This is a genomic window from Mycobacterium colombiense, assembly GCF_001665835.1.
Taxonomy (GTDB): domain Bacteria; phylum Actinomycetota; class Actinomycetes; order Mycobacteriales; family Mycobacteriaceae; genus Mycobacterium; species Mycobacterium colombiense_A.
The window spans coordinates 1-57,671 of sequence record NZ_LZSX01000100.1 but is presented as its reverse complement, the minus strand read 5'-3'; the positions used below and the strand labels follow the sequence as shown (position 1 = coordinate 57,671).

The window sequence follows — 57,671 nt, the reverse complement described above, 5'->3', positions numbered from 1 at the left end:
GCGTTACTTCACGCCCGCACCCGGCGACGGTCGCACGATCGCCGCCGATCTCGAAATAGCGGGCACGCGGTTCAAGGAGGGCGATCGCCTGTGGCTGTCCTGGGCGATGGCCAACCGCGACCCCTCAGTGTTTCCCGAGCCGAACCGACTAGATCTGAGCCGAAAGAACAACCGGCACTTCAGCTTCGGGCTCGGCGTTCACCGCTGCATCGGCTCCAACGTCGCGCGGGTCGTGTTCAAGTCGATGCTCACGGCGGTGCTCGACCGGATGCCCGACTACCGCTGCGACCCCGAGGGCACCGTGCACTATCCGACGATCGGCGTGATCCAGGGCATGCAGCACCTGCCGGCCACCTTCACGCCCGGCGGCCGGCTTGGACCGGGGATCGACGAGACGCTGGAGAAGCTGCAACGGGTCTGCGACGAGCAGGGGGTCGCGCGGCCCATCACCGAGTACAACCAGCCAGCCGTCATCGGCGACTGACTAGACGTCCAAGTCGCGGCGGAGCTTGGCGACGTGGCCGGTCGCCTTCACGTTGTACTGCGCGACGGCGATCTTGCCCTTCTCGTCGACCACGAACGTCGAGCGGATGACGCCGGTGACCGTCTTGCCGTACATCTGCTTTTCGCCGTAGGCGCCATAGGCGCTCAGGACCTTGCGCTCGGGGTCGGACAGCAGCGGGAACGTCAGCTTCTCGGCGTCGCGGAACTTGGCGAGCTTCTCCGGCTTGTCGGGGGAGATCCCGATGACGTCCAGGCCGGCGCCATTGAGCTCGGCCAGGCTGTCCCGAAAGTCGCACGCCTGCTTGGTGCAGCCCGGCGTCGACGCGGCCGGGTAGAAGTACACGACGACGCGACGTCCCTTGTAGTCGGCCAGGGATACCAAGTTGGCGTCGGCGTCGGGCAGGCTGAAGGAGGGCGCTTTGTCGCCCGGTGCAAGCCGCGTGGTCTCGGTCAAGGTGGGTCCCTTTCTGTTCACCGGAGCGTCGGGGTTACCGCCAGCTGATCTAGGGTAGTTCGGGCAGGTGCATGAGCCGGATAGTGGGCGACTTGGAGGACACAGTGGCGGACCGGGACCCCGAAGCCATCAAGCAGGACATCGACGTCGCCCGTGACCAGCTGGCGGCCACCGTCGACTCGCTTGCCGAGCGGGCCAACCCCCGGCGCCTCGCCGACGACATCAAGATCCGGGTGATTCGATTCGTGCGCAAGCCCGTGGTGCTCGCGTCGCTGGCCGGCGTCGGGGCGCTCGTCGTGGTGGTGACGGTGCGCCGCGTCAGGAATCGGTGACGCGGCCGGCCTGGACGTACACCGGAATGTCGTCGGCCCAGGGCTGGTTGGTGGCGATGTCGTCGACGTCGCAGTAGCAGCGTTCGAATTCGCCCGTCGCCGCGTCGACCAGCCGGTATTCCTGCAATCCGTTCGGCGCGGGAGCCCACGGCGCCGCGCGTATCGGTATTTCGGCTACTCCCAGCAGGGCGGGTCGTTCTCGGCCATATAGGCCTCCCATGCGGCGCGCCGCATGGTCCGGGTGTGCAGGTCCTGGCAGATCGCTTGCGCCTCGGCGGCGGTGGTTGCCCGGCCCAGGTCGTGGTGCACAAAGCCGTCATCTACGCGCTCGGCGCGGAAGCCGCCCGTCGAGACCGCGTGGACTCGATACTCGCTGCGGTCGTCGATGTTGGCATGGAAGTGGCCCTCGTAGGGGTCGACCCACTTCAGCTCAGTTTTCACAAGTCCCCTTTGAAAAACCCCGTCGCACAGATGGTAGGGCTGGCGGGGTTACTGGGGAAAGGATTTCTCGGAGATTGTTACCCAACGGGCGAACCCCCATCGAGGCGGAGAAGCCCCCAAATAAATATTTGGTGGGCTGGTGCGCCGTCAGGGTTTCGAACCCCGGACCCGCTGATTAAGAGTCAGCTGCTCTACCAACTGAGCTAACGGCGCTTGTGGTCGGCCGAGACCGCGTAGGCGACAATAACAGGCGTTGCGCCACGGAGTGAAATCCCGACCTCGTTCCAGGATAGCGGCCCCGGGAGTGGGCACACCGTTAAACGTCCGAGTTCGCCCTGGCCGGCCATCGCCTGGCCGTTGTCGACTTTTCGCCGCGAAATCCCGTGTACTGGTGAAAGACGCTGTCGCGTAACGAATTCCGTTTACAACACCGTGCCGCAGAAGGGTGTCCGGTCGGTGCTGAAGGCCGCGTCCAGCGCGCCCAGCGCTCCCTGGCGCACTTCGGTGATGCGGTTGGCGCGGGCCAGCTGGGAAGCCCGATGCGCCCCCATGTAAATGGTGGCCAAGTCGGCCAGCCCGATCTCGATGTCGGGGGACCCGTCGTGGGGCGTGCACTTCCCGGCGCCGCCGCGGATCTGCAACTGGAAGCGCCCTCCCGCGAGCTCGAGCGGGTCTGTGACGTCCAGCACGATGTCGGCATCGGCGCCGTAGGTGCGGGCGCCAAGTGCTTCGGGGACGTCGTTGATGCGCACCCACAGGAAGTCGCTCACGCCCTTGGTTTCAGCCGCGCGCTGGTCGACGAGTTTGAGCGGCAGCGGATCGTCGGGCGGCACATCGATCTCGATGCGATAGAACATCTCCAAGACCAGAAGCGTCTGCAGCAGCTCGGTGTGTGCTTCATCGGTGATGGGGCAGAAGTCTTCGACGACTACGGTGCCCAGCGGCGGGCGGAACGCGTGCTGGTGCGAGCCGACCACCCGGTAGGTCAGGAAGCCGTCAGGGTGAATGGTGTAATGCAGCGCAGATCCGTTGCCGCGCTGGGTCGGTCGGTCGTCCAGAGAGTCGGCCCACCACGCTTCGTCCCGGGATATCGCGCCATTGGTTGCGGCACACCATCTTTCATAGAGCTCGGGCAGGTGCCGTCGCGCCTCGGCGGCGTTGACCTCGCGCGCCCGAATCCGGCGGGGCTTGTCGCGCAACTTCGCGAAACGGCGGTCGATGGCATAGGTGTGGCTGTAACTCGACACGCCGGCGCCGAAACCGTCGTACATCGCGGTCTGCGTCGGGACGCCACACACGATCGGATAGCCGCGGTCCAGCAGTATTCCAAGTCCCTTGGCGCTGAGCTGCGCCCAGAGCCCCTCGCCCTGATGCGTTGACGCAACGGCGATCATCGTCAGCCACGCGACCCGCAGATTGGCACCACCCGGCACGGTGAGCCGCGAGCGGTAGATGATGGACGTTCCCACCAGATTTGGATGCTCCGGATCGGAGACGTCCTCGGCAATGAGAATGTCCTCGAGGCTGACTCGGCGTTTCCACGCCTCGAGGTCTTCGGGACCCACCGGGTCGCCGAATGTCCGGGCCTGATTCTCAAAGACCGCCTGCCAGTCGTCTTCGGTGGGATGCCGGATATTCGTGCCGTCGTCCGTGTCGTCCATTGCACATCCAATCTGGTTGTAGCCCAGGCAAACCGGCACTGCGCACGCCGAATACAAGTACGGTGTGCACTTTTAGATTCGATACCCGAGTGCTCGAGCGTCAAACCTCGATCCGAATATCGGGACGACGTGCCACGAATACGCGCCGATGTGAGCAATTCAACAGCGGGCGGGTCAAATGGCGCGGTTTCGGGTAGGCGATACGCCATGCTGCAAGTAATCACCCGGCTTGCCATCGCCGCGCCGCGCCGCATCATCGCGATCGCGGTGCTGGTGTTTTTGGGCGCCGCGATCTTCGGGCTTCCGGTGGTCAACGGCGTATCCGGCGGGGGTTTTCAGGACCCCACCTCGGAGTCATCGCGGGCGACCGACACCCTGCGGGACAAGTTCAACCAGACCGATCAGCAGATGCTGATCGTGGTGACCGCACCCACCGGCGCCCGGGGTAACCAGGCGCGCCTGGTCGGCACCGAGATCGCCGACCAGCTGAAACGTTCGCCGTGGGTGCTGAACGTCTCGTCGCCGTGGACGTCGCCGCCGGCGGCCGCGGCCCAGCTGATCAGCAAGGACGACAAGTCCGGAATGATCGTGGCCGGCCTCAAGGGCGGGGAGAACGACGCGCAGCGATACGCCAGCGCGCTGACCAAGGACCTGGTGCATGACCGCGACGGCGTCACCGTGCGCGCCGGCGGCATGGCCGTGGCGTATGCGCAGATCAACGACCAGAACCAGCGCGACCTGCTGCTGATGGAGTCCATCGCGATTCCGCTGAGCTTCGCCGTGCTGGTCTGGGTGCTCGGCGGGGTGGTGGCCGCGGCAATGCCGATCGTCTTGGGCACCTTGGCCATCGTGTGCACCATGTCGGTGTTGCGGCTGATCAGCTTCGCCACCGACGTGTCGACGTACGCACTAGACCTCAGCATCGCGATGGGCCTCGCCCTGGCGATCGACTACAACCTGCTGATCATCACCCGCTACCGCGAGGAACTGGCCCGCACCGAGGACCGGAACCGTAACCAGCAGCTGCTGCGGACGATGGCGCGGCATGACGCGCTGTTGCGGACCATGGCCACCGCGGGCAGGACGGTGTTGTTCTCCGCCACCACGGTCGGGTTGTCAATGGCGGTGATGGCGCTGTTCCCGATGTACTTCCTGAAATCTTCCGCCTACACCATCGTGGCCACCGCGGCCATTGTCGCGGTCGCGACCGTGGTCGTCACCCCGGCCGCCATCGTGCTGCTGGGGCCCCGACTGGACACGATGAACGCCCGCCGAGTGCTGCACCGCATCCTGCACGGGCAGCGGCCATTCCGCGATCACGCGCACCAGCCGCTGGTGGCGCAGTTCTGGTACCGCTCGACCAAGTTCGTCCTGCGCCGCGCCATGCCGGCCGGCTTGAGCGTCGTCGCGCTGCTGCTGTTGCTGGGGGTCCCGTTTCTGGGCGTGAAGTGGGGCTTTCCCGACGAGCGCGTGCTTCCTCGATCGGCGTCGGCGCGCCAGGTGGCCGACATGCTGGACCACGATTTCGCCAACGGGCTGGGAACCTCGGTGTCCGTCGTCGTCCCCGACGCCCACGGCGTGACCCCCGGCGACCTGCAGCGCTACGCCGCCGAGCTGTCCCGGGTGTCCGGCGTCTCCGCGGTCACCGCGCCGACCGGGACGTTCGTGGCCGGAAACCGGGCGGGGCCGCCCGCCGCGGCCACCGGCATGGCCAACGGCAGCGCATTCCTCACCGTGGACAGCAGGGCGCCGCTGTATTCGCAGGCCTCCAACACCCAGCTCGACCGACTGCATCAGGTCGGCGGGCCGGCCGGACGGTCGGTGCAGATGACCGGCCTGGCCCAGATCAACCGCGACAGCGTCGATGCGATCACCCAGCGACTGCCGCTCGTGTTCGGGCTGATCGCGCTGATCACCTTCATGCTGCTGTTCTTGCTCACCGGCAGCGCGGTGCTGCCGCTGCAGGCGCTGGTGTGCAACGTGCTGTCACTGACGGCGGCATTCGGGGCGATGGTGTGGATCTTCCAGGACGGCCACCTGGGCGCGCTGGGTACCACGCCCAACGGAACATTGAACGCCAACATCCCAGTGCTGTTGTTCTGCATCGCTTTTGGGCTGGCCATGGATTACGAGGTGTTCCTGGTCTCGCGCATCCACGAGTACTGGCTGGCCTCGCAAGCCGGCCGGGAGACGCCACCGACCGTGGCCGAGGCGCGCGCCGCCACCGACGAGAGCACCGCGCTGGGCATCGCCGGCATCGGCCGGGTGGTCACCACCGCCGCGGTGGTGATGTCGATTTCCTTCGCCGCATTGATCCCCGCGCACGTGTCATTCATGCGAATGCTGGGTCTGGGCCTCACACTCGGTGTGCTCGTCGACGCCACGTTGGTGCGGATGGTCTTGGTGCCGGCCTTCATTCACCTGCTTGGTCGCTGGACGTGGTGGGCGCCGCGGTGGTCGGCGTTGTTGCGGGACCGGTCCGCGACGGGGGAGGGCGAGGCCGTCGCGGTGGGCCGGCGCCGCTGGGCCGCGGACGCGCCCGGGGCGCGCATGGCCAGAAGGTGGTACACCAGAGCCGCGCCCGGCAGAAGTTGATACGGAAACCCTTATGGCTCATGCGAATATCGCCGCACTGCTGGCAGTGAGCTCCGCGCTGTGCGTGGCGAGCGGTGACGTGCTGCAGCAGCGCGCGACGCACTGCATCGCCGACCGCTCGGTAGGCACCGTCGAATTGTTCGCCGGCCTGCTGCGCAATCAGCGGTGGTGGTGGGGCGCACTACTTTTGGTGGCGAGCATCGCGTTGCAGGCCGCGGCGCTGGGCGAGGGCTCGGTGCTGATGGTGCAGGCGCTGTTGACGTCCTCGGTGCTGTTCGCGCTGCCCATCGACGCCTGGTTTTCGCACCGCACCGTGACGGGCGGCGAATGGGTGTGGGCCGCTTTGCTGACGGCCGCGGTGATCGTGGTCGTGGTCGTGGGCAACCCGGAGGCCGGTCATGCGGGCGCCTCGCTGCGAACCTGGGCCGCCGTGGCCGTCGTCCTGGGGCCGCTGCTGGTCGGATGCGCGGTGGCCGGCCGGATCTGGGGTGGTGCGGCGGCCGCGGCGCTGTTCGCCTTCGTGTCGGGGTCGCTGTGGGGCGTCTTCGCGGTGCTCGCCAAGGAGGTCGTCGCCCGGCTGGGCGACGGCGCGGGCGCGGTGATTCGGACCCCGGAGTTGTACGCGTGCATTCTGGTCGCGGTGGGGGGTGTCGCGTGGAGCCAGTCGGCGTTTCGGGCGGGTCCGCTGACCGCGTCGATGCCGACCCTGCAGATGTCGCAGCCCGTGGTGGCGGCGGTGCTCGGCGTCGTCGTGCTCGGCGAGACGCTGAACACGGGTCGTGCCGGGATGATCGCCCTGGTGGCGGCCGCGCTGGCGATGACGGCGGCCATCGTCAAACTCGCGCGCGTCGAGGCCGTCAGCACCCGCGACAGCGTCGAGGCGCAGCTGCGCGATGAGGTCCGCTCGCCGGCCTGATCGGCCCGCGGCGGGGCCGGACCCGGCCCGAATGACGAATTCATTGCGGTGGTGACACCGATCGGCAGCCCCGCCTCGCATACGTCTGGGAGCGTCGGCCAAAGCCATTAGAATGCCTGCAGCTACCTCGCTGGTCAGCGGTGACCAACTGGAGATTCATACGGAAGGTCACTGGATGAAGCATTTGCGGAGACGACGATCGTGGCTGGTAGCCGCGATGGTTCCGATTGCTGTCTTCGCCGCCGCGTGTAATGGCAACCATGCGGCGGCACCGGTGAAAGTCATCTTCGACAAGGGCACCCCGCTGGCCGACCTGCTGGTCCCCAAGCTCACCGCCTCGGTGACCGACGGCGCCGTCGGCGTGACCGTGGATGCGCCCGTCACGGTGATCGTCGCCGACGGCGTGCTCGCGTCGGTCACCATGGTCAACGAGAACGGTAAGTCGATCAGTGGGCAGCTCAGTCCCGACGGGCTGCGCTGGTCGACCACCGAACAACTCGGCTACAACAGGCGCTACACACTGAACGCGAAGGCGACCGGCCTGGGCGGCGCGACCAGCAAGCAGATGACCTTCGAGACCAGTTCACCGGCGCACCTGACCATGCCCTACATCAGCCCGGCCGACGGCGACGTGGTGGGCGTCGGTGAGCCGGTGGCGATCCGCTTCGACGAGAACATCGCGAACCGCGCGGCCGCCCAGAAGGCCATCAACATCACCACCAACCCTCCGGTCGAGGGTGCGTTCTATTGGCTCAACAACCGCGAAGTGCGTTGGCGCCCAGAGCGTTTCTGGAAGTCCGGAACAGCCATCGACGTGGCGGTCAACACCTACGGGGTGGACCTGGGCGACGGGATGTTCGGCGAGGACAACGTCAAGACGCACTTCACCATCGGTGACGAGGTGATCTCGACGGCCGACGACACCACGAAGACGGTGACAGTGCGGGTCAACGGTGATGTCGTCAAGACCATGCCGACGTCGATGGGCAAGGACAGCGCCCCAACGGCCAACGGCGTCTACATCATTGGTGCGCGGTTCAAGCACATCATCATGGATTCCTCGACCTACGGCGTTCCGGTCAACTCGCCCAACGGATATCGCACCGAAGTCGACTGGGCCACCCAGATGTCCTACAGCGGCGTCTTTGTGCACTCCGCGCCGTGGTCGGTGGGCGCCCAGGGCCACACCAATACCAGCCACGGGTGCCTGAACGTGAGTCCGAGCAACGCCGAGTGGTTCTACGACCACAGCAAGAGCGGCGACCTCGTCGAGGTGGTGCACACGGTCGGGCCGACGCTGCCGGGCATCGAGGGGCTGGGCGACTGGAACATCCCCTGGCCGCAGTGGAAAGCGGGCAACGCCAACACCTGACGGCGGTCAGTCGATCTTTTGCCACGTCCCGCAACTGCGCGTCATGAACGCGGCGTCGGTCGGCAAGATCCGGACCACCTGCTGGCCGTCGCCCACGTTGTTGTCGATGACGTCGTTGGTGTTGAAGCTGCGCAGCCTCGCCCAATAGCACCCGGATTTGCCGCCATCGGTGCGATAGGTGCCCGCCGCGATGTCCTTGTTGACGATGTAGGTGCCGTTGTTCTCGATGGATGTCTTCGGCCCCGGCGGGGGTGGCGGGGCGACGGTCTTCGTCACCGTTTTGGTCTCGGCGGGCAGCGTCGACGTGACGGTCGTCGCGGTGTGACTCGACCCGCCGCAGCCCGCGAGGAACAGCGCGACCCCCGCGACAGCCGTTGCCCCCGGGCGCATGCGCCGGGGTCGGGGCGGGGCGGGACGTTGGCTGTTCACTACTTTCCAGTTACGGGTGCGTGCGTTTGCGCGGAGACGGTAGCACCATAAAAGGTCAGGGAGCGGTGATGCTCCCTGACCTGTGGGGTGAGTGACGGGACTCGAACCCGCGACATTCAGGATCACAACCTGACGCTCTACCAACTGAACTACACCCACCACGGCCGCAAGCCGACCCTCGCACGATGACGGTCAACGAGCGGCGACGTCGATACTAGCCGGTTGGCGGCGCGCTGGCCGAATCGTTTGGTCCCGGTGCGTCTTTTCCGCCGTCAAGGGCGGTGGCAACCGCCTCGATTTCGCTGGTAGAGGGCCCCGGCGGCGCGACGAACGCGGTTCGCCGGTAAAACTGCAGCTCGCGGATGGATTCGTGGATATCGGCCAGGGCCCGGTGGGCCAGCCCCTTGACGGGCTGACCGAAGTAAATCCGCGGGTACCAGCGCCGGCACAGCTCTTTGATCGAGCTCACATCGATCATGCGGTAGTGCAGGAACGAGTCCAGGGCGGGCATGTCGCGCACGAGGAAGGCGCGGTCGGTGGCGATGGAGTTGCCGGCCAGCGGCGCCGTCTTGGGCTGCTTGACGTGTTCGCCGATGTAGTCCAGCACCATCGCCTCGGCGGTCGCCAGGTCGACGGTGGATGTCCGCACCTCGTCGGTCAGCCCGGAGCGCGAGTGCATTTCGGTGACCACTTCGCCCATCGCCGCGAGCGCGGCATCGTCGGCATGGATCACCACGTCGACTCCCTCGCCGAGAATGTTCAAATCGGCGTCGGTCACCAGCGCTGCGATCTCAATCAGCTTGTCCGAGCCCAGATCAAGCCCGGTCATCTCACAGTCGATCCACACCAATTCGTCTCGCACAGCGCTCAGACTAGGCCCAACTGACGCCTGCGCCGGACCTCGCCCCCGGATGAGCTGGAGAAGTAGGGTGAGCGTTGTCGAACTGCATGCCGAATCATCGGGGAAGAGGGGCGCAGCACGATGAGCACTGATTCAACGGCCACGGCCGCGACGCGGATCGCCGACGGCTATGCCGTCGACGGTCAGGCACTGGAACTGGGCACGGTCGTCATCGACGGCGCGGCCGATCCGACGGCGCAGATCCGTATCCCGTTGGCCACCATCAACAGGCACGGCCTGGTGGCCGGGGCCACCGGAACGGGCAAAACCAAGACGCTGCAACTGATCGCCGAGCAACTCAGCGCCGCGGGCGTCCCCGTGCTGATGGCCGACGTGAAGGGCGACCTGTCCGGGCTGTCCAGGCCCGGCGAGGGCAACGACAAGACCGCCGCGCGGGCCAAGGACACCGGCGACAACTGGACGCCGACCGGGTTTCCGGCCGAATTCTTGTCGTTGGGCACCAAGGGGATCGGCGTGCCGATACGCGCGACCGTCGACAGCTTCGGCCCCGTTCTGCTGTCAAAAGTGCTGGGGCTCAACGCTACTCAAGAGTCAACGCTGGGGCTGATCTTCCATTGGGCCAAGGATCAGAACCGTCGGCTGGTCACCACCGACGATCTGCGCAGTGCCATCGGCTACCTCACCAGCGACGCGGGCAAGGAAGACCTGAAATCCCTGGGCGGCGTGTCGGCGACGACGGCGGGCGTCATCCTGCGGGCGCTGGTGAACCTCGATGCCGAGGGCGGCGACACCTTCTTCGGCGAACCCAAGCTCGATCCGAACGATCTGCTGCGCGCCAACGACCAAGGCCAGGGCATCATCTCGCTGCTGGAGTTCACCGGTCAGTCCGTGCGTCCCGTCATCTTCTCCACCTTCCTGATGTGGCTGCTCGCCGACCTGTACACCCAGCTGCCCGAGGTCGGCGACATCGACAAACCCAAGCTGGTGTTCTTCTTCGACGAAGCGCACTTGTTGTTCGCCGACGCGTCCAAGGCCTTCCTCGAGCAGGTCGAACAGACCGTCAAGCTGATCCGGTCGAAGGGTGTCGGGGTGTTCTTCTGCACCCAGCTGCCCACGGACATTCCCAATGACATCCTCTCGCAGTTGGGCGCCCGAATTCAGCACGCGCTGCGGGCGTTCACGCCCGACGACCAGAAGGCGCTCAGCAAGACCGTCCGCACCTATCCGAAAACCGATGTGTACGACCTGGAGTCGGCGTTGACGTCGTTGGGAATCGGCGAGGCGGTGGTCACCGTGCTGTCCGAGAGGGGCGCACCGACACCGGTCGCGTGGACCCGAATGCGGGTGCCGCGCTCGCTGATGGCGTCGATCGGCAACGGGGACATCGAGGCCGCGGCGAAAAACAGTCCGCTGCAGGCGAAGTACGGCCAGACGGCTGCCCAGCCCGCGCAGCCCCAGGCCGCCCCGCAGGCACCGCAGGCTCAAACCGCGCCCCAGCCGCCGCAGGCCCAGTCCGGCTACCCGCCCGTCCCGCCGAACGAGCCGGTACCGCCGATGCCGGAGCCTGCGGAGCCGAAGGGCCCGAAGGGGCCCTCCATGTGGGAGGAAGTGCTGCAGAACCCGACGGTGAAAAGCGGGATCAACACCGCGATACGCGAAGCGGTCAAAAGCATCTTCGGCACCGGCCGCGGCAGGCGGAAGTAGCGACTACCCCCCGCCCAGCTTCTTGTAGAACGCGCCGACGATGGGCGCCACGATGGCGCGCGGGCCGTACCCACTGGCCACCGACATGGCCTTCGACGTCAGGCCCGGAACGACGCGCATCTTGTTGCGCGCCAACGCATCCAGCGACACCCGCGCGGTGTGTTCGGTCGAGATCCACAGGAACTCCGGCACCAGCCGCTCGACGATCGAGGCCTCGGTTTCGTCGGGCAGGTCGGTCCGCACCGGGCCGGGCGCCAGCAGCGTCACGTTGACACCGGACCCGCGCAGCTCGCCCCGCAGCGATTCGCTGAAAGTGTTCGCGAACGCCTTGGTGGCCGCGTAGGTGGCGTTGTAGGGGATCGGCGAATTGCCCGCCGCCGAACCGGAAATCAGGATCCCACCGGATCTACGCTCGACCATTCCCGGCAGCACCGCCAACGTAAGGTCATGCACCCCAAGGACATTCAGCTGCAGCTGGGCTTTTTCGCCGGCCGGATCGAGCGTGGCGACCGGGCCGAACGTCGCGGTGCCCGCGTTGGCGCACAGGATCGAGATCGGGCGGGCGGCCAGCTCGTCGCACAGCTTCGCGCGTTCGCCCGGATCGGCCAGATCGGCTGGGCGCACGTCGACGATGACGCCGTACTTGTCGGTCAGCCGGGCGGCCAGACCCTTGAGCAGGTCCTCGCGGCGCGCGGTGACGATCAGGTGGTGTCCGCGTGCGGCGAGTTCGGTGGCCAGCGCTTCACCGATGTTCTGCGAAGCTCCGGTCACAACGGCGCGCGCCTCGGGGCTTGGAGCGGGTAGCGGCATGCGCCAATCGTAGACAGCGGCCGAAATGGCGCCCGCAGCCGATCGCGAGCGCCTATAGAGTGCCGGGAATGAGCCAGCCGGAGTTGCGTCCCGCCAGCCCCGCGCGATCGCGGGTGGTGGCGTGGGCGCTCTGGGACTGCGGCTCGACCGGTCTGAACGCGATCGTGGCGACCTTCGTCTTCGCCGTCTACCTGACCAGCAGCGTCGGGGTGGGGATATCCGGCGCCACCACGCCGGCGAGCTGGTTGGGCCGCGCGGCGGCCGTCGCCGGGCTGACCGTCGCCGTGCTCGCGCCCGCCGTCGGCGTGTGGGTGGAGTCCCCGCAACGCAGGCGGGTGGCGCTGAGTGTGCTGACCGCCACAGCGGTGACGCTGACCTGCCTGATGTTCTTCATCCACGACCGCCCCGGCTACCTCTGGGCCGGCCTGGTGCTGCTCGGGGCGACGGCGGCCTGCGGCGACCTGGCCAGCGTCCCGTACAACGCCATGCTGCGTCAGCTCTCGACGCCGCAGACCGCCGGGCGGATATCCGGATTCGGCTGGGCAGCGGGTTATGCCGGAAGCGTTCTGCTCCTGCTGGTGATCTACACCGGCTTCATCTCCGGATCCGGCAAGGGGCTCGACGCGACACGTGGCCTGTTGCGAGTTCCGTTTCGGGACGGGCTTTATGTCCGCGAGGCGATGTTGGTGGCCGCGATCTGGTTCGCGGTGCTGGCGCTTCCCCTGCTGTTCGTCGCGCACCGGCTGACGGAGTCGTCGGAGGGGTACCAGCCGACGAGCATGCTGGGTGGGTATCGCAAGCTGTGGACCGAGGTCGCCGCGGAATGGCGGCGCGACCGCAACCTGGTGTACTTCCTGTTCGCCAGCGCGCTCTTCCGGGACGGGCTGGCCGCGATCTTCGCGTTCGGCGCGGTGCTCGGCGTCAACGTGTACGGCATCTCACAGGCCGACGTGCTGATCTTCGGGGTGGCGGCCAGCGTGGTCGCCGCGGTGGGCGCGGTGCTGGGTGGGTTCGTCGACCACCGCGTCGGATCGAAGCCCGTCATCGTGGCGTCACTGTTCGCGATCATCGTCCTCGGGCTGACCCTGATGGCGCTGTCCGGGCCGGTGGCCTTCTGGGTGTGCGGACTGCTGTTGTGCATGTTCATCGGGCCGTCGCAGTCGTCGTCGCGCGCCCTGCTGCTGCAGATGGCCAAGCACGGCCGGGAAGGCGTCGCGTTCGGCCTCTACACCATGACCGGGCGGGCGGTGGCGTTCGTGGCGCCGTGGCTGTTCTCGGTGTTCGTCGACGTCTTCGGCGCTGTGCGGGCCGGCCTGGGCGGAATTTCGCTGGTGCTGATCGCCGGACTTCTGGCGATGCTGGCGGTCCGGGTTCCGCTGCGCGCCGCCGCGGTGGCCGAACCCGCGGCCGAGCCGTCCCAGCCGGCTGGAGGTAGCACCTAGCCGCGAGCGTCGCAGATCGTCAGGCCGCCGCCGACGCGCTTGCTGAGCTGAACCCCGTCGACGGTGAGCGTGCAGGTGACGCTGTGGCCGATGTTGACGATCGTGACGTTGGGCGAGTGGTTAGCCGACTTCGACAGACTGACCTCCTTGCTCCACGGCAGCGCGACGTTGAATTCGGTCTGGATGAGGCCCCCGGTATCGATGTACATGATGCTGATCGCGCGGCCCTCACCCGAGACGGTGTAGACGACATCTTGCATCGCGGCCGGCCCGGTCGTCTCGGGCGGCAGCTCGGGGCCGCTGGTCGGCGGTATCGGGGCCGGGATGAGCGACGGCGACCGGTGGGGAGATGTCGTCGTCGTCGTTTCCGGGGTCGTCTCCGGCATCGCCGGCAACGGCGGAACGGCGGTCTGGGTCTTGATCGCGTCGTTCGCCAGCACCAGGGCAATCACCAATGCGACGACCAGCAGGACCGCCGCGCCGGCGCCGAGCCACAACCATCGCGACGACTTCGGGCCGCCGGGCGGCGGGGGAGCCATGCCGGTCGGTAGGTCGCCCGACGGGGGCAGATCCTGCTGCCAGTACGCCGGCAGCCGCTTGGTGGTGTTCGTCTCGTTCGGGGTGGGTCCCCAGGGCGGCGTCGACCCGCCATAGCTTTGCGCGTAGGGCATCTGATCTGCGTACGCGGGATCGGCGGGCGGCGCATACCCCGGTTGCTGTGGCCCCGGCTGCGATGTAGGAAACCGCTCGGTGGGACGTGAATCGTTCATGTCCACCTCATGGCTTGCAGGGTACCTGGGCTCGGTGTTAAAACCCTGAGTCACTTTACGACGGACTGCTCAGGGGCACTGAATTTCCGGCCGCGAGCGCGGCCACCGTCATTGCCCGCATGACGGCGCGCGACCTCGCCGTGCGGACGGTCTTGCTGCGCGAAGTATCGGGGGACTTCATGCTGTGCGGTGTCGAATTCAGCAGACCGAACACGGCGTGTGCGGCCAGCCGGGCATCGGCCTCGGCCAGCTCGGGGTTCAGCTCCCGCAGCACCCCCACCCAGACCTCGACGTATTGGCGCTGGGATTTGCGCACCTGCCTTTCGGCGGCCGCGGGCAGGTACGCGAGGTCGCGATCCTGGATGCGAATCAGGTCGGGCTCGTTGAACACGAAGTCAAGATGGAAGTCGATCAGCCCGTCCAGGGCTGCGGCCGCGTCGGTGCCGTCGGTCTGCACCTGCCGCGCGCCGGCGAGCAGCCGCGTGCTGATGCCCACCAGCAACTCGACCAGCAGCGACTCCTTGTTCGGAAAATGCCGGTAGATGGCTGGACCGCTGACCCCGGCGGCCGCACCGATGTCCTCCAGCCGCACCGCGAGGAACCCGCGCTCGGCGAACAACCGCTCGGCGGCGGACAGCAGTTGTAGCCGGCGGTCGGACTTCAACTGGCTCCGGCGATTTGGGACGTCAGCGGGACCGGCCTGGCCCTCGGAGGCGGACGCTGTCATGACGGACCTCCGTCTGGTCAACTGGCCCTAACGTAGCACGGGTTATTCGCGATTAACTCGCACTTTGCGCCGACTGCGGTCCTCCCTGGACCGGCAACGACGGCAATGGTATTCTCGGCCCTTGAGTTAATGGGCATTAACTCAAAAAGCCCGACCGCACGACGGCAAGGAGGCTGCTGCGGCGATGGACAACGTGGTGACCTCACCCGCCAAGGCCGAGGCGTCGTTCTCAGATGAGCACCGTCGGCTGGTGGGCGAGTTGAACGCCAAGCTTGCGGCGGCGGCGTTGGGCGGAAACGAACGCGCACGGGAACGCCATGTCAGCCGCGGCAAGCTGTTGCCCCGTGAACGGGTGGACCGCCTACTCGACCCGGGCAGCCCGTTTCTGGAGTTCTCCCCACTGGCCGCGGACGGCATGTACGGCGACGAGTCTCCCGGAGCCGGGATCATCACCGGCATCGGCCGCGTGTCGGATCGCGAGTGCGTGATCGTCGCCAACGACGCGACGGTCAAGGGCGGCACCTATTACCCGATGACGGTCAAAAAGCATCTGCGTGCTCAAGAGGTGGCACTGCAGAATCGGCTGCCGTGCATCTACCTGGTGGACTCCGGCGGTGCGTTCCTGCCCCGGCAGGACGAGGTCTTCCCCGACCGCGAGCACTTCGGCCGCATCTTCTACAACCAGGCGACCATGAGCGCCAAGGAGATTCCGCAAGTGGCCGCTGTGCTCGGTTCGTGCACGGCCGGCGGCGCCTATGTGCCCGCGATGAGCGATGAGGCCGTCATCGTGCGCGAGCAGGGCACGATCTTTTTGGGAGGCCCGCCCCTGGTCAAGGCGGCGACCGGGGAGATCGTGTCGGCCGAAGACCTCGGCGGCGGCGACCTGCATTCCCGGGTCTCCGGTGTCACCGACCACCTCGCCGAAGATGACGAGCACGCCCTGCGGATCGTGCGCGCGATCGCGGCCACGTTCGGCCCGCGCGAGCCCAGCCCGTGGGAGGTGCGATCTCCGGTCGCGCCGAGGTGCGACCAGACGGAGCTCTACGACGTGGTGCCGCCCGACCCGCGGGTGCCCTACGACGTGCACGAGGTGATCGTGCGGCTGGTCGACGGCGGCGAATTCAGCGAATTCAAGGCCAATTACGGCAAGACGCTGGTGACCGCATTCGCCCACATTCACGGCCACCCGGTGGGTATCGTGGCCAATAACGGCGTGCTCTTCAGCGAATCCGCTTTGAAGGGCGCGCATTTCATCGAGCTGTGCGACAAGCGCAAGATCCCGCTGCTGTTCTTGCAGAACATCGCCGGCTTCATGGTGGGCCGCGACTACGAGGCCGGTGGCATCGCCAAGCACGGCGCCAAGATGGTCACCGCCGTCGCCTGTGCGCGGGTGCCCAAGCTGACCGTCGTGATCGGTGGATCCTATGGGGCGGGCAACTATTCGATGTGCGGCCGGGCGTATTCGCCGCGCTTCCTGTGGATGTGGCCCAACGCCCGCATCTCGGTGATGGGCGGCGAACAGGCCGCATCGGTGCTGGCCACCGTGCGCGGCGAGCAACTCGCGGGCGCGGGCAAGCCGTGGTCGGCCGACGAGGAAGAGGCGTTCAAGGCGCCCATTCGCGACCAGTACGAAAGTCAGGGCAATCCCTACTACTCCACGGCCCGGCTGTGGGACGACGGGATCATCGACCCCGCCGACACCAGAACCTTTGTCGGGCTGGCTCTTTCGGTGTGCGCCCAAGCACCGCTGGAGCCCGTCTCCTACGGCGTCTTTCGGATGTGAGTGCAGTGTTCGAGACCGTACTGGTGGCCAACCGCGGCGAGATCGCGGTGCGCGTGATCCGGACCCTGCGCCGGCTGGGCATCCGCTCGGTCGCCGTCTACAGCGATCCCGACGACGGCGCGCGGCACGTGCTCGAGGCCGACGAAGCGGTGTGGCTCGGGCCCGCCGCGGCGCGCGAGAGCTACCTGAACATCGACAAGGTCGTCGGGGCGGCCGTGCGCACCGGATCTCAAGCGATCCACCCCGGGTACGGATTCCTCTCCGAGAACGCCGATTTCGCCGCGGCCTGCGAGCGGGCCGGGGTGGTGTTCCTGGGTCCGCCGGCCCAGGCGATCCAGGTGATGGGCGACAAGATCACCGCCAAGAACGCCGTGGCCGCCTTCGACGTCCCCGTGGTGCCCGGTGTCGCCAAGCCCGGGCTGAGGGATGACGAGTTGGTCGCGGCCGCGGACGAGGTCGGATACCCGGTGCTGATCAAGCCGTCGGCAGGCGGCGGCGGCAAGGGCATGCGGTTGGTGGAGGAACCGGGCAAGCTGCGCGAAGCGCTGGTGGGCGCGCGGCGCGAGGCCGCCTCATCGTTCGGCGACGACACCCTCTTCCTGGAGCGATTCGTGTTGCGGCCCAGGCATATCGAGGTTCAGGTGCTCGCCGACACGCACGGCAACATCGTGCACCTCGGCGAGCGCGAGTGCAGCCTGCAGCGCCGTCATCAGAAGGTGATCGAGGAGGCGCCGTCGCCGCTGCTCGACGAGGCGACGCGGGCGCGCATCGGGGCGGCCGCCTGCAACACGGCGCGCAGCGTCGATTACGTCGGTGCGGGCACCGTCGAGTTCATCGTCTCCGCGGACCGGCCCGACGAGTTCTTCTTCATGGAGATGAACACCCGCCTGCAGGTCGAGCATCCGGTCACCGAGGCGGTCACCGGGCTGGACCTGGTCGAGTGGCAGCTGCGGGTGGCCGCCGGCGAGAAGCTCGGGTTCGCCCAGGACGACATCGAATTGCGCGGGCACGCCATCGAGGCCCGGGTGTATGCCGAGGATCCGGCGCGCGGCTTCCTGCCGACCGGTGGGCGGGTGCTGCAGGTGTCCGAGCCGTCCGGTGACGGTGTGCGCGTGGACTCCTCGCTGCTGCCGGGGACGCTGGTCGGCAGCGACTACGACCCGATGCTGAGCAAGGTGATCGCCCACGGGAGCGACCGCGAAGAGGCGCTGGCGAAACTCGACCGGGCACTGAGCCGGACCGCGATCCTGGGCATCCAGACCAACATCGAATTCCTCCGGTTCCTGCTCGCCGACGAGCGGGTGCAGGCCGGCGACCTGGACACCGCGCTGCTGGACGAGCGGCTGGCGGACTTCGCCCCGCTGCCGGCCCCCGATGACGTGCTGGCGGCGGCGGGCCTTTATCGGCAGTCGGCGCTGGCCTTCCGGGCACGCCGCTTCGCGGGCAACCCCTGGGCGGCGCCGACAGGCTGGCGGGTCGGCGGCAGCCCGGCCCCGGTCCGCACCGACATGCGCACCCCATTGCGCAGTGAGACGGTCTCGGTGCGGGGGTTGCCCGACGCCGCCATGGTGCAGGTCGGCGATGGTGAAACATTGTCCGCCGCAGTGCAAGTCGAGTCGACGCTGATGAGCGTGACACTGGACGGGGTGCGCCGTGACTACCGCTGGGCCGAGGCCGACCGGCACCTGTGGATCGCCGACGAGCGAGGAACCTGGCACCTGCGCGAGGCCGAGGAGAACAAGATCCACCGCGCCGCGGGCGCGCAGCGGGCCGAGATCGTCAGCCCGATGCCCGGCAGCGTGATCGCGGTTCAGGCATCCTCGGGCGCCGACGTTTCCGAGGGCGACGTGGTGGTCGTCGTCGAGGCGATGAAAATGGAACATTCGCTTGCCGCACCGGTTTCCGGACAGGTGGAAGTGCTGGTCTCCGTCGGTGACCAGGTGACGGTGGATCAGGTGCTGGCCCGGCTGGCGCCCGAAGAGTCCAGCGCGGCAGCCGATTCGAGTAAGGACGCATCATGACCACATCCATTACCGCGGGGGCCTTACCCAAGGAGTATCAGGATCTTCGCGACACGGTCGCCGAGTTCGCGCGCACCGTGGTCGCTCCGGTGTCGGCCAAACACGATGAGGAGCACAGTTTCCCGTACGAAGTCGTGGCGAAGATGGGTGAGATGGGCCTGTTCGGCCTGCCCTTCCCCGAGGAGTACGGCGGAATGGGCGGCGACTACTTCGCGCTGTCGCTGGCGCTCGAGGAACTCGGCAAGGTCGACCAATCGGTGGCGATCACGCTGGAGGCCGGCGCCAGCCTCGGCGCGATGCCCATCTACCGGTTCGGCACCGAAGAGCAGAAGCAGAAGTGGCTGCCGGACCTGACCGCCGGCCGTGCGCTCGCCGGCTTCGGGCTCACCGAGCCCGGGGCGGGCTCGGACGCCGGGGGAACCCGCACCACGGCCCGGCTCGACAACGGCGACTGGGTGGTCAACGGCAGCAAGCAATTCATCACCAACTCCGGCACCGACATCACCTCGCTGGTCACCGTCACCGCCGTCACCGGTACCGCCGCGAACGGCAAGAAAGAGATCTCCTCGATCATCGTGCCCAGCGGCACACCGGGATTCACCGTCGAACCGGTGTACAGCAAGGTCGGCTGGAACGCGTCGGACACCCACCCGCTGAGCTTCGACGACGTCCGCGTCCCGGAGGAGAACCTGCTGGGTGCCCGCGGGACTGGCTACTCGGGCTTTTTGTCGATCCTGGACGAGGGCCGCATCGCGATGGCCGCACTGGCGACCGGGGCGGCGCAGGGCTGCGTCGACGAAAGCGTCAAGTACGCCAAGGAGCGCCAGGCTTTCGGCCAGCCGATCGGCGCCTACCAGGCGATCAGCTTCAAGATCGCGCGGATGGAGGCGCGTGCCCATGTGGCACGTACCTCCTACTACGATGCGGCGGCAAAGATGTTGGCGGGCAAGCCCTTCAAGAAGGAGGCGGCAATCGCGAAGATGATCGCCTCGGAAGCGGCGATGGACAACGCCCGCGACGCGACCCAGATCCACGGGGGCTACGGCTTCATGAACGAATATCCGGTGGCGCGGCACTACCGCGACAGCAAGATCCTCGAAATCGGCGAAGGGACGACCGAAGTACAGTTGATGCTGATCGCGCGATCGCTGGGACTGTCATGACGGAACAAGTCAGCAAGTCAGTTGTCCAGCGCGGCTTGTGGTTTGAGGAATTCGAAATCGGCACCACCTATCTGCACCGGCCCGGCCGGACGGTCACCGAGGCGGACAACGTCTTGTTCACGACGCTCACCATGAACACCCAGTCGCTGCACCTCGACGCGGCGTGGGCCGCCGAGCAGCCCGGCTTTCGCGGCGAGCGGCTGGTGAACTCCATGTTCACCCTCTCCACGCTGGTCGGGCTGTCGGTGACGCAGCTGACGCTCGGGACCATCGTCGCCAATCTGGGCTTCTCCGAGGTGTCCTTCCCCAAGCCGGTGTTCCACGGCGACACCCTGTACGCGGAGACCGTGTGCACGGGCAAGCGCGAATCGAAGAGCCGGCCCGGCGAAGGCATCGTCGCCCTCGAGCACACGGGGCGCAACCAGCACGGCGACGTGATCGCGCGCGCCGTGCGCACCACGCTGGTGCAGAAGCGCCCGGGCAACGAGGAGACCACGTGAACCTGCAAGCCGCCGGTCCCGGCTGGCTGTTCTGCCCGGCCGACCGTCCCGAACGTTTCGCCAAGGCCGCCGCTGCCGCGGACGTGGTGATCCTCGATCTCGAGGACGGCGTGGCTGAGGCAGACAAGCCCGCGGCGCGCAAGGCGTTGCAGGAGACACCGCTGGACCCCGAGCGCACCGTGGTGCGGATTAACGCGGCCGACACCGCGGAATACCCCCTCGACCTCGAGGCCCTGGCCGGCACCGCGTACACGACCGTTATGCTGTCCAAGACCGAATCGGCCGCGCAGGTGACGGCGCTGGCGCCGCGCGATGTGATCGCGTTGCTGGAGACGCCGCGCGGTGCGGTGTTCGCCACCGAAATCGCGGCGGCCCAGGGCACCGTGGCGCTGATGTGGGGCGCCGAGGACCTGGTCGCCACGCTCGGCGGTAGCTCCAGCCGCAAGGCCGACGGCAGCTACCGCGACGTCGCCCATCACGTCCGGTCGACGGCCCTGCTCACGGCGTCCACCTTCGGTCGGGTTGCGCTCGACGCGGTGCACCTGGACATCCGGGACCTCGACGGCCTGCGCGACGAGGCCGAGGACGCCGTCGCGCTGGGCTTCGCCGGAACGGTGTGTATCCACCCGAGCCAGATCGCGGTGGTGCGCCAGGCGTATCGCCCCAGCGAGGAGCGGCTGGACTGGGCGCGACGGGTCCTGACGGCGGCGCGGTCCGAACGCGGAGTCTTCGCGTTCGAAGGACAGATGGTGGACTCGCCGGTACTCAAGCACGCGCAGATGACGTTGCGCAGGGCGGGTGAGGCCCTCCCCGGGTGAAACCCGGACGGGACACGGGCGGCAAAGCGCGACACGTTGCGTCGTCGCCGCAATCAGCGCGGTCTCTTCTCATTTGAGCGCATAATGGTGAGTACGTCAGTGTCGCGGCGAGCGAAGCCTTTCGTGTAACTGACGATTGATCTCCGCTCGCGGTAGGTCCCGGCTGACCGTGTGCCGGGATCCGCTGTGGCTCACCGGGCCACGCGGCACCCCGGCGAAGGAGGCGGTGTGGCGCAGGTGTCTTCGGTGCCGATGACTGTCGATCTCGAGCCGGTGCAGCTCGTCGCGCCCGATGGCTCACCAACGCCCGAAGATCGCTACAGCCGTGAGCTTCCCGCGGAGACGCTGAGCTGGCTCTACGAGATGATGGTGGTCACCCGCGAGCTGGACGGCGAATTCGTCAACCTCAAGCGGCAGGGGGAGCTGGGCCTGTTCGCCTCGTGCCACGGTCAGGAAGCCGCCCAGGTCGGTGCCGTGGCGTGCCTGCGTAAGACGGACTGGCTGTTTCCCCAATACCGGGAACTCGGAGCGTTTTTGGTGCGCGGCATCCCACCCGGACACGTGGGGGCCGCGTGGCGCGGAACCTGGCATGGCGGCCTGGATTTCACCAAGAAGTGCTGCGCGCCGCTGTCGATTCCGATCGGCACCCAGACCCTGCACGCGGTGGGGGCGGCGATGGCTGCCCAACGCCTGGGCGAGGATTCGGTGACGATGGCGTTCCTCGGCGACGGCGCCACCAGCGTGGGGGACGTGCACGAGGCGCTGAACTTCGCGGCCGTGTTCACCACGCCCTGCGTGTTCTTCGTGCAGAACAACCAATGGGCGATCTCGATGCCGATATCCAAACAGACCGCCGCACCATCGCTGGCGCACAAGGCAATTGGATACGGGATGCCGGGAATCCGGGTGGATGGCAACGATGTGTTGGCCTGCTATGCGGTGACGGCCGAGGCCGCCTCCCGGGCCCGTGCCGGCGGCGGCCCGACGTTGATCGAGGCGGTCACCTACCGCCTGGCCCCGCACACCACGTCCGATGATCCGAGTCGATACCGGACGCAAGAGGAGGTCGACCACTGGTCCGCGCTGGAACCGATCGCGCGGTACCGCAGCTACCTGCAACGGGAGGGCCTGTGGTCGGAACGCTTGGAGGAACGGGTTGCCGCCCGTGCGAAACGGATGCGGGCCGAATTGCGCGACGCGGTGTTCGACGCGCCCGATTTCGACATCGACGAGCTGTTCACGTCGGTGTACGCCGAGATCACCCCGGGACTACAGGCACAGCGCCGGCAGCTGCGGGCCGAACTCGACCGGAGTGATTGAGAGGCGTCCATGACTCAGCTCGCTGATCGCCCGGCCGGCCACGACGAAACACTCACCGCGGCAGCGCAGGACGTCGCGCTCGGCGCGCAGTCGTTGACCATGGTGCAGGCGCTCAACCGCGCCCTGCACGACGCGATGGCCGCCGATGACCGGGTGCTGGTATTCGGCGAGGACGTCTCAGTCGAGGGCGGGGTGTTTCGGGTCACCGAGGGACTGGCCTCGGCGTTCGGCGAGAGCCGCTGCTTCGACACGCCCCTGGCGGAGTCCGCCATCATCGGGATCGCGGTGGGGCTGGCGCTGCGCGGCTTCGTTCCGGTACCCGAGATCCAGTTCGACGGATTTTCCTACCCGGCCTTCGATCAGGTGGTCAGCCACCTGGCGAAGTACCGCACCCGTACCCGCGGCGAAATCAACATGCCGGTGACGGTGCGTATCCCGTCGTTCGGGGGAATCGGTGCCGCCGAACATCATTCGGATTCCACCGAGTCGTACTGGGCCCACACCGCCGGCTTGAAGGTGGTGGTGCCGTCCAGCCCGGCGGACGCGTACTGGCTGCTGCGCCACGCGATCACCTGCCCGGACCCGGTCATGTATTTGGAGCCCAAGCGCCGGTATCAGGGTCGCGGCGTGGTCGACGTCACCCGGCCCGAACCGCCGATCGGGCAGGCGATGGTGCGCCGCCCGGGCACCCACGTGACCGTCGTGACCTACGGCAGCCTGGTCAGCACCGCGGTCGGTGCCGCCGAAGATGCGCAGCGCCAACGTGGTTGGAGCCTGGAGGTCATCGATCTGCGGTCCCTGGTGCCGCTGGATTTCGATACCGTCGCCTCGTCGATCCACCGGACCGGACGCTGCGTGGTGATGCACGAGGGCCCGCGCAGCCTGGGGTATGGAGCGGGATTGGCCGCCCGAATCCAGGAGGAGTTGTTCTACGAGCTGGAGGCCCCGGTGTTGCGCGCGTGCGGGTTTGACACCCCGTATCCGCCGGCGCGGCTGGAGAAGTGGTGGCTGCCGGGTCCCGATCGGCTGCTGGATTGCGTCGAGCGCGTGTTGGCGCAGCCATGAGCGACGAGCGGGTCAAGTCGTTTCGGGTCCCCGACCTCGGCGAGGGACTGGAAGAAGTCACGGTGACCCAATGGCACGTGGCGGTGGGTGACGACGTCGAGCTCAACCAGGTGCTGTGCACGGTGGAGACCGCCAAGGCCGAAGTGGAGATCCCGAGCCCGTACGCCGGGCGGGTCGTCGAAAGGAACGGCGCCGAAGGCGATGTGATCGACGTGGGGGAGGTGCTGCTGCGGATCGACACGGCGCCGCTGGGCGGTGACCTGCCGACGGTCGAAACCGAGGTGCCCACGCTGGTCGGTTATGGTGCCGACTCCGGCATCGACACCAGCCGGCGCACCACCCGCCCACTCGCCGCCCCTCCGGTGCGCAAGCTGGCAAAGGAGCTGATGGTGGACCTCAACAAGGTGCCGCACGGCGCCGGCGCCATCATCACCCGGGAGGACGTGCTGTCGGCGGCTCGCGGGAACGGCAATGGCGCCGATGTCCGGCCGGTCCAGGGTGTGCAGGCCCGGATGGCGGACAAAATGATGCTGTCGCACAAGGAGATTCCCGCGGCCAAGGTCGGTGTCGAGGTCGACTGCACCGAGCTGATCCGGCTGTCCGACCGGTTGCGGCCGGCGGAGGAGACAATTACACCGTTCGTGCTCGTGTTGCGCTTGCTGGTCATCGCGTTGCGCCACAACGAGATGTTGAACTCGACATGGGTCGACTCCCCGCAGAGACCGCAGGTACGCGTCCACCACCGCGTGCACCTGGGCATCGCCACGGCCACCGAACGTGGGCTGCTCGTCCCGGTCATCGCCGACGCCCACGTCAAGACCACCCGCGAATTAGCCGGCTGTGCAGCCGAATTGATCGCCGGTGCACGCGCGGGCCGCCTGGGGCCGGGGGAGTTGCGGGGCTCGACGTTCACCGTGACGAATTTCGGGGCGCTGGGCGCGGACGACGGGGTTCCGGTGATCAATCATCCCGAAGCCGCCATCCTCGGCATGGGTGCGATCAGGCCGCGGGCCGTTGTCCGGGGCGCAGAGATCGTCGCGCGCCCGACGATGTCGTTGACTTGTGTGTTCGACCATCGCATCGCCGACGGTGCCCAGGCCGCCCAATTCGTCTGCGAGCTCAGGGATCTGATCGAGTCGCCCGAAACCGCGCTACTGGATCTGTAGCTTTCGCCTCGGGAGCACGGCGGTACGGGGCGTTGCGCTACCGATCCCGGCCGGGAATGCCTACCGGCGTTGTGCCGCGGCCAAACGCTGTGCGAACTCCGGTGATTGGATGGAATAGGACTGCGGCCCGAGCTCGGCGCGCATCGCGAGCTCGTGTTGCTCGTTGTCCAGCGACCCCGGACTGACGGTGGCGCGCATGGTGGCCTTGGTCGCCAGCACCACTTCCCGCGGAGCCGCCGCCGGGCCGGCGGCCAGCTGCAGGGCAGCGGCGACCGGATCGTCGGCCACGTTCAACGCCAAGCCGTGCCGCACGGCGGTGTCGGCGTCGAAGCGCATGCCGAACAGCAGGGCCGCCCGGGCGACCTGCGGACCGACTGCGCGCTGCAGCATCCACGTCGCACCCCCGCCGGGGTGAAGCCCCAGCTGCTGGAATCGCGCGTCGAACACGGCGGCGGGTCCGGCGATGCGCACGTCGGCCGCCAGCGCCAGATTCAGGCCCGCGCCCACCGCGGCGCCGTTGACCGCGGCGATGGTGGGCAGCCGGCAACTGCCGACGGCCATGAAACCGTCGTAAAGCTGCTGCAGGCCCGTCTCGGCCGCTCCACCGCCGGCGGCGCCGAGGGCGCTGAGATCGGCGCCCGCGCAGAACGCCTTGCCCGCCCCGGTGATCACCACGGCGTGCACGTCGGGGTCGGCTTCGGCCCGCTGGACGGCCTGGCGCAGGTGCCCGGACGACTCGGCCGTTATCGCGTTGCGGCGATCGGGATCGTTGACGGTGATGACCGCGACGCGGCCGGTGACGTTGTAGAGGATGAGTTCGGACTGGGCCATCGGACACCTCCGGCTTCGCGTAATGGCTGTGGATCCGCCCGACCTCACCGGTCCACCGGCGGCAGCGTCGCGGGCGAGGTAAGACTACTTCGCGCCGTCCGAGCGGGGTTGGCCGGTGTGAGCGTGATTAGCGAGGAAAAGGCGCGCATTGCGCACCGGCGCCCCGTCATATTGACCCGCCCGATGGTCGAACACCATTCACGGACGGCTCATGTAGTTACCGGCTGGTAGCGCAAACGCGCAAATCTTTGCGGCCGGTGCGCCGGATATCGGAATCTACAAGTAAAGCTGTGTTTATCGAAACGTTTATCCGCCGCATTTGACATCTTCGGGTAACGACCCGGGTCGACCTGGCAAAACGTGTGGTGGGAAGCGGGCAAACCCGCCAGGCGTCGACGTCGCGGGCCGAGTCGGTTGAGCCGGCGAAATCCGGGGGCTCGGCTACAGCTCCGGTTTCGCTAACTTCTTCGCTAGCTCATCGAGTTCGGCCTGGCGCTCCCGCACGGCACACCCTCGCCGCTCGATGCGCGCTCCTTGCAGAACGGCCCCCGGCAACGCGTCGCTCTGCAGTCTTGTGTTGGCGTAATGGATTGCGGCATCAATCATTTCGATGTACCGCTCCGCATCATGCTCTGCGCAGGAGCCCTCGATGCGCTGGACTTCGTCCCAACAGGGATAGGAAGAATACCGGGCATCGAGTTGTTGCTGAGAGACTTGCGTTCCGAAGTAACACCGCCAGTCGCGGCTCAGCCAACCCCTCGTCTTGACTTCGACTTTGATTCGATTGCCAACACCAGCTATGAACCTCGGCTCCCCGACGCGCACCACCGGCTGCCAGTCATTCGACGCCATATATCGCCAACCCCTCGAAGAGAAGACGCTCTAAGTAATGATCTCCCCGTAAGCGTCATCTGCTCGTTTTGACACGCATGTTCCCACAATGGTTCGACCGCAAACTTCTGACAGTGACTTCGACTTTCTCCGGTTGACCGGACACTATGGAAACTGACCCAAATGCCAATGCGGCGGTTCCGCGTAAGCGCTTTGCGGCCCGTGGCGGCGACCGCGAAACATGGCGATGACCTGCATCACTGGCGCGACGGTGCGCGGGCGCCGGTTCTCGGCTGCCGCATCCGCCACTCGAGTACCGTCCGGTCATCATGGCGTGACTTCACCACCGCGCTAGCGGGTTCGTGAAGTTCGTAGTGGTCGAGTCTGGCGGCCGGCCCAAGGATCCCTCGAGGATCCGCCGAGGCGTGCTCCGCAAGCTCATGTCAGCTCGAAGAGCATCCCACTCGGCATCGACGCTAGGAACACCCCATGCGGACAACGGGGTACTCCGACGACGCGGTCCGAGACCATGGCGTACCGGGCGTACGCACGGACCCGCGGTCAAAGAATTGGATACGCCCCGCTGATGCTGGTCTTGGTCGCGACGGCCGGGCTGATCGGCCTCAGTGTCGGTGTCGCCAGCCTCGACCGATCGCTGGCCGGCCGGCGTTGTTCCGTTCCGGAAGTGACCACGCATGACGCAACCGGCCTCACTTTGTCGTGCAGCCCGGCGTCGTCGGGAAACCGTGAGTTGGTGTGGCAGTATGCTCCGGCGTCGTAGCCTCGATAGGCCAAGTGGCGCAGCGCGTTTCGGTCGGATCGAAAGCGCCTGGGGCATCCAACTGGGCAAGGACGAACGAGCGCCACCGCCCGCCGATTCCTGCGGGCCCGCGGCGCATCTCGGCGTTTGACCCCGGGCACCGGATGGGCGACGCTTGAGCGCATCCCCTTGTGGAGCGAACCAGGAGAAATGCGATGGCGAAGGTGCTGTTCGTGGTCACGGGCGCGAGCTATTGGACCCTGAAGGACGGCACCAGGCATCCGACGGGCTACTGGGCCGAGGAGTTCGCGGCGCCCTACCGCGAGCTCACCGGCGCCGGTCACGAGGTCGTGGTGGCCACGCCGAATGGTGTTGTGCCGCACGTGGATGTGATGAGCCTGCGTCCGTCGATGGCGGGCGGCGAGAAGATCGCCTTGGAGCTGGAGGAGATCCTGAAGTCCGCCGAGGAATTGCGCCGGCCCATCAAACTGGCCGACGCCCGCCTCGAGGACTATGACGCCGTCTATTACCCGGGTGGGCACGGGCCGATGGAGGACCTGTGGCGCGATGCCGACTCCGGCCGACTGCTCATAGCGGCTCTGGCGTCCGGCAAGCCGCTGGCGATCGTGTGCCACGCGCCGGTCGCCATGATGGCTACCCGGCGAAACGGTGTCTCGCCGTTTGCCGGGTACAAGGTCACGGCCTTCACCAATGACGAAGAGGACGGGGTCGGGTTGCGAGAGAAGGCCCCGTGGACCGCGGAGGACGAACTGGTGAAGATGGGCGTCGAGTTCAGCCGCGGCGAGATGTGGAAGCCCTACACGCTCAAGGACCGCAATCTCTTCACCGGCCAGAACCCGGCCTCCGCCGGGCCGTTGGCGCGCGAGTTCATGAAGGAACTCGGTTAGGCGCCCTCAGAGGTGGCCGGCCACGAAAGCGGCGGCCTGACCGGGCATTCCGGACCCTTGGTAGGACAGGTCCGCTGCCGAGAACATTTCGTCGTGCGACGGCAGCGCCAGGGGCCCGCCCGGGGTGCACACCGGATCGCCGGGCGCACACTGGTCGATGGCTTTCGCGCCGTACCACGGGCTGACCACACTCACGGGTGCCCCGAGATACCGGGCCGACGGATTCCCGAACAAGGCCAGCGCCGCGACATGGTCGGCCTCGTCCGCCGTCAGTATCTGAGGATTCAAGCCCGCGATCGAGGCCTGGGCGATCGTGATCAGATCGATCACCATCGCGCCCTGCGAATAGCCGCCGAGCACCAATTTGGTGTTGGGGCAGTTCGCCACCATGGACTGAACGTGAGCGTGGGCGTCGCCGGCGCCGGCCGACGCTGACGGGGCGAAATCCTCGCCGGCGGGGTAGTTGACCGCATACACCCCGAGGGAGCGCTCCCCGATCTGGGAATGCAGCGAGTCGATAAATGCTTGTCCGACCCCGCCGACGCCGGGCGGCTCGGCGGTACCGCGGGCGAACGTCACCTCGACGTCGGGACACGGTGCCGCGGACGCGGAAATCGGTGGGCACAGCAGCGCCGTCCAGGTCGTCACCGCCGCGACGCCCAGCAAACGCGCTAATCGGCGTGCGATCACGCTCCAATGCTGACACATCGAGGCCGGAAAGACACCGCCTGATTCAACGCCCTTCCTTCGCCCGGAGCCTCTGGCCCCGACCGCTTCTCGGCTCAGCCGTTCCGGTTGCTGGGGGTCCAGGTAATTCCGGGTGCCGCCGACACGACGGGAATGCATGGGCCGGGGAATTGATGCCGAAGGTGTCCATGGTTCTCGTCATTGCCGCGAGCCATCATGGGTCGCAACGGTTCTCGATGTCCGGACGATGCCGACGGTGTCGCAATCTGCGCGACGACCACCGGCGGGCAGGGCGTATGGTCTGAAGCTTTCCCCGCTGACTTCTTTGCCAGCCCGACGAAGGTCGTCAGACCTGACGTTCACGCCCTATGCCTATTGGCAAACAGATTTCGTTCTGTTCTCTTTGCAACGAACACAATACTCGTCGTCCTGGTTCTGCGTTTCGTGGATCGAATTGCATTCAGGACACTCTTGAATGTATTTGTGTCGCGGATTCAGACAGGCGGCCATTAACGCCTGTTTTTGCCTGAATATGCTTGTCGAACTTCTATTGGTACCAGACAACATCCCGATTGATTCCCTGCTCAGTAAAGCGCATGCATGGCTGCGGTTTGCAGCTACGCCGCGTGTGCCACTATCAACCACTGTTCCCCAACGCGGCTGGTTAAAACCGCGGCGGACAGATCCCCGAAACTTGCCGCGAGGCCCGCGGGGCGGTCGTAGGCAATCCTTTGCGCGCATCCGCAGAAATGGCGTAGCGGCCTACTCTAGACGGCTCGATCTGGTGCGCCGGAAACTATTGAAGTCCCGCCCCTCGAGCGAAAGGCTCAACCATGACCATCATCGCTACTACCATCGTCCATCCCAACCCGGGGGTCAGCTGGGACGACGTTCAGAAGCAGCTGAAGCGAGCCACCGGGCTTGCCCGCAAACATGGCGCGGAGAATGTCACCGCGCTGGTGAACATGGTCGGAGGTCAGGGCACCAACGCCATCGGCATGATGACAAGCGCCCAAGACTGGGCCACCTACGGCCGGATCCAGCAGAGCCTCAGTACCGACCCGGATTACCAAAGCCTTCTCATCGACGCGGGCCAGATCGCCACCTGGGAGAACTACGTCAGCCAGACGATCGAGGTTTAGTAGCGCAAGTAGTACGTGATCGACGAACCCTCGGCCGACATTTGGCGCCGTTGGTCGTCGATCCACCCAAAGAACGCCTAGGTAGTCGCCAATAGCGACTACCTAGGCGTTCGTTCGGCTCTGTACTGAACATCAGCTCCCTCCAAGCGGGGGTGTCAAGGATCAACCGAAACACTGTCAGGCATCACCCGGAGCCGAAATATCAAGCATCAGCCGACGTCATACAACGAGCCCGGTGCCCCCGGCACGACTCGAACGTGCGACCTAGGGATTAGAAGGCCCTTGCTCTATCCACCTGAGCTACGGAGGCAATGCGCAGGTCAGTCTATCGAACCGCACCCGCCGACCGGATTCCCCGCCGCCACGCGCGCGAAAATCGTTCCCGCGCCACGTTAATCGGTTATCGTCAGGAATCTCGACACACGTACAAAACCGGCCGGCCATCGGCCGTTAACCGCAACGAGGCGTGTGCATAACGTCGAGAGGTGACGTTGCAATGAGCGTGGCCAGTAATCAGTCTTCGCCCTGCGGGTGGGCGGGCGCCCAGGCGGCACGCCTGGCGGCCGAGGCCCGGGACGTCTATCAGCTCGGCAACCTGGTGTTTCGCGGCGGGCCGTTTGCGCTGGGCTGCTTGGCCGGTTGGCTTTTCACCGAGTTTCCGCCCCACGTGGTGACCGGGCACGCGCTGTCGCGGGTCTCGCACCCGTCCGTCGGCCAGGTCGGCAAGACGTTGGCCGCCCAGCGGGCGGACAAGACCCTCACCACGGCCCTGGAGGAGGCCTTCGGCCCCGAGTTTGGTGAGCAGGTGTGTCACCCCGCGGCCGTCGGGGCGCTGTGCGGCCCGCGCGGAGGCCTGTTGGGCCGCCCCGGGCCGCACCGCCGGTACGCCGCGCAGACTTCCGACATCTCCTACGGCCCGAGCGCACGCGACCACCTGCTCGACATCTGGCGACGCGATGACCTGGTCCCCGGGTGCCGGGCGCCGGTGTTGATCCAGGTGCCCGGCGGGGCGTGGACGCTGAACGGCCGCCGCCCGCAGGCCTACACGCTGATGAGCCGAATGGTTCAACTCGGCTGGATCTGCGTCTCGATCGACTACAGCAAGAGCCCGCGCGCCGCCTTCCCCGCGCACCTGATCGACGTGAAAAGGGCGATCGCCTGGGTGCGGGAGAACATCGCCGACTACGGCGGTGACCCCGACTTCATAGCGATCACCGGCGGCTCGGCGGGCGGGCACCTGGCCTCCCTGGCGGCGCTCACCCCGAACGACCCCGCCTTCCAACCGGGCTTCGAAGACGCCGACACCACCGTGCAAGCGGTGGCGCCCTATTACGGTGTCTACGACTTCACCGACTTCGAGAACATGCACCCGCTGATGCTGCCGTTCCTCGAACAGTTCGTGATGAAGGCCCGCTACGCCGACGAGCCCGAGCGCTTCACGGCGGCATCGCCGGTTTCCTACGTCCACGGCGACGCGCCGCCCTTCTTCGTGCTGCACGGCGAGAAGGACGAATTGGTGCCCAGCGGCCAGGCTCGCGTGTTCTGCGCGGCGCTGCGCGCGGCCGGGGCGGCCACGGTGGCCCACGCCGAACTCGGCAACGCGCACCACGCTTTCGATATCACACCGACGGTTCGATCGCGGCTGGCCGCTGACGCCGTCGCCGATTTCCTCGGGGTCGTCTACGGGCGGCGCGTCAGCTCGGTGTTGGATTCGCTGCCCTTGTCGGCCACTTCGGCCAGCTGAGCCCTCGCTCAGGAACCTGCCGCTCCTTTCACCAGCGCGGTAACCCGACTAGCGTTGGGGAGACCTTGGGGTTGGTGGGGTCCAAAGGCAGGAGGCTTGATCGACGGTGACAACGTTGGCGCGTCCAGCTGATGACCATGACTGAGCCCGTCGAGGCGATTGAGTTGTCCGACGCGCTCGGGCCGGTCGACTACCTACTGCACAGGGGAGAGGCGAACCCCCGCACCCGGTCCGGGATCATGGCGCTGGAGCTCTTGGACTGCACGCCGGACTGGGAACAATTCCGCGCCCGATTCGAAAGCGCCTCACGACGCGTGCTGCGGCTGCGGCAAAAGGTCGTCGTGCCGACCCTGCCGACCGCGTCGCCGCGCTGGGTGGTCGACCCCGACTTCAACTTGGATTTTCACGTGCGCCGCGTGCGGGTGTCCGAACCCGGCACGCTGCGTGAGGTATTCGATCTCGCCGAGCTCATCCTGCAGTCGCCGATGGACATCTCGCGGCCGCTGTGGACGGCCACCCTGGTCGAGGGTCTGGCCGACGGCCGGGCCGCGACGCTGCTGCATGTCAGTCACGCCGTCACCGACGGCGTGGGTGGGGTTCAGATGTTCGCCGAGATCTATGACCTCGAGCGCAATCCGCCGGCCAAGCCGACGCCGCCGCTGCCCGTCCCGCAGGACCTGAGCTCCAACGATCTGATGCGCCAGGGCATCAACCACCTGCCCTTCGCCGTCGTCGGCGGTGTCGTGAACGCGCTGTCCGGCGCGGTCTCGGCGGCCGGGCGGGCGGTTCTGGAACCGACCGCCACCGTGTCCGGGATCGTCGGGTATGCCATGTCGGGCATGCGGGTGCTCAACCGGGCCGCCGAGCCGTCGCCGCTGCTGCGGCGGCGCAGCCTGGCCACCCGCAGCGACGCGATCGATATCCCGCTCGCCGACCTGCACAAGGCCGCGAAGGCCGGCGGCGGGTCGATCAACGACGCCTACCTTGCCGGGCTCTGTGGCGCCTTGCGCCGCTACCACCAGGCGTTCGGCGTGCCGGTCAGCACGCTGCCGATGGCGGTGCCGGTCAGCCTGCGGGCCGAAGCGGATACCGCCGGCGGCAACCGGTTCACCGGCGTCAACCTGGCGGCGCCGATCGGGACCGCCGACCCCGTCTCCCGGATGAAGAAGATCCGCGCTCAGATGACGCAGCGCCGCGACGAGCCCGCGATGAACATCATCGGTTCTTTTGCCCCGGTGCTCAGCGTGTTGCCGACCGCGGTGCTGGAAGGGATCACCGGCTCGGTGATCGGCTCCGACGTGCAGGCCAGCAACGTCCCGGTCTTCCCTGGCGACACCTACATCGCCGGTGCAAAAGTCTTGCGGCAGTACGGAATCGGTCCGCTGCCCGGAGTGGCGATGATGGTGGTGCTGATCTCGCGGGGTGGGTGGTGCACCATCACCGTGCGCTACGACAAGGCCTCGGTGCGAAACGAGGCGTTGTTCGCCCAATGCCTGCTAGAGGGTTTCGACGAGATCCTGGCGCTGGCCGGTGACCCGCCACCTCGAGCAGTGCCCGCGTCGTTCGCCGAGCCGGCCGTGTCGACACGATCTGTGGCGGGATCATGAGCGCCTCGAAGGAGCAGGGGGACAACGGCGAAACCTCTGGAGCGGACATGCGGTTGCCCGGCTCGGTGGCCGAGATCATGGCCAGCCCCGCCGGACCGACGATCGGCGCCTTCTTCGACTTGGACGGCACGCTGGTCGCCGGGTTCACCGCGGTCATCCTGACCCAGGAGCGGCTGCTGCGCCGCGACATGGGTGTGGGGGAGCTGCTCGGCATGGTGCAGGCCGGCCTGAGCCACACCCTGGGTCGTATCGAGTTCGAGGACCTCATCGGCAAAGCCGCCGCGGCGCTGACCGGTCGATTGCTCGACGACCTGGAAGAGATCGGCGAGCGACTGTTCGTCCAGCGGATCGAATCCCGGATCTACCCGGAGATGCGCGAGCTGGTGCGGGCCCACATGGCCCGCGGCCACACCGTCGTGCTCAGCTCGTCGGCGCTGACCATCCAGGTCAACCCCGTCGCGCGGTTCCTGGGCATTCCCAACATGCTCACCAACAAGTTCGAGACCACCGAGGACGGCATGCTCACCGGTGGCGTCGAGAAGCCGATCCTGTGGGGCCCGGGCAAAGCCGCTGCGGTACAACGCTTTGCCGCCGAGCACGACATCGATCTCAAGGACAGCTACTTCTACGCCGACGGTGATGAGGACGTCGCTCTGATGTATCTGGTCGGCAATCCGAGGCCGACGAATCCCGAGGGGAAAATGGCCGCGGTGGCCAAGCGCCGCGGTTGGCCGATCCTGAGATTCAGCAGCCGGGGTTCGGTGGGTCTGCGGCGGCAGGTGCGCACCCTTGCCGGACTCGGCTCGATTGTCCCCGTCGGGGCCGGCGCAGTGGCAATGGGTGTGCTGACCGGTAGCCGGCGGCGGGGCGCCAACTTCTTTACTTCCATTTTTTCCCAGACCGTGCTGGCGACCACGGGAGTGCATCTCAATGTCGTCGGGAAAGAGAATCTGACCGCCCAACGTCCGGCCGTTTTCATCTATAACCACCGCAATCAGGTTGACCCGGTCATCGCCGGCGCGCTGGTGAATGACAACTGGGTTGCCGTAGCCAAGAAGGAATTACAAAAGAATCCGATCATGGCCCTGCTCGGCAAAGCGTTGGACGGTGTCTTCATCGACCGAGACGATTCGGCCTCGGCGCTGGAGACGATGCGCACGGTCGAAGAGAGAGCCAAGAACGGACTTTCCATTGTGATGGCGCCGGAAGGTACCCGGCTGGACACCACTGAGGTCGGTCCCTTCAAAAAGGGACCATTTCGTCTCGCGATGGCCGCGGGCATCCCGATCGTCCCGATCGTGATCCGCAACGCCGAGCTCGTCGCCGCCCGGAACTCGACCGTCATCAACCCGGGCACCGTCGACGTCGCGGTCTTTCCGCCGATCTCGGTGCAGGACTGGACGCTTGACACGCTGCCGGAGCGCATCGCCGAGGTGCGTCAGCTGTACCTGGACACGCTCGCCAACTGGCCGGTCGACAAACTGCCCGAGGTCGACCTGCACGCCGAGATGAAGGCCGCAGCCAAGGCGCAGAGCCGGAAAGCCAAAGCGCCGGCCAAGAAGGCACCGGCCAAGAAGGCACCGGCCAAGAAGGCCCCGGCCAAGAAGGCGGCTTCAAAAGCCAAGCCGCCCAAGGCAAACCCCCACGAATCTCAGGCCGCCCTCAAAGACGGGGAGGTGCAACGATCCGTCGCCGAGGCGCCGGCCGTCAACGCCGAGGCGCCCGAATCGCCGCCCCGAGGGCATCCGTGACCGAACCGGCCGCAGATAGCAGCGCGGTCCTTGCGGGACGAGACTCGCTGGTATTGGCGTCGATGGCCTCGCCGGTCGAGATGCAACTGGTGACGGCGTGGATGGATCAACAGCGTGCCGGCCATCCGGGGGCGAACTTCGGCCTGCTTAAACTGCCGGCGCTGGACGCACCGCCGGACGCGCTGACGGCCCTGGCCGAAGAGCTCGAATCCGGAGAAGGCCGTTCGATCGTGCCGGTACGGGTGTTCTGGCTGCCGGAGCCGGACCGCGGCCGGGTGGCCAAGCTGGCCGGGCTGCTGCCAGGCCGGGATCCCTACCACCCCAACCAACGTCAGCAAGAACAGATTGTGCGGACCGCCCCCCAGCGCGCACGGGTGGTGGCCGGTGAAGCGGCCACCGTCTCCGAGCTGCGCCGGCAATGGCGTGACACCACCGTCGGGGAAGACAAGAACGACTTCGCCCAATTCGTGATCCGCCGTGCCATCTTGGCGATGGAACGCGTCGAGTACCGGATCCTCGGACCGCAGTACAAGTCGCCTCGGCTGGTGAAACCGGAGATATTGGCCTCCAACCGGTTTCGCGCGGGACTGGCCAAGATTCCCGGTGCCACCGTCGACGAGGCCGGAAAGATGCTCGACGAACTCTCCACCGGGTGGAGCCGGGCCTCGGTCGACCTCGTCGGGGTTCTCGGCAGGATGCTCAGCCGCGGGTTCGATCCCGAGATCGACTACGACGGCTACCAGGTCGCGGCGATGCGGGTCGGCCTGGAAGCGCACCCGGCGGTGCTGTTGTTCTCGCACCGGTCCTACATCGACGGCGCGGTGGTGCCGGTCGCCATGCAGGAGAACCGATTACCGCCGGTGCACGTGTTCGCCGGCATCAACCTGTCGTTCGGCGCGATGGGCCCGCTGCTGCGGCGCTCCGGTGTCATCTTCATCCGCCGCAACATCGGCAACGACCAGCTCTACAAGTACGTGCTGCGCGAATACGTCGGCTACATTGTCGAAAAGCGGTTCAACCTGAGCTGGTCCATCGAGGGCACCCGGTCGCGCACCGGAAAAATGCTGCCACCCAAGCTGGGTCTGCTGGCCTACGTCGCCGACGCCTACCTGGACGGACGCAGCGAAGACATTCTGCTGCAACCGGTCTCGATCAGCTTCGACCAGCTGCACGAGACCGCCGAGTACGCCGCCTACGCCCGCGGCGGCGAGAAGACGCCCGAGGGCGTCGGCTGGCTGTACAACTTCATCCGCGCGCAGGGCGAGCGCAACTACGGCAAGATCTACGTCCGATTCCCCGAAGCCGTGTCGATGCGCCAGTACCTGGGCGCCGCGCACGGCCCGTTGGCGCAGGATCCGGATGCCAAAAGGCTTGCGCTGCAGAAGATGTCGTTCGAGGTCGCCTGGCGGATCCTGCAGGCGACGCCGGTGACGGCGACGGGTCTGGTGTGCGCGCTGCTGCTGACCACCCGCGGCGCGGCGTTGACGCTCGGTCAGCTGCACCACACCCTGCAGGACTCGCTGGATTACCTGGAACGCAAACAAAACCCGATATCCATCAGCGCGTTGCGGCTGCGCACCCATGACGGGGTTCGCGCGGCGGTCGACGCACTGTCCAACGGGCACCCCATCACCCGGGTCGACGGCGGCCGGGAGCCGGTGTGGCGCATCGCGCCCGACCAGCAGCACGCGGCGGCCTTCTACCGCAACTCGGTGATTCATGCCTTCCTGGAGACCTCGATCGTCGAACTCGCGCTAGCCCACGCCCGGCACACCAAGGGCGACCGCATGGAGGCCTTCTGGACCCAGGCGATGCGGCTTCGCGATCTGTTGAAGTTCGATTTCTATTTCGCCGACTCGGCGACCTTCCGGGACAACATCGCCGAAGAGATGGCGTGGCACAACAATTGGGCAGCCCACGTGTCCGCCGGGGGCGAAGAGATCCACGCGCTGTTGTTCGCCAAGCGTCCGCTGATGGCGAATGCGATGCTGCGGGTGTTCTTCGAGGCCTACGAGATCGTCGCCGACGTGCTGCGTGACGCGCCCGCGGACATCGGACACAAGAAACTGACCGACCTGGCGCTGGGCGTCGGCCGACAGTATGTGGCGCAGACCCGGATCCGCAGCAGCGAATCGGTGTCGACGCTGCTTTTCGCCACCGCGCGCCAGGTCGTCGAGGATCAGAACCTGATCGCGCCGGCCCCGGACTTGGCCGACAGGCGCGGCGCTTTCCTGCAGGAGCTGCGTGACATCCTGCAAGACTTCAACTACGTCGGCCAGATCGCGCGCGATCAGTTCGTGGCCCGCGAGGCCAAGGCGCGTCAGGAGCTTCTGGACGGCCAGACTCTGTAGCCGGCGTGGCCGCCCATACCCTGGACATATGACCGTCGCCCCGCCGGCCGGCAAGGCCCCGGCCGAGGCCGCTACCCAGCGCCGCGCGCTGGTGTGGCCGGTGCTGGTCGGTGTCGCGGTACTGGCGGGCTGCACGGCCGCCGGCATTGGGACGCTTTCGCTGGCCAGCGCGCTGACCGTGACCGGTCTGCCCGACCCGGGCCAGGTGACCACGCTGGGGCTGCCGTACGTGCGCGCCGCGGGTGAGATCGCCGCCGTGCTCGCGGTCGGATCGTTCCTGTTCGCCGCGTTTCTGGTGCCGCCGCAGCGCAGCGGTGTCCTCGACGCCGACGGCTATCGGGCCCTTCGGCTCGGGACGGTGGCCTCGGGGGTGTGGGCGGTGTGCGCCGCACTGCTGGTCCCGCTGACCATCTCCGACGTGTCCGGCCATCCCGTCACCGACATTCCCCCGATGCGGATGTGGTCGTTGGCGGGTCTGATCACCAACGCCTCGGCCTGGCGCTGGACCGCGATCATGGCCGCGGTGATCACGCTGGCGAGCCTGTCGGTGCTGCGCTGGTCGTGGACGCCGGTGCTGGCCGCCGCGTCGGTGATGACGCTGATTCCGCTGGGCTTGACCGGTCATTCGTCGGCCGGCGGTTCGCACGACCTGGCCACCAACGGCCTGCTGATCCACCTGGTCGCCGCCAGCCTGTGGGCCGGTGGCCTGCTCGCCCTGCTGGCCCACGCCCTGCGCGGCGGCGGTCACCTCGGGCTGGCCGCGCGGCGTTTCTCGATGATCGCGCTGTGGTGTTGGGTCGCGATGGCGGTGAGCGGAGTGGTCAACGCCCTGGTGCGCGTGCAGCCGTCCGACCTGTTCGTCACCGACTACGGGCGGCTGGTCACCGCCAAGTTCGTCGCACTGTGCCTGCTGGGCGGGCTTGGCTGGCGCCAGCGGCGCGTGAGTGTGGCTGCGCTGCAAGCGGATCCGACTCCAGCACGCGCACGTGGTGCGCTGCTGCGGCTGACGCTGATCGAGGCCGCCATTTTCGGCCTCACCTTCGGCATCGCCGTCGGGCTGGGCCGCACCCCGCCGCCGCCACCGCCGGCCCGGCTGCCGTCGATTCCCGAAGCCGAGATCGGTTACGACTTCGACGGGCCGCCCACCGTGGCGCGCATCCTGTTCGACTGGCGCTTCGACCTGATCTTCGGCTCCGCCGCCATCGTCTTCGCCGCCCTGTATGTGGCGGCGCTGGTGCGGCTGCGCCGGCGCGGCGACACGTGGCCGCCCGGTCGGACCTTTTCCTGGCTGCTCGGCTGCCTGGTGTTGCTGTTCGTGACGTCGTCGGGCGTCGGGCGCTACATGCCGGCGATGTTCAGCATGCACATGGTGGTCCACATGTGCCTGTCGATGCTGATCCCGATCCTGCTGGTGCTCGGCGCCCCGGTCACCCTGGCGCTGCGGGCGCTGCCCGCGGCCGGCCGTGACGATCCGCCGGGCATGCGGGAATGGCTGTTGGCCGCGCTGCACAGCCGCGTCTCCCGATTCCTCACCAACCCGGTGGTGGCCACCGTCCTGTTCGTCGCCGGGTTCTACGGGCTGTACCTGTCGAACCTCTTCGACACCACCGCGAGCAGCCACGCCGGGCATCTGGCGATGAACCTGCACTTTCTGCTGAGCGGCTACCTGTTCTATTGGGTGGTGATCGGGGTGGACCCGACGCCGCGACCGATACCGCCGCTGGCCAAGGTGGCCGTGGTGTTCGCATCGCTGCCGCTGCACGCCTTCTTCGGGGTGGTGCTGATGGGTACCAAGAAGGTGCTCGCCGCGGATTATTACCGCTCGCTGGGCCTGAGCTGGCACACCGACCTGCTGGGGGATCAGCGACTGGGCGGCGGCATCGCCTGGGCCGCGGGAGAATTCCCGCTGGTGATCGTGATGCTTGCGCTGCTGATCCAGTGGGCGCGCAGCGATCGCCGTACCGCCAAGCGGCTGGACCGGGCCGCCGACCGCGACGATGACGCCGAGCTGGTCGCCTACAACGCGATGCTGGCACAGCTGGCGCAGGGCGAGATGCCCAAGCGGTCCGGCCAGGCCCCGGCCGATCCAGGCTGATCCACAGTCCCGGTTTCTTCCACAGCGACGGCCGATTTCCGGATTGATCCCCACGGCGTTCGTCGGTGGCGCCGCGCCTACTGGTGGCCATCGAGTCATAGCAAGCAATCGAGAAGGGATCACTCAATGTTCGAAACCCCGCTTACCGTGGTCGGCCACATCGTCAACAACCCCGAACGTCGACAGGTCGGCACCCAGGAGGTAATCAAGTTTCGCGTCGCCAGCAATTCCCGGCGGCGCACGGCCGACGGCGGCTGGGAGCCCGGCAATTCGCTCTTCATCAACGTCAATTGCTGGGGCAAGTTGGTCACTGGCGTGGGTGCCGCGTTGGGCAAGGGTGCACCGGTCATCGTGGTGGGCCATGTGTACACCAGCGAGTACGAGGACCGTGACGGCAACCGCCGGTCGTCGCTGGAGATGCGCGCCACCTCTGTCGGGCCCGACGTGTCCCGTGCGATTGTGCGCATCGAGCGGCCGGGCTACACCGGTCCGAGTGCGACCGAGGCCACCACACCGTCAGCGGATGCGTCCGACGCCGCTGGTGAGGACGCTGATGCCGATGGCGTCGAGTCGGCTGACGCCGGCCCGCTGCCGCTGACGGCTTAGCGGCGGGGCTGCCGCTGCCGCGCGATGCCTAGGATGGTCCGCGAGCACTCTGCAAATCAGAAAGGCATAACCGCGGCATGGCTGAGTTCATCTACACGATGAAAAAGGTCCGCAAGGCGCACGGCGACAAGGTGATCCTGGACGACGTCACGTTGAGCTTCTATCCGGGCGCCAAGATCGGTGTCGTCGGCCCCAACGGCGCCGGCAAGTCGAGCGTCTTGCGGATCATGGCGGGCCTGGACAAGCCGAACAACGGTGATGCCTTCCTGGCCAACGACGCGACCGTCGGCATCCTGCTGCAGGAGCCCCCGCTGAACGAGGAGAAGACCGTTCGCGGCAACGTCGAAGAGGGCCTGGGCGAGATCAAGGTCAAGCTCGACCGCTTCAACGAGGTCGCCGAGTTGATGGCCACCGACTACTCCGATGAGCTGATGGAGGAGATGGGCCGGCTGCAGGAGCAGCTGGACCACGCCGACGCGTGGGACCTCGATTCGCAGCTGGAGCAGGCCATGGACGCGCTGCGCTGTCCCCCGCCCGACGAGCCGGTGACCAACCTGTCCGGTGGTGAACGCCGCCGCGTCGCGCTGTGCAAGCTGCTGCTGTCCAAGCCTGACCTGCTGCTGCTCGACGAGCCCACCAACCACCTGGATGCCGAGAGCGTGCAGTGGCTCGAGCAGCACCTCGCTTCCTACGCGGGCGCGATCCTCGCGGTCACCCACGACCGGTACTTCCTGGACAACGTCGCCGAATGGATCCTGGAACTGGACCGCGGCCGCGCCTACCCGTACGAGGGCAACTACTCCACGTATCTGGAGAAGAAGGCCGACCGGATCGCGGTGCAGGGCCGCAAGGACGCCAAGCTGCAGAAGCGGTTGGCCGAGGAGCTGGCGTGGGTGCGCTCCGGCGCCAAGGCGCGTCAGGCCAAGGGAAAGGCGCGGCTGCAGCGCTACGAGGAGATGGCCGCCGAGGCCGAGAAGACGCGCAAGCTCGACTTCGAGGAGATCCAGATTCCGGTCGGCCCGCGGCTGGGCAACGTGGTGGTCGAGGTCGACCATCTGGACAAGGGCTACGACGGCCGCACTCTGATCAAGGACCTGTCCTTCACGTTGCCGCGCAACGGCATCGTCGGCGTCATCGGTCCCAACGGGGTCGGCAAGACCACGCTGTTCAAAACCATCGTCGGGCTCGAGCAGCCGGACAGCGGCACCGTCAAGGTCGGCGAGACGGTCAAGCTCAGCTACGTCGACCAGACCCGCGCCGGGATCGATCCCAAAAAGAATGTGTGGGAAGTCGTGTCCGACGGGCTGGACCACATCGTCGTCGGTCAGACCGAGGTGCCGTCACGGGCTTATGTGTCGGCGTTCGGGTTCAAGGGGCCTGATCAGCAGAAGCCGGCCGGCGTGCTCTCCGGTGGCGAGCGCAACAGGCTCAACCTCGCGCTGACGCTCAAGCAGGGCGGAAACCTCATCCTGCTCGACGAGCCCACCAACGACCTCGACGTCGAGACGCTGAGTTCGCTGGAGAACGCCCTCGATCAATTCCCCGGCTGCGCGGTGGTGATCTCGCACGACCGGTGGTTCCTGGACCGCACCTGCACGCACATCCTGGCCTGGGAGGGTGACGACGACAACGAGGCCAAGTGGTTCTGGTTCGAGGGCAACTTCGGTGCATACGAGGAGAACAAGATCGAACGCCTCGGTGCCGAAGCGGCACGGCCGCACCGAGTGACCCATCGCAAGCTAACGCGCGACTAGTGTCAGCTCTGCCCCGCACCGCCGCGGATCGGGGCCACCGAGCGCACTGACAACCGTCGCCAGTTGGGAGCTATCGGCATGACGATCGATCCCGGAGCCAGACAAGATCTCGAGCCGTGGACGACCTTCACCCGGCAGCAGGACATCCCTGAGTGGATTTCGAGGGCCTACGTAGATAGCTATCGCGGGCCGCATAGCGACGACTCGGCGGGCGCGGAAACCAGGCCCGTCGACCTGACCCTGCCGACGGCGATCGTGACGCCGGCCATGCTGAGCGCGCACTATCGCCTCGGGCTGCACCGGCCCGACGGCGAGAGCCGTGTCGCGGTGTACCCGGCCGAAGATCCCGCGGGCTTCGGGCCCGCCCTGCAGGTCGTCACCGATCACGGCGGCATGCTGATGGATTCCGTCACCGTGCTGCTGCACCGGCTCGGCGTCCCGTACACGGCCATCATGACGCCGGTCTTCGAAGTGCAGCGCAGCCCCGAGGGCGAGCTGCTGCGCGTCGAGGCGAAACCCGAAGGCGCATCGCAGTACGCCGGCGAGGCGTGGATCCACGTGCAGCTGCTGCCGTCGGTCGACAGCAAGGGACTCACCGAGGTCGAGCGGCTGCTGCCCAAGGTGCTGGCCGACGTGCAACAGGTCGCCAGCGACGCCTCGGCCTTGATCGCCGTCCTGAACGATCTGGCCGCGCAGGTCGAGGCCAACGCCGACGACCACTTCTCGGCGCCGGACCGCGACGACGTCGCGGCGCTGCTGCGCTGGCTGGGCAACGGCAACTTCCTCCTGCTCGGCTATCAGCGCTGCCACGTGCACAACGGTCAGGTCTCCGGCGACGGGACACCCGGCCTCGGCGTCCTTCGCACCCGCACCGGCTCGCGCCCCCGGCTCACCGACGACGACAGACTGCTGGTTTTGGCGCAATCCGTGGTGGGCAGCTATCTGCGCTACGGCGCCTACCCGTACGCCATCGCGGTGCGCGAATACGTGGACGGGGCCGTGATCGAGCACCGCTTCGTCGGGCTGTTCACGGTGGCCGCCATGAACGCCGATGTCCTGGAAATCCCGACGATTTCGCGCCGGGTCCGCGAAGCACTGGCGATGGCCGACAGCGACCCGATCCACCCGGGTCAGCTGCTGCTCGACGTCATCCAGACCGTGCCCCGCTCGGAGCTGTTCACGCTCAGCGCCGAACGACTCCTGGCGATGGCCAAAGCGGTAGTGGATCTGGGACCGCAGCGAAACGCGTTGCTGTTCCTGCGTGCCGATCGGCTGCAGTACTTCGTGTCCTGCCTGGTGTATCTGCCCCGCGACCGCTACACCACGGCGGTGCGGCTGCAGATCGAAGACATCCTGGTCCACGAATTCGGCGGCACCCGATTGGAATTCACCGCCCGTGTCAGCGAATCGCCGTGGGCGCTCATGCATTTCATGGTCCGCCTGCCTTCCGATGGCCCCGACGGCGCTCCGGTCGACGTGTCCGAAGACAACCGGCTTCGCATTCAGGCGCTGCTGAGCGAAGCGGCACGAACCTGGGCCGACCGACTCGCCGCCGCGGCGGCCGAGGGCTCTGTGGGCCACACCGACGCCGAGTACTACGCGGCCGCCTTTCCCGAGGTCTACAAGCAGGCCATCACCCCGGCCGACGCCATCGGTCACATCGCGATCATCAATGAGCTGCAAGACAACTCGGTCAAGCTGGTGTTCGCGGAGGCCGACGACGGGTCGGCCCAGCTGACCTGGTTCCTGGGCGGCCGCACCGCCTCGCTGAGCCAGCTACTGCCGATGTTGCAGAGCATGGGCGTGGTGGTGCTCGAGGAGCGGCCGTTCACCGTCACCCGCTCCGACGGGCTGCCGGTGTGGATCTATCAGTTCAAGATCTCACCGCACCCGACCATCCGGCTTGCGTCGACGCAGGAGGAGCGCGACGCGATGGCCGAGCGATTCGCCGACGCGGTGACCGCGATCTGGAACGGCCGGCTCGAGGTCGACCGGTTCAACGAGCTGGTGATGCGCGCCGGCCTTCGATGGCAGCAGGTCGTGCTGTTGCGGGCCTACGCAAAGTACTTGCGGCAGGCCAACTTCCCCTACAGCCAGTCCTATATCGAGTCGGTGCTCAACGAGCATCCCTCGACGGTGCGATCACTCGTCGCGCTCTTCGAGGCGCTGTTCGACCCCGACCCCGATTCAGCGGCGAGCCGGGATGCGCAGGCCGCCGCCGCGGCGGTCGCCGCCGACATCGACGCGCTGGTGAGCCTGGACACCGACCGCATTCTGCGTGCCTTCGCGTCGCTCGTGCAGGCCACGCTGCGGACCAATTACTTTGTGACGGGTGAGGGTTCGGCCCGGGCCCGCAACGTGTTGGCGATCAAGCTGGACGCCCAGCTGGTCGACGAGCTGCCGCTGCCGCGCCCCAAATACGAGATCTTCGTCTACTCGCCCCGGGTGGAGGGCGTGCACCTGAGATTCGGCCCGGTGGCCCGTGGCGGCCTGCGCTGGTCGGACCGTCGCGACGACTTCCGCACCGAAATCCTGGGTCTGGTCAAGGCGCAGGCGGTCAAGAACGCCGTCATCGTGCCGGTGGGCGCCAAGGGCGGGTTCGTCCTCAAGCGGCCACCGCTGCCCACCGGCGACGCCGCCGCCGACCGCGACGCCACCCGCGCCGAGGGCGTCGCCTGCTATCAGCTGTTCATCTCCGGCCTGCTCGACGTCACCGACAACGTCGACCATGCGACCGGAAAGGTCAGCCCGCCACCGGAAGTCATCCGGCGCGACGGCGACGACGCGTACCTGGTGGTGGCGGCGGACAAGGGCACCGCCACCTTCTCCGACATCGCCAACGACGTCGCGAAGTCCTACGGATTCTGGCTGGGTGACGCGTTCGCCTCCGGCGGGTCGGTCGGCTACGACCACAAGGCTATGGGCATCACCGCCAGGGGCGCGTGGGAGGCCGTCAAGCGGCACTTCCGGGAGATGGACATCGACACGCAGACCGAGGACTTCACCGTGGTCGGGATCGGCGACATGAGCGGCGACGTCTTCGGTAACGGCATGCTGCTGAGCAAGCACATCCGGCTGCTGGCCGCCTTCGACCACCGGCACATCTTCTTGGACCCCGACCCCGACGCCGCGCGTTCGTGGGAGGAACGCCAGCGGATGTTCGACCTGCCGCGGTCCAGCTGGGAGGACTATGACACGTCGCTGATCAGTGAGGGCGGCGGCGTGTACAGCCGTGAGCACAAGGCGATTCCGGTCAGCGCCCAGGTTCGCGACGCGCTGGGCATCGAGGGCGACGTAGACGAGCTGACGCCGCCCAACCTGATCAAGGCGATCCTGCAGGCGCCGGTGGATCTGCTGTTCAACGGGGGCATCGGCACCTACATCAAGGCCGAGTCCGAATCCGACGCCGACGTCGGCGACCGCGCCAATGATCCGGTCCGGGTCAACGGAAGCCAGGTGCGCGCCAAGGTGATTGGCGAGGGAGGCAACCTCGGGGTGACCGCGCTGGGGCGCGTCGAGTTCGATTTGGCCGGTGGCCGGATCAACACCGATGCGATGGACAACTCGGCCGGTGTGGACTGCTCGGACCACGAGGTCAACATCAAGATCTTGATCGACTCACTGGTGACCGCCGGGAAGGTCAAGCCGGAGGAGCGCAAACCGCTGCTGGAGTCGATGACCGACGAGGTCGCGCAGCTGGTGCTCACCGACAACGACGACCAGAACGACCTGATCGGCACCAGCCGCGCGAACGCGGCGAGCCTGCTGCCGGTGCATGCCAGGCTGATTCAGTACCTGGTCGACGAGCGCGGCATCCACCGCGACCTGGAAGCGCTGCCGTCGGAGAAAGAGATCGCTCGGCGCGCCGAGGCCGGCATCGGGCTCACCTCACCGGAGATGTGCACCCTGATGGCGCACGTGAAGCTGGGGCTCAAGGAGGAGATGCTCGAGACCGAGCTGACCGAGCAGGACGTGTTCGCCTCCCGGCTGCCCCTGTACTTCCCGAAACCGTTGCGGGAACGGTTCACTCCGGAGATCCGCACGCACCAGCTGCGCCGCGAGATCGTCACCACCATGCTGATCAACGACCTGGTGGACGCCGCCGGGATCAGCTACGCCTTCCGGATCGTCGAGGACGTCGGCGTCCGTTCGGTCGACGCGGTGCGCACCTACGTCGCCACCGACGCCATCTTCGGGGTCGGAGAGACGTGGCGACGCATCCGCTCGGCGAATCTGCCTGTCGCACTGTCGGATCGGCTCACGCTGGACACCCGGCGGCTGATCGACCGCGCCGGACGCTGGCTGCTCAACTACCGCCCGCAGCCGCTGGCGGTCGGCGCCGAGATCAACCGGTTCGCCGCCAAGGTCCAGGCGTTGACGCCGCGCATGTCCGAGTGGCTGCGCGGTGACGACAAGGCCATCGTGGAAAAGGAAGCCGCGGAATTCACCTCCCAGGGTGCACCCGAAGACCTCGCCTATTCGGTGGCCGCCGGGCTGTACCGCTTCAGCCTGCTCGACATCATCGACATCGGTGACATCAACGACATCGACGCCGCCGAGGTCGCCGACACCTACTTCGCGCTGATGGACCGGCTCGGCACCGACGGGCTCTTGACGGCGGTATCCGAACTTCCCCGACGGGACCGCTGGCACTCCTTGGCGCGCTTGGCGATTCGTGACGACATCTATGCTTCGCTGCGGTCGCTGTGCTTCGATGTGCTCGCCGTGGGGGAGCCCGACGAAAGTGGCGAAGAGAAGATCGCCGAGTGGGAACACCTGAGTGCCTCCAGGGTCGAGCGGGCCCGCCGCACTCTCATCGAGATCCAGGAAAGCGGGGACAAAGATCTCGCTACGCTGTCCGTCGCCGCGCGACAAATCCGCCGCATGACCCGAACCAGTGGAAGAGGATCATCAAGTTGAGCGTCGGCTTCGTCGCGCCCGTGCCAGTGCGCTGGTCGGACATCGACATGTATCAGCACGTCAACCACGCCACCATGGTCACGATCCTGGAGGAGGCGCGCGTCCAGTTCCTGCGTGAGGCGTTCGAGGTCGACATCTTGACCATCGGGTTGCTCATCGCCGAGGTCAAGGTGACCTACAAAGGTCAGCTGCGGCTGGTGGATTCGCCGCTGCAGGTGACCATGTGGACCAAGCGGCTGCGGGCGGTCGACTTCACGCTGGGCTACGAGGTGCGTTCGGTCACCGCGGATCCGGAGTCGAAGCCCGCCGTGATCGCCGAGTCGCAATTGGCCGCCGTCCATATCGAGGAGGAGCGGCTGGTGCGCCTCTCACCACAACATCGGGAGTATCTGCAACGGTGGATCAGGTAGCCGACCGAGGACTATGGCTGGGCCCCGAATCCAGGGAAGCCCACCGCGCGGATCTGGCCGCGTTCGTCGATCGCGCGCTGCGGCTCGACGACGCCGCGATCATCCGATTCCGGACTCGATCCCCGGGGCTGCTGACGGCCTGGGTCGCAACGGGTTTCGACGTGCTGGCCAGCAGGGTGGTGACGGGGGAGGTGCGGCCCGACGATCTGTCGGTGGGCGCCGACGCGCTGGCGCGCGGCCTGTCCGCGATGGACGAATCGGGTTACGTCGATCCGGGCTTCGCGATGGATTCGGCGTGGCGGGGTGCGTTGCCGCCGGAATCCGGCTTCACCCACCTTGAGGACATCCCCGCCCGGGTGATGCTCGACCTCGCGCAACGCGGCGCGCAACTTGCCAAGGAGCACAGCAGTTCTCATGGCCCGCCGGTGTCGCTGCTCGACCAGGAGGTCATTCAGGTCAGCGCGCCCGACGTACAGGTCGGGCTGCCCATGCGCTGCGTGTTCGCGTTGACCGCGATGGGGTTTCTGCCGCAGTCACCCGATGCGGTCGGCGCCGACGAGTTGATTCGCGTCCGGATACTGCCGACGTGGTTGCGTCTCGACGCCCGGTTCGGTTCGGTGTATCGCCGCCGCGGCGACCCCGCGCTGCTGCTGGGCTGACGCGGCCGGCCGCGGACGATTTCCCGAACGGATCAGGCTGAGTTTAAAGCGATCGCCGGCCGGGTTCGGTCGCGCAGATCATGGGCCGTAGCGCAGCCACAGCGGCAGCACGGCGTCCAGATGGTCCATGAATTTCTTCAGGCCCACCCGATACTGCCCGTACCCGTATGGGTCTTCGGCGTATTGGGGGAACGCGATGCCCACCCCGAACAGGCCGGGGGCCAGGATTCCGTTGGTGCGGTTGTAGTCCAGCTGCCCCCACTGCGGGGTCTCGGGCAACTTCCGGCGCTCGAAGCCGACGGTGTAGACGACGCGGTCGCACTGCGCCAATTTCTCGGCGAATTCCGGGCTCGACACCCAGCACCTGTCCAGGCGGTCGGGAAGCACCCCGTCGATGTTCTCCCGTGCCCAGACCGCCGCCTGGCCCTTCAGCCCCGTGTCGTCAAACAGGATCCAATCATCCAGGTAGACAGCATATTTCAGTGGACTTTGGTAGAAATTGACGATGCGTTTGACGGGGTGGCGCAGCAGGTTCGGCAGCACGATCATCGACGAGTGCGACGAGCCGAACACGGCGACGGTCGCGCCCTCGAGCGGTTCCCGGGCGAGCTTCTCGGGGTCGAGGGCGACCTGCACCGGGATCTCGTCGAGGCCGGCGTGGCGAAGTTTCTTGGGTTCCGCGCCGACGGCCAGGATCACGTTCGTGGAGAAGATGTCGCGTTGGTCCGTCTGGACCCGCCACTGCCTGTTCTCCAAGAACAGCGCGGTGGCGGTCGCCGTGAGGGCGTCGACCTGCTGACGCAGCTGCTCGGTGATCCACACCAGGGGTTCGGCGACCAGGCCGAGCGCACAGGTCTCTTGAGGATCGATCTCCTTGAGCGGCATGGGTGGTGCCTCGGCGAAGCGAAATGCCTTGGAGCCGTTGAAGTATTCGAGAAAGAGCGCGACGTGGGTGTTGCTCGAGACCGACCGCCACTTCTGGCCGATGTCGCCGGCGGCGAAGGCCGGATCAACCCAGGCGATCCGTTCGGCCGCGACTCCGTGATCCAGCAGCCTTCCCACCGCGGCGATGCCCGCGGGTCCGGCACCGATCACTGTCCACTTGTAGGAAGCCATGCACAACATATAGAGCAGTCCGCGCCGAAATGCTCACGGTGACCGGCGCGGCGCGACCCGGACCGGCTACGCCAGCCAGGCCGCAGAATCCGGTGGCAGTTTGCCCTCCAGCAGCGGCGCGCTGGCCAGGATCAGCTCGCCCGCCGGCAGTGGCGCCGGCGATGCGCCGCTGTTGAGCGCGCAGATCAGCCCACCGGGGCGGCGGAAGATCACCGCATCGCCGGACACATCCAGCCACTCGATGCTGTCGCCGTCGAATTCCACTCGGCGCCTGCGCAATTCGAGTGCCCGCCGAAAGAACGACAGGGTGGAGTCGGGATCTCCGCTCTGCTTCTCGACCGTCAGCGCCGCCCAGTCCTTCGGCATCGGTAACCAGGTGTCGGGTGAGGACGAGAACCCGAACGGGGGCACCTCGCCCGACCACGGCAGCGGCACCCGGCACTTGTCCCGGCCCCGCTCGGTGTGCCCGGACCGTTCCCAGGTCGGGTCCTGCAGCACCTCCTCGGGCAGGTCCAGCACGTCGGGGAGCCCGAGCTCCTCACCGTTGTAGATGAACACCGTGCCCGGCAGGGCGAGCATCGCCATCGCCATGGCCCGGGCCCTGCGCAGCCCGATGTCGCCGCCACCGTAGCGGGTGACCTCGCGGTCCACGTCGTGGTTGGACAGCGTCCAGGTCGGGACGGCGTCATAGATCGCGGTGGCCGCCAGCGAGTTCTCGATGGCGTCACGGATTTCGCCGGCATCGAAGTCGATCTTGGTCAGCCGGAAATTGAAGCCGAGGTGCAGCTCGTCGGCCCGCAGGTACTCGGCCCAGAGCAGGTTGTCCATCACCCACACCTCGCCGATGGTCACCGCCCCCGGATACTCGTCGACGATCTTGCGGATCTTGCGGTGGATGTCGTGCACGGCGGGTTGGTTGAAACGCGGGTCGTCGTCGCTGTGCGACAGCACCTTCGCGTCTTCCTTGGCGTCGGGCAGGCCGGGCGGCTTGGCCATCCCGTGCGCCACGTCGATGCGGAACCCATCCACCCCTCGGTCCAGCCAAAACCGCAGCGACTTCGCGAAGTCATCGAAGACCTCGGGATTCTCCCAGTTCAGGTCCGGCTGCTCGGTGTCGAAGAGATGCAGGTAGTACTGGCCGGGATTGCCGTCGGGCTCGACCACCCGCGTCCAGGCCGAGCCGCCGAAGACCGACGTCCAGTTGTTGGGCGGCAGCGCCCCATCGGGCCCCTTGCCGTCCCGGAAGTGGTAACGCTCCCGGGCTTCGGTGCCCGGACCGGCGGCCAGCGCGGGCTGGAACCAGGGGTGCGCGGAGCTGGTGTGGTTGGGCACCACGTCCATGGTGATCTTGATGCCGCGTTCGTGTGCCGCCGCGATCAGCCGGTCAATGGCCGGCATTCCGCCGAACAGCGGGTCGATGTCCCGCGGGTCGGCGACGTCGTAGCCGTGGTCGGCCATCGGCGAGACGGTGACCGGGCTGAGCCAGATCGCGTCCGCACCCAGCCGCTCCACGTGATCCAGGTGGGCAACGATTCCGTCGATGTCGCCGACGCCGTCGCCGTTGCTGTCGGCGAACGATCGCGGATAGACCTGGTAAAAGACCGCATTCGACCACCATGCTGCGGGGCTCATAGTGCTCCGTTCGGTTGCGAGGTATCTAGAAGGGCGAGTTGACCAGTGAGTCGGCAGCCATTTCCAGGTAGTTGAGCAACTCGCGACGGTGCTCATCGTCGAGCGTCTGCGAATCGATGGACGCGACGGCTGTGTGCATGCACCGCAGCCACGCGTCACGCGCCAGGGGAGTGATCCGGAACGGCACGTGACGCATCCGCAGCCGGGGGTGTCCGCGTCGGTCGGAGTAGGTGCGCGGGCCGCCCCAGTACTGCTCGAGGAACATCCGCAGGCGTTCTTCGGCGCCCTCGAGGTCGTCCAGCGGATACACCTCCCGCAGGATCTCGTCTTCGGGAACCTGGGCGTAAAAACGGGCGACGATCGCGTGGAAAGTCTCGGCGCCGCCGACCGCGTCGTAGAAGGACTCTGCTACCTGATCCATCGCCGTCCATTGTGGTGCATCGCCGCGGCACCGGCCGGAGGCGGCCCGACCCCAGGCCTGCTGTTTACCGGTTGGACACGGCGTTTCACCTGCAATAGGGGTGCGATTGGCGGCGAATCATGGTGGACTGTTCGACGGAGGATCTATGGCGCAGGGCAAGAAACGCCGCAGCCACCGGAGTCAGGTAGGCGCGGCGGGGTTAACCGGACCCACAACCGTGTCGTCGCTGCATAGTGTTGAGATCCATCCGCCCACCCACTCCGAGGGCGCGTCCATCTGGAGTCGCCGGCGGGTCCTGCTGCTGAATTCCACCTACGAGCCGCTGACCGCGCTGCCGATGCGCCGTGCGATCGTGATGGTGATCTGCGGAAAGGCCGACGTGGTCCACCACGATCCGGGCGGCCCCGTCATCCACTCGGCGACCAGCTCGATCGTGGTGCCCTCGGTGATCCAGCTGCGGTCCTACGTCCGCGTCCCGTACCGGGCGCGCGTCCCGATGACCCGCGCCGCGCTGATGCACCGCGACCGGTTCTGCTGCGCCTACTGCGGGGCGAAGGCGGACACCGTCGACCACGTGCTGCCCCGCAGCCGTGGCGGCGACCATTCCTGGGAGAACTGCGTCGCGTGCTGCTCGACCTGCAACCACCGCAAGGGCGACAAGCTGCTCAGCGAGCTCGGCTGGGCGCTGCGCCGCCCGCCGCTGCCGCCGACCGGACAGCACTGGCGGCTGCTGTCGACGGTCAAGGAACTCGATCCGGCCTGGGCCCGATATCTCGGCGAGGGCGCGGCCTGATCGCGAATCTGGTGTCCGGTCGCGCCGGTAGTTCGCTTGGTGGGATACGGTTTGCGTCGTGAGTCCTATGCATGTCCATCTGTTCATCGTCGGAATACCGCTGCTGCTGGTGGTTGTGCTGTCGGTGCTGATCTGGTCCCGCAAGGGACCGCACCCGGCGGCCTACAAGTTGGGCGAGAAGTGGACGCATCCGCCGATCCTGTGGGCCGCCACCGGCGAAGACGTCGGGCACGCCCACGGCGGGCACGGCACGTCGGAATTCTCAGTCGGAGGTGGCGCCAGTGGCACGTGGTGAGGTAGCGACGAAGGAACCCACCGAGCTGCCGCGCGGTTCGGTCATCACCACCAGCGGGCGGATCTCCGGCGTCACCGAGCCCGGCGAGCTGTCGGTGCATTTCCCGTTTTCGACCAAAGACCTGGTCGCCGTGGACGATGCGCTGAAGTTCGGCTCCCGGGCGTCCAAGGCGCGCTTCGCGATCTACCTGGGCGACCTGGGCAGCGACACCGCCGCGCGGGCCCGCGAGATCCTGGCCGACGTGCCGACGCCGGACAACGCGGTGCTGCTGGCCGTCTCACCCGACCAGAAGGTCATTGAGGTGGTCTACGGCACGCAGGTTCGCGGCCGGGGCGCCGAGTCGGCCGCACCGCTGGGTGTGGCCGCTGCGTCGTCGGCGTTCGAGCGGGGCGACCTGGTCGACGGTCTGGTCAGCGCGATCCGCGTGCTGAGCGCCGGGATCTCGCCCGCCTGACCGTTCGGAATCAGCCCTCGTCGGCGTCGAATCGGCGCGCGCGCAACGAACGCTTCACCCCGGCCTGGCCCTCGAGCACCAGGCGTCGCAACGCCGCCGGCACCTCCGGGTCGGACAAGAACCTGTCCGCGGCGGCGACGCCTTCCTCGCTGATGTCCCAGTGCGGATACAGCCCGATCACCACTGTCTGGGCCACCTCGCTGGACCGGCGCGCCCAGACTCCGGAGATCGCCTCGAAATAGCGCGCGGTGAACGGCTTGAGCAACTCGGCCTGTCCGGGCGGGGCGATGCCCCCGATGATCGAGCGCGCGGTGATGTTGGCCAGGGTGTCGTCCTCGACCACCGTCGTCCAGGCCGCCTCCTTGACTCCCAGCTGCGGACGCGCCGTCGCGGCCTGGGCGCCGTGGCGCTTGCCGGCGGCGGTCGGGTCGCGCTGGATCTCGGCATCGATGAACGGCGTCGCGGGCCCGTCGGCGTCGACACTGCCGGCGGTGGCCAGCGCCGTCACGATCCGCCACCGCAGGTCCGTGTCGACTTCGAGGCCGGCCAGCCCCAGCTCGGCGGGGTCGCGGTCCAGCAGGTCCGCCAGCGTTTCGATATGGCCTGCCGACAGCACCGACGAGCACAGCGTGTTGACGAAGGCGAGCTGATGATCCGAGCCGGGCTGCGCGCCCCGCGCCAACTCCAGCAGCCGGTCGGCGAACTGCGGCCAGCCGTGCTCGCGCGCCCAGCCCTGCTCGGCGTACGACGTCAGCGCCGTCTGGGCCTGCAGCAGCAGCCGCTGCGCCACCCCGACCTCGGATTCGGCGTGCACGCCGCCAGTCACCAACGCCACGAAGTCGCGGGCCCGCAGCTCGGCCTCGCGCGTCATCTCCCAGGCGGCCGACCAGACCAGCGAGCGCGGCAGCGGCTCGGCGATGTCGGCGATGCGCTCCAGCGCAGTCCGCAGCGACTCGGCGTCCAGCCGTAACGAGCAATACGTCAGGTCGTCGTCGTTGACCAGCACCAGCTGGCCCCGCGAAACACCGACCAGCGCAGGAACTTCCGTGACGGGACCCTCGACGTCGAGTTCCTCGCGGTGCACCCGCACCAGCTTCCCGGTCCCGTCGTCGTCGTAGATCCCGACCGCCAGCCGGTGCACGCGGGTCTCGCCGGCGCCCGGTGCGGCGCCGCTCTGGGTCACCGCGAACCGGGTGAACTTGCCCTCAGCGCCCGGGCCGTCGACGTCGAATTCCGGGCGCAGCGTGTTCAGCCCGGTCGTCTTCAGCCACTGCTGACCCCAGTCGGACAGGTCACGCCCGGACGCCTGCTCCAGCGCGACGACCAGATCGTCGAACGTGGCGTTGCCGAAGGCGTGGGCGCGGAAGTAATCGCGCAGCCCGGCCAGGAAGTGCTCGAGTCCGACGTAGGCGACCAACTGCTTGAGCACCGAGGCGCCCTTGGCGTAGGTGATGCCGTCGAAGTTCACCTCGACCGCTTCCAGGTCGGGGATGTCGGCGGCAATCGGATGCGTGGACGGTAGCTGATCCTGGCGGTAGGCCCACGACTTCTCGACCGTCGCGAACGTCGTCCATGCCTCGGTGAATTCCGTTGCCTCGCTTTGGCAAAGCACCGAAGCGAAGGTCGCGAACGACTCGTTCAGCCACAGGTCGTCCCACCACGCCATGGTGACCAGGTCGCCGAACCACATGTGCGCCATCTCGTGGAGCACGGTCTCGGCGCGCCGCTCATAGGAAGCCCGGGTGACCTTGCTGCGAAACACGTAGTCTTCGAGGAACGTCACCGCGCCCGCGTTTTCCATTGCGCCGGCGTTGAATTCGGGAACGAACAGCTGATCGTATTTCCCGAACGCGTAGGGCAGGCCAAAGTTCTTGTGGTAGAAGCCGAATCCCTGCTTGGTCTGGGTGAACAGCCGGTCGGCGTCCATGTGTTTGGCCAGCGAGGACCGGCAGAAGATGCCCAGCGGGATCTCGCCGTGCTCGTCGGTGTAGGAGTCGTTCCACTCGGCGTAGGGGCCGGCGATCAAGGCGACCAGATAGGTGCTCATCCGCGGCGTGGTGGCGAAGGTGTGCAGGCCGTCTTTCACCGACACCGTCGCGCCGTTGGAGATCACCTTCCAGTGCGCGGGCGCGATCACCCGCACGTCGAACGTCGCCTTCATGTCGGGCTGGTCGAAGCAGGCGAACATCCGCTTGGCGTCGGCGGTTTCGAACTGCGAGTACAGGTAGGTCTCGTTGTCGACCGGGTCGACGAACCGATGCAGACCCTCGCCGGTGTTGGAGTAGCGGCAGTCCGCGTCGACCACGACGACGTTGCGGTCGGCCAGCCCGCGCAGGGGGATACCGGTGGACTCGTCGTAGCCGGAGACGTCCAGATCGCGCCCGTTGAGCGTGGCGCCGCGGACGGTGTCGGCGGCGATGTCGATGACCGAGTCGGCGCCGGCAAGCGCGTCGAACACCACCGTGGTGATCGAGCGAAAGGTCCGTTCGCCGGGAGCGCCGGAGCCGTCGGTGACATCGAGGTCGATCTGATAGCTGGCGACGGTGATCAGCGAGGCGCGCTCGACGGCTTGTTCGCGGGTGAGATTGGGGAGAGCCACGTGTCCAACTTACGGGTCGGGCAAACCGGGAACAGGATGCAGACGCCTACGGTTGTGCACATCAGACTTTCAACTTCACGAGAGGATGCGCCATGCCTGACACCGCCGCCGCGAAGAACAAGGCCGATTTCTGGTTCGATCCGCTGTGTCCGTGGGCGTGGATCACCTCGCGCTGGATCCTCGAGGTGGAGAAGGTCCGCGACATCGACGTGAACTTCCACGTGATGAGCCTGGCGGTGCTCAACGAAAACCGCGAAGGTCTGCCCGAGGAATACCGCGAACGGATGGTGAAGGCGTTCGGTCCGGTGCGGGTGGCGATCGCCGCCGAGCAGGCCCACGGCGCCGAGGTGCTCGCGCCGCTGTACACCGCGATGGGCACTCGCATTCACAACGAGGGCAACAAAGATCTGGATGACGTGATCAAGCTGGCGCTCGACGACGCGGGCCTGCCGGCTGAGTTGGCGGAGGCCGCGAACAGCGAGGAGTACGACGAGGCGCTGCGCAAGAGCCACCACGCCGGCATGGACGCGGTGGGCGACGACGTGGGCACCCCGACCATCCACGTCAACGATGTGGCGTTCTTCGGGCCGGTGCTCTCCAAGATTCCGCGCGGTGAGGAAGCGGGCAAGTTGTGGGACGCCTCGGTCACCTTCGCGTCCTACCCGCACTTCTTTGAGCTCAAGCGCAGCCGCACCGAGAAGCCCGAATTCGACTAGACCGGTCGGGCGGCGATCCACCGCGATCGCCGCCGCCGGCCCGGCGGGTGGCTGTGTAAGGATTGCGGGCATGCGCGTCTACCTCGGCTCTGACCACGCCGGATTCGAGCTCAAGCTGCAGATCATCGACCACCTCAAAAAATCTGGGCACGAGCCGATCGATTGCGGCGCCTTCAGCTATGACGCCGAGGACGATTACCCGGCCTTCTGCATCGCCGCCGCGACACGCACGGTCGCCGACCCGGACAGCCTGGGCATAGTGCTCGGTGGGTCGGGCAACGGCGAGCAGATCGCCGCCAACAAGGTTCCCGGCGCCCGCTGCGCGCTGGCCTGGAGCGTCGAAACGGCGACGCTGGCCCGCGAGCACAACAATGCCCAACTGATCGGCATCGGCGGCCGCATGCACACCGTGGCCGATGCCCTGGCCATCGTCGACGCCTTCTTGACCGCGCCGTGGTCCAAAGCCGAACGCCACCAACGGCGCATCGACATACTGGCCGAATACGAACGCACCCACCAAGCCCCGCCGGTGCCTGGCGCGGCGGGTTGACGCCGGAAAGGTCTGCGCGTGCCCGAAGGGCATACTCTGCACCGGCTGGCCCGGCTGCACCAACGCCGGTACGCCGGCGCCCCCGTCGCGGTGTCCAGCCCACAGGGCCGCTTCGCCGATTCGGCCGCGGTGGTCGACGGCCGGGTGTTGCAGCGCACCAGCGCATGGGGCAAACACCTGTTCCACCACTATGCCGGCGGTCCGATCGTGCACGTGCATCTGGGGCTGTACGGTGCCTTCACCGAATGGGAGCGTTCCGCCGACGGCCTGATTCCCGAGGCGATCGGGCAGGTGCGGATGCGCATGATCGGCGCCGGCCACGGCACCGACCTGCGCGGGCCGACGGTGTGTGAGGTCATCGACGAGGGCCAGGTCAGCGACGTCCTGGCCAGGCTGGGCCCCGACCCGTTGCGCAGTGACGCCGATCCGTCGTGGGCGTGGAAGCGGATTGCCAAGTCCCGCAGACCAATTGGCGCGCTCCTGATGGATCAGACGGTGATGGCCGGCGTGGGCAACGTCTACCGCAGCGAGTTGCTGTTCCGGCACCGGATCGACCCGTTCCGGCCCGGCCGCGACGTCGGCGAGGACGAGTTCGTGGCGGCCTGGACCGATCTGGTCGCGCTGATGAAGGTCGGATTGCGTCGCGGGAAGATCATCGTGGTGCGGCCCGAACACGACCACGGCGCGCCGTCGTACCGGCCCGATCGGCCCCGCACCTACGTCTACCGGCGGGCCGGCGAGCCCTGCCGGGTGTCCGGCGATCCGATCCGCACGACGGTGCTGGAGGGGCGAAACGTTTTCTGGTGCCCGACCTGCCAGAAATGAGCCGGCCGGGCCCGGCCAAAAACCCCAGCCGGGGGAGGGGACGCGGATTGGCAGGAAACTCTCAGCTCGAAACACTGGCAGCAATTGTTTAGCCAAAGCACCGATGCGGGTAAGAACCCTCCTGTGAAAACTCTTCCACGTTTGGCCGCAACGGCTCTCGCAATCGGCGGGCTGGGATTGGCGGGTTTGGGCGTCGCAACCGAGGCGCAAGCTCATCCCGGCCCCTTCCCGCAATGGTGCCCGGGTGAGTGGTGGGACCCGGGCTGGGGCAACAACTGGGACTGGAACAGCTGCCACGACTGGCACCACGAGGGCTGGGGCCTGTCTCTTATACACATCTCCGAGCCCACGAGACTGCA

At 67.2% G+C, this 57,671-nt stretch carries 48 protein-coding genes, 3 tRNA genes and 2 pseudogenes (1 of these 53 running past the window's edge); 34 read left to right on the top strand and 19 right to left on the bottom strand.

All coding sequences use genetic code 11. The annotated features are described in order from the left end of the window. Positions 1 to 484, top strand: partial view of a cytochrome P450 gene (locus A5760_RS24830; protein WP_064885804.1) — the 3' end only. The gene continues 884 nt to the left of window position 1, outside the view; 484 of the gene's 1,368 nt are visible here — the last part of the coding sequence; its start codon lies beyond the left edge, outside the window; its stop codon occupies positions 482 to 484. Here A5760_RS24830 and bcp read toward each other — a convergent pair whose 3' ends face one another. Next, positions 485 to 958, bottom strand: a complete 474-nt coding sequence (bcp, locus tag A5760_RS24825) for a thioredoxin-dependent thiol peroxidase (protein WP_064885820.1) — start codon at positions 956 to 958, stop codon at positions 485 to 487. It abuts the gene before it with no gap. A 104-nt stretch (positions 959 to 1,062) separates the two neighbouring features. Between bcp and A5760_RS24820 the strand changes: the two genes are divergently transcribed. Beyond that, positions 1,063 to 1,290, top strand: coding sequence for a DUF3618 domain-containing protein (locus A5760_RS24820; protein ID WP_064885817.1), 228 nt, complete (start codon positions 1,063 to 1,065; stop codon positions 1,288 to 1,290). Here the strand turns inward: A5760_RS24820 and A5760_RS27855 are convergent. The 4 genes and pseudogenes from A5760_RS27855 to A5760_RS24805 all read right to left on the bottom strand — a co-directional run. Continuing rightward, positions 1,277 to 1,417: pseudogene (locus tag A5760_RS27855) on the bottom strand (DUF3556 domain-containing protein); the annotation flags it as partial. The gene A5760_RS24820 and the pseudogene A5760_RS27855 overlap by 14 nt on opposite strands. 47 nt (positions 1,418 to 1,464) lie before the next feature. Beyond that, on the bottom strand, positions 1,465 to 1,731 hold the full coding sequence (locus A5760_RS24815; protein WP_064885803.1) for a hypothetical protein: 267 nt from the start codon (positions 1,729 to 1,731) through the stop codon (positions 1,465 to 1,467). A gap of 137 nt (positions 1,732 to 1,868) precedes the next feature. Further along, positions 1,869 to 1,944 (bottom strand) — tRNA-Lys (locus tag A5760_RS24810). 209 nt (positions 1,945 to 2,153) lie between these two features. Beyond that, complete coding sequence (locus tag A5760_RS24805) at positions 2,154 to 3,392, bottom strand: GNAT family N-acetyltransferase (RefSeq protein WP_064885801.1); 1,239 nt, start codon at positions 3,390 to 3,392, stop codon at positions 2,154 to 2,156. A 207-nt stretch (positions 3,393 to 3,599) separates the two neighbouring features. Between A5760_RS24805 and A5760_RS24800 the strand changes: the two genes are divergently transcribed. The 3 genes from A5760_RS24800 (at position 3,600) to A5760_RS24790 (ending at position 8,275) form a co-directional block, all read left to right on the top strand. After that, on the top strand, positions 3,600 to 5,987 hold the full coding sequence (locus tag A5760_RS24800) for an MMPL family transporter (RefSeq protein WP_064885799.1): 2,388 nt from the start codon (positions 3,600 to 3,602) through the stop codon (positions 5,985 to 5,987). Between the two features lie 13 nt (positions 5,988 to 6,000). Then, positions 6,001 to 6,903, top strand: coding sequence for a DMT family transporter (locus A5760_RS24795; protein ID WP_064885797.1), 903 nt, complete (start codon positions 6,001 to 6,003; stop codon positions 6,901 to 6,903). A 175-nt stretch (positions 6,904 to 7,078) separates the two neighbouring features. Next, positions 7,079 to 8,275 carry a L,D-transpeptidase gene (locus A5760_RS24790; protein WP_064885795.1) on the top strand — a complete coding sequence of 399 codons (1,197 nt, stop codon included), beginning with the start codon at positions 7,079 to 7,081 and terminating at the stop codon, positions 8,273 to 8,275. Between the two features lie 6 nt (positions 8,276 to 8,281). On the opposite strand, the gene A5760_RS24785 is transcribed toward A5760_RS24790, so the two are convergent. From A5760_RS24785 to orn, 3 genes are all read right to left on the bottom strand, one after another. Next, positions 8,282 to 8,665: a hypothetical protein gene (locus A5760_RS24785; RefSeq protein WP_064885793.1), complete on the bottom strand. Its 384-nt coding sequence runs from the start codon at positions 8,663 to 8,665 to the stop codon at positions 8,282 to 8,284. A 122-nt stretch (positions 8,666 to 8,787) separates the two neighbouring features. Beyond that, positions 8,788 to 8,863 (bottom strand) — tRNA-His (locus A5760_RS24780). A gap of 55 nt (positions 8,864 to 8,918) precedes the next feature. After that, a complete protein-coding gene (gene orn, locus A5760_RS24775) occupies positions 8,919 to 9,566 on the bottom strand; it encodes an oligoribonuclease (RefSeq protein WP_064885791.1) in 648 nt (215 codons plus the stop codon). Positions 9,567 to 9,686: 120 nt separating this feature from the next. Here orn and A5760_RS24770 point away from each other — a divergent pair, with 120 nt between their 5' ends. Beyond that, positions 9,687 to 11,270 carry a helicase HerA-like domain-containing protein gene (locus tag A5760_RS24770; RefSeq protein ID WP_064885790.1) on the top strand — a complete coding sequence of 528 codons (1,584 nt, stop codon included), beginning with the start codon at positions 9,687 to 9,689 and terminating at the stop codon, positions 11,268 to 11,270. A gap of 3 nt (positions 11,271 to 11,273) precedes the next feature. Here A5760_RS24770 and cmrA read toward each other — a convergent pair whose 3' ends face one another. Continuing rightward, on the bottom strand, positions 11,274 to 12,080 hold the full coding sequence (cmrA, locus tag A5760_RS24765; protein WP_064885788.1) for a mycolate reductase: 807 nt from the start codon (positions 12,078 to 12,080) through the stop codon (positions 11,274 to 11,276). A gap of 68 nt (positions 12,081 to 12,148) precedes the next feature. On the opposite strand from cmrA, the gene A5760_RS24760 reads away from it, so the two are divergent. Further along, on the top strand, positions 12,149 to 13,522 hold the full coding sequence (locus A5760_RS24760) for an MFS transporter (RefSeq protein WP_064885786.1): 1,374 nt from the start codon (positions 12,149 to 12,151) through the stop codon (positions 13,520 to 13,522). Here the strand turns inward: A5760_RS24760 and A5760_RS24755 are convergent. Together A5760_RS24755 and A5760_RS24750 are read right to left on the bottom strand one after the other, a co-directional pair. Next, complete coding sequence (locus A5760_RS24755; RefSeq protein ID WP_064885784.1) at positions 13,519 to 14,298, bottom strand: MmpS family transport accessory protein; 780 nt, start codon at positions 14,296 to 14,298, stop codon at positions 13,519 to 13,521. The genes A5760_RS24760 and A5760_RS24755 overlap by 4 nt on opposite strands. 49 nt (positions 14,299 to 14,347) lie before the next feature. Further along, positions 14,348 to 15,019, bottom strand: a complete 672-nt coding sequence (locus A5760_RS24750; RefSeq protein ID WP_064885783.1) for a TetR/AcrR family transcriptional regulator — start codon at positions 15,017 to 15,019, stop codon at positions 14,348 to 14,350. Between the two features lie 196 nt (positions 15,020 to 15,215). On the opposite strand from A5760_RS24750, the gene A5760_RS24745 reads away from it, so the two are divergent. From A5760_RS24745 to A5760_RS24710, 8 genes are all read left to right on the top strand, one after another. Further along, positions 15,216 to 16,802, top strand: a complete 1,587-nt coding sequence (locus tag A5760_RS24745; RefSeq protein WP_064885815.1) for a carboxyl transferase domain-containing protein — start codon at positions 15,216 to 15,218, stop codon at positions 16,800 to 16,802. Positions 16,803 to 16,807: 5 nt separating this feature from the next. Continuing rightward, positions 16,808 to 18,823 (top strand): acetyl-CoA carboxylase biotin carboxylase subunit, encoded by a 2,016-nt coding sequence (locus tag A5760_RS24740; protein WP_064885781.1) that lies wholly within the window; start codon positions 16,808 to 16,810, stop codon positions 18,821 to 18,823. Next, positions 18,820 to 19,986: an acyl-CoA dehydrogenase family protein gene (locus A5760_RS24735; protein ID WP_064885779.1), complete on the top strand. Its 1,167-nt coding sequence runs from the start codon at positions 18,820 to 18,822 to the stop codon at positions 19,984 to 19,986. Before A5760_RS24740 ends, A5760_RS24735 begins: the two co-directional genes overlap by 4 nt. After that, positions 19,983 to 20,486 carry a MaoC family dehydratase gene (locus A5760_RS24730; RefSeq protein WP_064885777.1) on the top strand — a complete coding sequence of 168 codons (504 nt, stop codon included), beginning with the start codon at positions 19,983 to 19,985 and terminating at the stop codon, positions 20,484 to 20,486. Before A5760_RS24735 ends, A5760_RS24730 begins: the two co-directional genes overlap by 4 nt. After that, positions 20,483 to 21,304 (top strand): HpcH/HpaI aldolase/citrate lyase family protein, encoded by an 822-nt coding sequence (locus A5760_RS24725; RefSeq protein ID WP_064885776.1) that lies wholly within the window; start codon positions 20,483 to 20,485, stop codon positions 21,302 to 21,304. Before A5760_RS24730 ends, A5760_RS24725 begins: the two co-directional genes overlap by 4 nt. A gap of 252 nt (positions 21,305 to 21,556) precedes the next feature. Next, positions 21,557 to 22,624 (top strand): pyruvate dehydrogenase (acetyl-transferring) E1 component subunit alpha, encoded by a 1,068-nt coding sequence (gene pdhA, locus A5760_RS24720; protein WP_155764468.1) that lies wholly within the window; start codon positions 21,557 to 21,559, stop codon positions 22,622 to 22,624. Positions 22,625 to 22,633: 9 nt separating this feature from the next. Beyond that, positions 22,634 to 23,689: a 3-methyl-2-oxobutanoate dehydrogenase subunit beta gene (gene bkdB / locus A5760_RS24715; protein ID WP_064885774.1), complete on the top strand. Its 1,056-nt coding sequence runs from the start codon at positions 22,634 to 22,636 to the stop codon at positions 23,687 to 23,689. Next, positions 23,686 to 24,855, top strand: coding sequence for a dihydrolipoamide acetyltransferase family protein (locus tag A5760_RS24710; protein ID WP_064885772.1), 1,170 nt, complete (start codon positions 23,686 to 23,688; stop codon positions 24,853 to 24,855). The genes bkdB and A5760_RS24710 overlap by 4 nt, the downstream gene beginning before the upstream one ends. A 60-nt stretch (positions 24,856 to 24,915) precedes the next feature. Here A5760_RS24710 and A5760_RS24705 read toward each other — a convergent pair whose 3' ends face one another. Together A5760_RS24705 and A5760_RS24700 are read right to left on the bottom strand one after the other, a co-directional pair. After that, the gene (locus A5760_RS24705; protein WP_064885770.1) at positions 24,916 to 25,686 is read right to left on the bottom strand and encodes an enoyl-CoA hydratase; all 771 of its coding nucleotides are present in this window, start codon (positions 25,684 to 25,686) and stop codon (positions 24,916 to 24,918) included. Positions 25,687 to 26,127: 441 nt separating this feature from the next. Further along, positions 26,128 to 26,538, bottom strand: a complete 411-nt coding sequence (locus A5760_RS24700; RefSeq protein ID WP_064885768.1) for a hypothetical protein — start codon at positions 26,536 to 26,538, stop codon at positions 26,128 to 26,130. 954 nt (positions 26,539 to 27,492) lie between these two features. Here A5760_RS24700 and A5760_RS24690 point away from each other — a divergent pair. Further along, entirely contained in the window at positions 27,493 to 28,185 is a 693-nt protein-coding gene (locus A5760_RS24690) for a type 1 glutamine amidotransferase domain-containing protein (RefSeq protein WP_064885764.1), read from the top strand. A 6-nt stretch (positions 28,186 to 28,191) separates the two neighbouring features. Here A5760_RS24690 and A5760_RS24685 read toward each other — a convergent pair whose 3' ends face one another. Then, the gene (locus A5760_RS24685) at positions 28,192 to 28,875 is read right to left on the bottom strand and encodes a cutinase family protein (protein WP_196772201.1); all 684 of its coding nucleotides are present in this window, start codon (positions 28,873 to 28,875) and stop codon (positions 28,192 to 28,194) included. An 830-nt stretch (positions 28,876 to 29,705) separates the two neighbouring features. On the opposite strand from A5760_RS24685, the gene A5760_RS24680 reads away from it, so the two are divergent. After that, a complete protein-coding gene (locus tag A5760_RS24680; protein ID WP_064885760.1) occupies positions 29,706 to 30,014 on the top strand; it encodes a hypothetical protein in 309 nt (102 codons plus the stop codon). 236 nt (positions 30,015 to 30,250) lie between these two features. Here A5760_RS24680 and A5760_RS24675 read toward each other — a convergent pair. After that, positions 30,251 to 30,324, bottom strand: a tRNA-Arg gene (locus tag A5760_RS24675). A gap of 186 nt (positions 30,325 to 30,510) precedes the next feature. Between A5760_RS24675 and A5760_RS24670 the strand changes: the two genes are divergently transcribed. The 10 genes from A5760_RS24670 (at position 30,511) to A5760_RS24625 (ending at position 47,911) form a co-directional block, all read left to right on the top strand. Further along, a complete protein-coding gene (locus tag A5760_RS24670; RefSeq protein ID WP_064885758.1) occupies positions 30,511 to 31,758 on the top strand; it encodes an alpha/beta hydrolase in 1,248 nt (415 codons plus the stop codon). Positions 31,759 to 31,889: 131 nt separating this feature from the next. After that, a complete protein-coding gene (locus A5760_RS24665) occupies positions 31,890 to 33,365 on the top strand; it encodes a WS/DGAT/MGAT family O-acyltransferase (protein WP_064885756.1) in 1,476 nt (491 codons plus the stop codon). Next, positions 33,362 to 35,116 (top strand): HAD-IB family hydrolase/lysophospholipid acyltransferase family protein, encoded by a 1,755-nt coding sequence (locus A5760_RS24660; RefSeq protein ID WP_064885754.1) that lies wholly within the window; start codon positions 33,362 to 33,364, stop codon positions 35,114 to 35,116. The genes A5760_RS24665 and A5760_RS24660 overlap by 4 nt, the downstream gene beginning before the upstream one ends. Further along, on the top strand, positions 35,113 to 37,467 hold the full coding sequence (locus tag A5760_RS24655; protein ID WP_064885752.1) for a glycerol-3-phosphate 1-O-acyltransferase: 2,355 nt from the start codon (positions 35,113 to 35,115) through the stop codon (positions 37,465 to 37,467). Before A5760_RS24660 ends, A5760_RS24655 begins: the two co-directional genes overlap by 4 nt. 28 nt (positions 37,468 to 37,495) lie before the next feature. Next, positions 37,496 to 39,562 carry a cytochrome c oxidase assembly protein gene (locus A5760_RS24650; RefSeq protein WP_064885750.1) on the top strand — a complete coding sequence of 689 codons (2,067 nt, stop codon included), beginning with the start codon at positions 37,496 to 37,498 and terminating at the stop codon, positions 39,560 to 39,562. A gap of 126 nt (positions 39,563 to 39,688) precedes the next feature. Next, positions 39,689 to 40,168, top strand: coding sequence for a single-stranded DNA-binding protein (locus A5760_RS24645; RefSeq protein WP_064885748.1), 480 nt, complete (start codon positions 39,689 to 39,691; stop codon positions 40,166 to 40,168). A gap of 77 nt (positions 40,169 to 40,245) precedes the next feature. Beyond that, positions 40,246 to 41,922 (top strand): energy-dependent translational throttle protein EttA, encoded by a 1,677-nt coding sequence (gene ettA, locus A5760_RS24640; protein WP_064885746.1) that lies wholly within the window; start codon positions 40,246 to 40,248, stop codon positions 41,920 to 41,922. 78 nt (positions 41,923 to 42,000) lie between these two features. Next, positions 42,001 to 46,842 (top strand): NAD-glutamate dehydrogenase, encoded by a 4,842-nt coding sequence (locus A5760_RS24635; protein WP_064885744.1) that lies wholly within the window; start codon positions 42,001 to 42,003, stop codon positions 46,840 to 46,842. Further along, on the top strand, positions 46,839 to 47,252 hold the full coding sequence (locus tag A5760_RS24630) for an acyl-CoA thioesterase (protein ID WP_064885742.1): 414 nt from the start codon (positions 46,839 to 46,841) through the stop codon (positions 47,250 to 47,252). The genes A5760_RS24635 and A5760_RS24630 overlap by 4 nt, the downstream gene beginning before the upstream one ends. Then, positions 47,240 to 47,911 carry a hypothetical protein gene (locus tag A5760_RS24625; protein ID WP_064885738.1) on the top strand — a complete coding sequence of 224 codons (672 nt, stop codon included), beginning with the start codon at positions 47,240 to 47,242 and terminating at the stop codon, positions 47,909 to 47,911. The genes A5760_RS24630 and A5760_RS24625 overlap by 13 nt, the downstream gene beginning before the upstream one ends. Positions 47,912 to 47,989: 78 nt before the next feature. On the opposite strand, the gene A5760_RS24620 is transcribed toward A5760_RS24625, so the two are convergent. From A5760_RS24620 to A5760_RS24610, 3 genes are all read right to left on the bottom strand, one after another. Then, a complete protein-coding gene (locus A5760_RS24620) occupies positions 47,990 to 49,006 on the bottom strand; it encodes a hypothetical protein (RefSeq protein WP_064885810.1) in 1,017 nt (338 codons plus the stop codon). Positions 49,007 to 49,093: 87 nt separating this feature from the next. Beyond that, positions 49,094 to 50,659 carry an alpha-amylase family glycosyl hydrolase gene (locus A5760_RS24615; RefSeq protein WP_064885737.1) on the bottom strand — a complete coding sequence of 522 codons (1,566 nt, stop codon included), beginning with the start codon at positions 50,657 to 50,659 and terminating at the stop codon, positions 49,094 to 49,096. Between the two features lie 25 nt (positions 50,660 to 50,684). Then, complete coding sequence (locus A5760_RS24610) at positions 50,685 to 51,080, bottom strand: globin (protein ID WP_064885735.1); 396 nt, start codon at positions 51,078 to 51,080, stop codon at positions 50,685 to 50,687. A 145-nt stretch (positions 51,081 to 51,225) separates the two neighbouring features. On the opposite strand from A5760_RS24610, the gene A5760_RS24605 reads away from it, so the two are divergent. From A5760_RS24605 to A5760_RS24595, 3 genes are all read left to right on the top strand, one after another. Further along, positions 51,226 to 51,873 carry an HNH endonuclease gene (locus tag A5760_RS24605; protein WP_064885733.1) on the top strand — a complete coding sequence of 216 codons (648 nt, stop codon included), beginning with the start codon at positions 51,226 to 51,228 and terminating at the stop codon, positions 51,871 to 51,873. A gap of 67 nt (positions 51,874 to 51,940) precedes the next feature. Continuing rightward, positions 51,941 to 52,168 (top strand): hypothetical protein, encoded by a 228-nt coding sequence (locus tag A5760_RS24600; protein ID WP_064885731.1) that lies wholly within the window; start codon positions 51,941 to 51,943, stop codon positions 52,166 to 52,168. Next, complete coding sequence (locus A5760_RS24595; RefSeq protein ID WP_064885729.1) at positions 52,155 to 52,622, top strand: DUF5130 domain-containing protein; 468 nt, start codon at positions 52,155 to 52,157, stop codon at positions 52,620 to 52,622. Before A5760_RS24600 ends, A5760_RS24595 begins: the two co-directional genes overlap by 14 nt. A 10-nt stretch (positions 52,623 to 52,632) precedes the next feature. Here A5760_RS24595 and pepN read toward each other — a convergent pair whose 3' ends face one another. Next, a complete protein-coding gene (gene pepN / locus A5760_RS24590) occupies positions 52,633 to 55,221 on the bottom strand; it encodes an aminopeptidase N (protein ID WP_064885727.1) in 2,589 nt (862 codons plus the stop codon). Positions 55,222 to 55,313: 92 nt separating this feature from the next. Between pepN and A5760_RS24585 the strand changes: the two genes are divergently transcribed. From A5760_RS24585 to A5760_RS27475, 4 genes and pseudogenes are all read left to right on the top strand, one after another. After that, positions 55,314 to 55,937 (top strand): DsbA family protein, encoded by a 624-nt coding sequence (locus A5760_RS24585; protein WP_064885725.1) that lies wholly within the window; start codon positions 55,314 to 55,316, stop codon positions 55,935 to 55,937. A 70-nt stretch (positions 55,938 to 56,007) separates the two neighbouring features. Beyond that, the gene (locus A5760_RS24580) at positions 56,008 to 56,487 is read left to right on the top strand and encodes a ribose-5-phosphate isomerase (RefSeq protein ID WP_064885723.1); all 480 of its coding nucleotides are present in this window, start codon (positions 56,008 to 56,010) and stop codon (positions 56,485 to 56,487) included. An 18-nt stretch (positions 56,488 to 56,505) separates the two neighbouring features. Then, positions 56,506 to 57,312: an Fpg/Nei family DNA glycosylase gene (locus A5760_RS24575; RefSeq protein WP_064885721.1), complete on the top strand. Its 807-nt coding sequence runs from the start codon at positions 56,506 to 56,508 to the stop codon at positions 57,310 to 57,312. A 141-nt stretch (positions 57,313 to 57,453) separates the two neighbouring features. Further along, a pseudogene (locus tag A5760_RS27475) lies at positions 57,454 to 57,671 on the top strand (hypothetical protein); the annotation flags it as partial.

Excerpts from the sequence above, each read along its gene's own strand:
- A5760_RS24665 (WP_064885756.1), top strand. The coding sequence starts at position 31,890 with ATGACCATGACTGAGCCCGTCGAGGCGATTGAGTTGTCCGACGCGCTC.
- A5760_RS24805 (WP_064885801.1), bottom strand. The coding sequence starts at position 3,392 with ATGGACGACACGGACGACGGCACGAATATCCGGCATCCCACCGAAGAC.
- cmrA (WP_064885788.1), bottom strand. The coding sequence starts at position 12,080 with ATGCCGCTACCCGCTCCAAGCCCCGAGGCGCGCGCCGTTGTGACCGGA.
- A5760_RS24645 (WP_064885748.1), top strand. The coding sequence starts at position 39,689 with ATGTTCGAAACCCCGCTTACCGTGGTCGGCCACATCGTCAACAACCCC.
- A5760_RS24760 (WP_064885786.1), top strand. The coding sequence starts at position 12,149 with ATGAGCCAGCCGGAGTTGCGTCCCGCCAGCCCCGCGCGATCGCGGGTG.
- A5760_RS24690 (WP_064885764.1), top strand. The coding sequence starts at position 27,493 with ATGGCGAAGGTGCTGTTCGTGGTCACGGGCGCGAGCTATTGGACCCTG.
- A5760_RS24770 (WP_064885790.1), top strand. The coding sequence starts at position 9,687 with ATGAGCACTGATTCAACGGCCACGGCCGCGACGCGGATCGCCGACGGC.
- ettA (WP_064885746.1), top strand. The coding sequence starts at position 40,246 with ATGGCTGAGTTCATCTACACGATGAAAAAGGTCCGCAAGGCGCACGGC.
- A5760_RS24610 (WP_064885735.1), bottom strand. The coding sequence starts at position 51,080 with ATGGATCAGGTAGCAGAGTCCTTCTACGACGCGGTCGGCGGCGCCGAG.
- A5760_RS24615 (WP_064885737.1), bottom strand. The coding sequence starts at position 50,659 with ATGAGCCCCGCAGCATGGTGGTCGAATGCGGTCTTTTACCAGGTCTAT.
- pdhA (WP_155764468.1), top strand. The coding sequence starts at position 21,557 with ATGACTGTCGATCTCGAGCCGGTGCAGCTCGTCGCGCCCGATGGCTCA.
- A5760_RS24790 (WP_064885795.1), top strand. The coding sequence starts at position 7,079 with ATGAAGCATTTGCGGAGACGACGATCGTGGCTGGTAGCCGCGATGGTT.
- A5760_RS24600 (WP_064885731.1), top strand. The coding sequence starts at position 51,941 with ATGCATGTCCATCTGTTCATCGTCGGAATACCGCTGCTGCTGGTGGTT.
- bkdB (WP_064885774.1), top strand. The coding sequence starts at position 22,634 with ATGACTCAGCTCGCTGATCGCCCGGCCGGCCACGACGAAACACTCACC.
- A5760_RS24660 (WP_064885754.1), top strand. The coding sequence starts at position 33,362 with ATGAGCGCCTCGAAGGAGCAGGGGGACAACGGCGAAACCTCTGGAGCG.
- A5760_RS24580 (WP_064885723.1), top strand. The coding sequence starts at position 56,008 with ATGCGCGTCTACCTCGGCTCTGACCACGCCGGATTCGAGCTCAAGCTG.
- A5760_RS24730 (WP_064885777.1), top strand. The coding sequence starts at position 19,983 with ATGACGGAACAAGTCAGCAAGTCAGTTGTCCAGCGCGGCTTGTGGTTT.
- A5760_RS24650 (WP_064885750.1), top strand. The coding sequence starts at position 37,496 with ATGACCGTCGCCCCGCCGGCCGGCAAGGCCCCGGCCGAGGCCGCTACC.
- A5760_RS24700 (WP_064885768.1), bottom strand. The coding sequence starts at position 26,538 with ATGGCGTCGAATGACTGGCAGCCGGTGGTGCGCGTCGGGGAGCCGAGG.
- A5760_RS24670 (WP_064885758.1), top strand. The coding sequence starts at position 30,511 with ATGAGCGTGGCCAGTAATCAGTCTTCGCCCTGCGGGTGGGCGGGCGCC.
- A5760_RS24735 (WP_064885779.1), top strand. The coding sequence starts at position 18,820 with ATGACCACATCCATTACCGCGGGGGCCTTACCCAAGGAGTATCAGGAT.
- A5760_RS24585 (WP_064885725.1), top strand. The coding sequence starts at position 55,314 with ATGCCTGACACCGCCGCCGCGAAGAACAAGGCCGATTTCTGGTTCGAT.
- A5760_RS24705 (WP_064885770.1), bottom strand. The coding sequence starts at position 25,686 with ATGGCCCAGTCCGAACTCATCCTCTACAACGTCACCGGCCGCGTCGCG.
- A5760_RS24785 (WP_064885793.1), bottom strand. The coding sequence starts at position 8,665 with ATGCGCCCGGGGGCAACGGCTGTCGCGGGGGTCGCGCTGTTCCTCGCG.
- A5760_RS24605 (WP_064885733.1), top strand. The coding sequence starts at position 51,226 with ATGGCGCAGGGCAAGAAACGCCGCAGCCACCGGAGTCAGGTAGGCGCG.
- A5760_RS24635 (WP_064885744.1), top strand. The coding sequence starts at position 42,001 with ATGACGATCGATCCCGGAGCCAGACAAGATCTCGAGCCGTGGACGACC.
- A5760_RS24680 (WP_064885760.1), top strand. The coding sequence starts at position 29,706 with ATGACCATCATCGCTACTACCATCGTCCATCCCAACCCGGGGGTCAGC.
- A5760_RS24795 (WP_064885797.1), top strand. The coding sequence starts at position 6,001 with ATGGCTCATGCGAATATCGCCGCACTGCTGGCAGTGAGCTCCGCGCTG.
- A5760_RS24710 (WP_064885772.1), top strand. The coding sequence starts at position 23,686 with ATGAGCGACGAGCGGGTCAAGTCGTTTCGGGTCCCCGACCTCGGCGAG.
- A5760_RS24800 (WP_064885799.1), top strand. The coding sequence starts at position 3,600 with ATGCTGCAAGTAATCACCCGGCTTGCCATCGCCGCGCCGCGCCGCATC.
- A5760_RS24750 (WP_064885783.1), bottom strand. The coding sequence starts at position 15,019 with ATGACAGCGTCCGCCTCCGAGGGCCAGGCCGGTCCCGCTGACGTCCCA.